Consider the following 56,558-nt stretch of genomic DNA (forward strand, 5'->3'; position numbering starts at 1 on the left):
AAGCGCCACCGCCCTCGTCGATGAGCGGCGTTATAAGCCCACCAAAAGGTAGACGTCAACAGGGGGCGGACAAAAATTTTCGAGAAAAATGCCGGCTTGGCATTTGTTAAGCATAATCAGCGCCTTGCCGGTGCATTCCGTGAATTTCGGGGAAAAGTCCCGTCTCTCCGCTTGACGCCGGAACGAAAAAGGGCGCCGGCGGCCTGCCGCAGCGCCCCTCGCCCCGGCTTTCGTGGCCGTCAGCTCTTCAGCTTGCCCATGATCTTCTCCAGGAAGCCGAGCAGCACCGCCGAGACGACGAAGGCGAGGTGCATGAGCGTCAGCCACATCAGCTTGGCGTCGGTATATTGCTGGGCGTTCAGGAAGACCTGCAGGAGATGGATCGAGGAGATCGCGACGATCGACGAGGCGACCTTGATCTTCAGGCTGCCGGCGTCGAGCTTGCCGAGGAAGGACACGTCCGCGTCCGTCTCGTCGAAGCGGCTGACGAAATTCTCGTAGCCGGCGATCATCACCATCAGGATCAGGCTCGCCACCAGCGCCGCGTCGATCAGGCCCAGCATGGCGAGGATCATCTGGGCGTCGTCGTAGACGAAGACGTTCGAGGTGACCTTGACGAACTTGTAGAGGAAGGAGACCGCATAGACGGCGAGCGCGGCGACGAGGCCGAGATAGAAGATCACGAGCAGCCAGCGGCTCGACAGGATGATGCGCTCGACCAGGAGTTCGAGGGATTTCACGTGCGGGCTCCTCAGCAATCGGCAGTCGTCAACCGCTGATTAACCAAACGCCCGGCGCGCCGCAAGGCCCTCGGGCACGCAAGACGGGCGGCGTCCGCGGACGCCGCCCCGCCTGGCTGCGCTCCGTCCTCACGCCCGCCTGAAGAGGCCCGCGATCAACGACAGGACCAGCAGGGCGAGGAAGACGAAGAAGAGGATCTGCGCGATCCCGGCGGAGGCGCCGGCGATGCCGCTGAAGCCCAGAAGGCCCGCGACCAGCGCGATGACGAGAAAGACCACGGCATAGTAGAGCATCGTTCCAACTCCTGTTTGCATCGGCTGGAAAACGACACACGCGGGTGAAAGTTCCCGGCGCTTTCGCCGCCGCCCGGGCGGAACAATTTCCCCCCTGCTCCGTTGTCGGCTCAACGCTCGACACAGCGAAAGGACAGCAGATGCTCAGCACCATTCTCCTCGTCATCCTCATCCTGCTTCTCATCGGCGCGCTGCCGAACTGGGGATACAGCCGCAACTGGGGCTACGGCCCGTCCGGCGGGCTTGGCCTGATCGTGCTGATCCTCCTCATCCTCGTCCTCATGGGCCGGATCTGATCGCATTGGCCGCAGGCGTGGCGCATACGGATGGCAGAAACGACGAAACGGGCCGCTGGCCCGTTTTCCTGTGCCCGGCATCGGGCGGCAATGTCGCGCGGTCAGCGGCCCGGCTTCGCCCTCCGCTCGGCCTCGTCGAGCTTTTCCAGGAGGTCGAGCAACCGGTCCGGCACCGGTTCGGTTTCGATGACGTCGTAGAAGGACTTCAGCTTGCGGCCGATCGGGCCGTTCGGATCGAAGGCGACCTGAGAATCGGTGCGGCGCTTGTCTTCGTCGGGCTTGGCCATCAGATTGCTTCCCTTGTACGCCATTCTCTAATCTTCGTTTCGCCCAACATTCCCAATAGCAAGACAAACCGAGTATGTCATAAATAGGTTTCCGCATGGTGAACTGTAGCGGAAACGGTTCCGATGCGGAACATATTCAGGGAGAATAATATGTCGCTTTCCACCCGTATCGCACCGCATCTCGCCTATCTGAGGCGGTTTTCCCGTGCCGTGACGGGCTCCCAGACCTCGGGCGACGCCTATGTCGCCGCCATGCTCGAGGCGCTCGTCGCCGACATATCGCTCTATCCGGATCGCGCCAGCGACCGGATCGCGCTCTACCGGCTCTACTGCACGCTCTTTGCCAACCTGGACGTGACGCTGCCCGACACCACCTCGCCCTTCGGCTGGGAACGGCAGGCGGCGGCCAACCTGGCAAGCCTCCCCCCGGCGGCGCGCAAGGCCTTCCTGCTCGTCGCCGTGGAGGGCTTCGACCTCGCCGAGGGCGCCGACATCCTCGACGTCTCCGAGGAACGCTTCGCCGAGCTCCTCGACGAGGCTTCGCGCGACATCTCGCGGCAGGTGGCGACCGACATCATGATCATCGAGGACGAGCCGCTGATCGCCATGGACATCGAGGACATGGTCAAGGGGCTCGGCCACCGGGTGACGGGCATCGCCCGCACCCATGCCGAGGCCGTCGACCTCTACCGCCGCACCGCACCGCGCATGGTGCTCGCCGACATCCAGCTCGCCGACGGCAGCTCGGGCATCGACGCGGTCAACGACATCCTGAAAGACAGCACGATCCCGGTGATCTTCATCACCGCCTTCCCCGAGCGGCTCCTGACGGGCGAGAAGCCGGAGCCGGCCTTCCTCGTCACCAAGCCGTTCAATCCGGACATGGTGAAGGCGCTGATCAGCCAGGCGCTGTTCTTCGACGAGCAGGCGCGGCTGCGCAAGTCCGCCTGACGCGCCCATCGTCTTCAACGGGAACGGCCCGCGCGATGCGCGGGCCGTTCGCATTCCGGCCGGCCGGTCTCAGACGGCGGCGACGACGATCACCTCGACGAGATATTCCGGCGCGGCGAGCTTCGATTCGCCGGTCGCGCGCGCAGGCGCATGACCCGGCGCCACCCAGGCATCCCAGACGGCGTTCATCTTCGGGAAGTCGGCGATGTCGGCAAGCCAGATCTGCGTCGACAGGATGCGGGTCTTGTCGGAGCCGACGAGCGCCAGCAGGCGGTCGACCTCGGCCAGCGCCTGCCGCGTCTGCTCGGCGACGTCGGAACCCGGTTCGCCGACCTGGCCGGCGAGATAGACCGTGCCGTTGTGCACGACGGCCTCGCTCATGCGCGAGCCGGTTTCGAAGCGTTTGATATCCATTCTGGCTTTCCTCTCAGAGTTCAGGCCGGCCCTTGCGGGCGAGGCGCGCCCTGATCGCCTCCACGTCGACGCGCGGTGTGGCGGCGAACAGGGTCTTGGTGTAGCTGTGCTGCGGATTGTCGAACACGGCGTCGCGGCTGCCGTATTCGACGGCCTCGCCGAAATACATCACCATCACGTCGTCGGCGATATGGCGCACCACGGAAAGATCGTGGCTGATGAAGACGTAGGTCAGGCGGAATTCCTCCTGCAGGTCCGCAAGCAGATTCAGCACCTGCGCCTGCACCGAAAGGTCGAGCGCGGAGACCGGCTCGTCGAGCACCAGGAGGCGCGGATTCAGCATCAGCGCGCGGGCGATCGCCACGCGCTGGCGCTGGCCGCCGGAGAACATGTGCGGATAGCGCCCGTAGTGCCGCTCCTCCAGCCCCACCTTCTTCAGCATGGCCATGGCGCGGTCGCGCCGCTCGCCGGACGGGATCTTCGTGTTGATGACCAGCGGCTCGGTGAGGATGTCGCCGATCTTCTTGCGCGGGTTGAGCGAGCCGTAGGGGTTCTGGAAGACAATCTGCACCTTGCTGCGCATGTCCGGCGTCAGCGGCTCGCTGGCGATGTCGATCCTGCGGCCGTCGATCAGCATCTCGCCCGCGGTCACCGGGTCGATCATCGTCACCATGCGGGCAAGGGTGGACTTGCCGCAGCCGCTCTCGCCGACGATGGCGAGCGTCTTGCCCTCCTCCACCGAGAAGCTCACACCCTTCACGGCGTGCACGGTCTTGGCCGGTTTGAACAGACTGCCGGGGATGTGGTAGTCGCGCTTCAGGTTGCGCGCTTCGAGGACAGGGGTCATCGGACGGCTCCCGCGAAGATCTCGGCGTCGGTCAGCTTTTCCGTGATCGTCGGCAGGCGCCCGCCGGTGGCGTTTTCCGGCAGGGCGGACAGCAGCGCCCTGGTATAGACGCTCTTCGGGGCCGAGAAGAGCGACAGCACGTCGGCCTCCTCGATCTGGCGGCCCTTGTACTGCACGATGACGCGATCGGCGGTCTCGGCGACGACGCCCATGTCGTGGGTGATGATGATGAGGCCCATGCCGTGCTCGGCCTGCAGCTTCATCAGGAGGTCGAGGATCTGCTTCTGGATCGTCACGTCGAGCGCCGTGGTCGGCTCGTCGGCGATCAAAAGCTTCGGATTGCAGGCGAGCGCCGTGGCGATCATCACGCGCTGGCACTGGCCGCCCGACATCTGGTGCGGGAAATGGCCGAGACGCTCCTGCGGGTTCGGGATGCCGACCGACTGGAACAGCTCGATCGCCCGGTCGCGGCGGGCCCTGCGGCCGAGATCCGTATGGACGCGCAGCACTTCCTCGATCTGGAAGCCCACCGTGAAGCACGGGTTGAGGCTGGCGACCGGCTCCTGGAAGATCATGGCGATGTCCTTGCCGATGATCTTGCGCCGGTCGCTGTCGGACATGGCCTGCATGTCGCGGCCGTTGAAGGTGAGCGTGTCGGCCGTCACCTTCGCCGTCCAGGGCAGAAGCCCCATGGCGGCGAGCATGGAGACCGATTTTCCGGAGCCGGATTCGCCGACGATGGCGAGGACTTCACCCTCGTCCACCTTCAGCGAGACGCCGTCGACGGCGCGGAAAGGGCCGGATGCCGTCTGGAACTCGACGACGAGGTTCTTGATCTCGAGGAGCGACATCACGACCTCTTCAGCTTGGGATCGAGGGCGTCGCGCAGGCCGTCGCCCATCAGGTTGATGGCGAGCACGGTGACGAGGATGGCAAGGCCGGGGAAGGTCACGACCCACCAGGCGCGCTGGATGAACTCGCGCGCTTCGGCGAGCATCGTGCCCCATTCCGGCGTCGGCGGCTGCGCGCCCATGCCGAGGAAGCCCAGCGCCGCGGCGTCGAGGATCGCCGCCGAGAAGGCGAGCGTCGCCTGGACGATGAGGGGCGCCAGGCAGTTCGGCAGGATCGTCAGGAACATGAGGCGCAGCGTGCCCGCGCCCGCGACCTGCGAGCCGACGACGTAGTCCTTCGACTTCTCCGTCATCACCGCGGCACGCGTCAGCCGCACGAAATGCGGCTGGTTGACGAGCGAGATGGCGATCATCGCGTTGAGCAGGCCCGGCCCCAGCACGGCCACCAGCACGAGGGCGAGCAGCAGCGACGGGAAGGCCAGGATGATATCCATGATGCGCATGATGAAGGTGTCGACCCGGCCGCGGAAATAGCCGGCGACGAGACCGATCAGCACGCCCGAGATCACAGACAGCGTCACGACGACGAGGCCGATGAAGAGCGAGAAGCGCGCGCCGTAGATGAGGCGCGAGAGGATGTCGCGGCCGACGGCGTCGGTGCCGAGCACATGGCCCCAGGTGCCGCCCTCCTGCCAGGCCGGCGGGAGCAGCAGCAGCTCGCGGTTCTGGATGCTCGGGCTGTGCGGCGCGACGAGGGGCGCGAAGACCGCAAGCAGCAGGATGGCGAGGAAGACGACGAGGCCGATCACCGCTCCCTTGTTGCGGGAGAAGTAGAACCAGAACTCCGACAAGCCGGACGGCGGGGCGGAGGCTTTCGTTTCGACTACGGTCATTGCCGCCTCCTATCGCCGGATGCGCGGGTTGACCAGCCCGTAGAGCAGGTCGACCACGAGGTTGACGATCATGATGACGGCGGCGATCAGCATCAGCCCGCCCTGCACGACGGCATAGTCGCGCTTGAACACGCTGTCGACCATCCACTTGCCGATGCCCGGCCAGGAGAAGATCGTCTCCGTCAGGATGGCGCCGGCGAGCAGCACGCCCACCTGCAGGCCGATCGTGGTGATGACGGGGATCATCGCATTGCGCAGCGCGTGGATGCCGACGACCCGCAAGGGAGACAGTCCCTTGGCGCGGGCGGTGCGCACGTAGTCCTCGCCGAGCACCTCGAGCATGGCCGAGCGCGTCTGGCGGGCGATGACGGCGAGCGGGATGGTGGCAAGCACGACCGTCGGCAGGATCAGATAGGTCAGCGCCGACTTGAAGGCGCCTGCCTGGCCGGAGATCAGGCTGTCGATCAGCATGAAGCCCGTGACGGACGGGAAGAAGTAGAGGAGAGAGATGCGCCCCGACACCGGCGTCCAGCCGAGATAGCCGGAGAAGAAGATGATCAGCAGCAGGCCCCACCAGAAGATCGGCATCGAATAGCCGACCAGTGCGGCGCCCATGATCGACTGGTCGAGCCAGGTGCCGCGCTTCACCGCGGCCAGCACGCCGGCCGGAATGCCGAGGCAGACGGCGACGAGGATGGCGCAGAGCGAAAGCTCGAGCGTGGCGGGGAAGAGGTTCAGGAAATCCTCGAGCACCGGACGCTTGGTGACGATGGAGCTGCCGAAATCGCCGGTGACCAGGCCGGCGAGATAATCGAGATACTGCACGTAGATCGGACGGTCGAGGCCGAGCTGGTGCATCAGTTCGGCGTGCCGTTCCGGCGACATCACCCGTTCGCCGGACATCAGCATCACCGGATCGCCCGGAAGCAGCCTGATGAAGGAGAAGGCGATGATCGATACCCCGATGAACGTGGGTATCAGGACGGCGAGCCGCCCGAAAATGAAACGAAGCATGGGAGCCAATCCCTATATTCTTGAAAACCGGCGGCCCGAATTGCTTCGAGCCGCCGGCCATTGCACGCTCTTTGCGGCGTGCCTTTCGCGGAACCGATCTTACTCGGCGATGTCGACACCGTCAAAGCGGTGGATGCCGAGCGGATCCTGGACGAAGCCGGAGACCTTCTTGCTCATCGGAACGACGACGAGCGAGTGGTCGAGCGTATTCCAGGGCGCCTCGCGCTTGAAGATCACCTGGGCTTCCTCGTAGAGCTTCGTGCGCTCGGCGACGTCGGCGGTTTCCTTCGCCTTGGTCATCAGCGTGTCGAACTCCTCGTTGCACCATTGCGCACGGTTGTTGCCGCCGACGGCATCGCAGCCGAGCAGCGTATCGAGGAAGTTGTCCGGGTCGCCGTTGTCGCCGGTCCAGCCGAGGATGACCGCGCCGTCGCGGGCCTTGTCGGAGGAGAGCTTCAGGTATTCGGCCCATTCGTAGGAGACGATCTCGACCTCGACGCCGATCTTGGCGAGGTCGGCCTGGATGAGCTCGGCCGCGCGGCGCGCGTTCAGCATGTAGGGACGGGCGACGGGCATCGCCCAGACCTTCATCTTGAGGCCGGAGACGCCGGCCTCTTCGAGCATCGTCTTGGCCGCTTCCGGATCGTACTTGTCGTCCTCGACGGCGTCGTTATAGGACCACATGGTCGGCGGGATCGGGTTCTTGGCGACGGTCGCCGAACCCTGGAACACCGCGTCGACGATCGCCTGCTTGTTGACGGCCATGTTGAGGGCCTTGCGGACCTCGACCTTATCGAAGGGCGCGACCAGCGTGTTGTAGGCGAGGTAGGCGACGTTCAGGCCCTCCTGCTCGAGCACCGTCAGGTTCGGATCGGCCTTGAGATCCGGCACGTCGGCGGCGTTCGGATAGGGCATGATGTGGCATTCGCCGGCCTTCAGCTTCTGCGCGCGCACGGCCGCGTCGGTCGTGATCGCGAAGACGAGGTCGTCGACCGGCTGCTTGCCGCCCCAGTAATCGGCATTGGCCTTGTAGCGGATCGCCGCGTCCGTCTGGTAGGCGACGAAGGTGAAGGGGCCGGTGCCGAGCGGCTGCTGGTTCATCAGCTCCATCTTGCCGTCGGCCTGCAACTTGTCGGCATATTCCTTGGAGAGGATCGAGGCGAAGTCCATGCCGAGGTTGGCGAGGAACGGCGCCTCGGGGCGCTTCAGCACGAACTTGACGGTGAGGTCGTCGACCTTCTCGATCTTCTCGATCAGGTCCGGGAAGCCCATGCCGGCGAAGTATTCCCAGGACGCGCCCGCGACATACTTGTTCCAGGCGTTGTCTTCCTTGTACTGGCGCTCGAAGGAGAAGATGACGTCGTCGGCGTTGAAGTCGCGCGACGGCGTGAAGTAGTCGGTGGACTGGAACTTGACGCCCGAGCGCAGCTTGAACGTATATTCCTTGCCGTCCGCGGAAACGTCCCAGCTTTCCGCGAGACCCGGCTCGAGCTCCGTGCTGCCGTGCTTGAACTCGACGAGGCGGTTGTAGACCGTGCGCGAGGCTGCGTCGAACGTGGTGCCGGCGGTGTAGAGCGCGGGATCGAAGCCTTCCGGCGACCCTTCGGAGCAATAGACGAGGGTCTTGGACCAGGCGGCCGATGCCATCACGGAGACAAGCGCCGTCGCCGCGAGAAGAGTAGTCAGCTTTTTCATCGTGAGCTTCCCAGGTTTGCTTTATTATCTGTTTTCGGGCGCGGGCACGCGCGAAGGCGCCCCGGCCTTGGGCGGATGGAACGATATTTGCCGCATGAATGCAATAAGTCGGGAAGCGATTTTGTCCAAACGGACAAATTCCGCGGGCGTTATCAACCACAACGATTGCCGCCGGAGGAACGGCCCGCCCGATGACCGCCGCGGAAGGCCGCCCCTCGGATTTTTTTGTCCTTTTGCGGCAAGGACTTGGACGGCGCCGGGGAAAAAATAAAGCCTGTTGCCGCGAAATTGTGGCAAAACGCCTTTGCCGCCGGAAATTGCGACGCTAGATTTATCGGCGGGGAGACACCACTTGCCGGTTCTGACGAAACACTATCGAAGATACGACTTCGAAAGCGATCTGGAGAAGGCTCTCAATCGCGTCGACTTCTTCCGTATCTTCCATACGATGGCGCTGCGCCACGGCTTCGACCATTTCGGCGTGCTTCACCTGACGAACGAGCACGAGACGAGCCCGCTGGCAAGCCGCCTCGTGCTGCACGACCTGCCGGCCGGCCTCGCCGAGACCTACGACAAGCGCCACCGCCTGAACGACTCCGCCCTCTTCAGGAGCTTCTACAGGTCGACGATCCCGACGGTGTGGCGCGCCGACGACGCGGCGGACGAAGGCGGGGCGGATTTCACCGGCCAGATCGGCTTCGACCTGATTCTTTCGATCCCCGTCCATGCGGTCAACGGCACGCGCTACGTCGTGCTCTTCCTCGGCGACGGCGAGGACATCAGCCGGACGAAGCATCTGGAGATCGCCTACGAGGCCAACTGCGCCTTCGACTACTTCCACCGCCAGGTGCTCGCCAACAAGGCCGGCATGGGGCTGACGCCGCGGGAGACGGAGATCCTGCGCTGGATTTCCTACGGCAAGACGGCCAGCGAGATCGCCCTCATCGTCTCCGTGTCCGAGCATACGGTCAATTCGCACACCGCCACCATCCTCAAGAAGCTCGACGTGGTGAACCGCACGCAGATGGTGGCCAAGGCGATCCGCGAGCAGATCATCCAGTGATCGTCAAGGGCACGAGGATTCTTCCGGATAGCAGAGTTAGGGACTTGTTTATATTAGCAGGCTGAATGACAGTAACGGCGGCCCGCAGGCGAGAGACGCGGCGGACCGGCGACGGCCCCAGCGATGCAACCAGGTTCAGTACCCACATGGCAGCGACAGTCCATATCCTGCTCGTCGACGACGATCCCGCCGAAGACGTCATCCTGCGCGCGCTGATGCGCAAGGTGACGAGCTATGCCATCGAGCTGCACTATGTCGAGACGGTCGAGGCGGCGCTCGCCTTCATCCGCGCGTCGGGGGCGAAGCTGGACATGATCCTGATGGACAACCGCCTTCAGCCGCAGGCGGACTTCCGCGAAACCGTTCCGGAACTGCGGCGCGCCGGCTATATCGGCCCGGTGGGCGTGATCTCGTCGTCGATCAGCGACGCCTATTTCCAGAAGATCGACGACTACGGCGTCGACTTCCGCATCGACAAGGCGGAACTCGACCCGACGGCCATCGAGTTCATCCTGCAGGAATACGTGAACCGGCAGGTCAATACCGGGGAGTGACCGGCGGCGATCAGGCCGCCGGCTTGTGCGCGGAGGCCGGGTTCTCTAGGCCGAGCAGCGCGCCGATGTGCGGGCGGGCACGGACGAGGTCGTCGATCGAATATTGCTGCAGCACCTCGAAGAAGGCGTTCAGCGCCTTGCGGAGCGCCGCATTCAGCCCGCAGCTGTCGACCAGCGGGCAATCGATGTCACCGGCCTCGAAACATTCGGCCATGGCGAAGGAATCCTCCGTCACGCGCACGACGTCGAACAGCGTGATGTCGGTGGCGGGCTTGGGAAGCCGCACACCGCCGTTGCGGCCGCGCACCGTCTCGATCAGCCCCGCCCGCGACAGCGGCTGGAGGATCTTGAAGAGGAACAGCTCCGAGACGCCGTAAGCCTTGGCGATTTCGGGAATGCGGCTGAGCTTGTCCCCGTTCGCCGCGCAATACATCAACATGCGCACGGCATAGTTGGTTTGTTTCGTCAGACGCATTTTGGGCTCCGAATCCTGTTTTTCCAGGTTTTAAGACATATAGGACGGATTGCAGTTTTGAACAATTCCAAAAAAGCAGAAAATCACATTCATGTTATGCCAGCTTGGCGCGGTTGACTGGCAAGGGCAAGCCTTTAAACAGGAGTTTAGCAGTTAAGAATAAATCCACCAGGAGGACCCGATGCGACTGCTCAAGACCCCCCTTGCCACACTTGCCCTTGCGACCGCCGGCCTGGCGCTTGCCGTTCCGGCCCATGCCGACGGGGAAGTCAACATCTACTCCTACCGCCAGCCCGACCTGATCAAGCCGCTGCTCGACGAATTCACCAAGGAGACCGGCATCACGACGAACGTGCTGTTCCTCGACAAGGGTCTCGTCGAACGCATCCAGGCCGAAGGCGCCAATTCGCCGGCCGACGTGATCCTGACGGTCGACATCGCCCGCCTGACGGAGGCCGAGGAAGGCGGCGTGACGCAGCCGCTCGTCAACGACATCGTCAACAAGGACATTCCCGAGCACTATCGCGATCCGGAAGGCCACTGGTTCGGCCTGACGACGCGCGGGCGCGTGGTCTATGCCTCGAAGGAACGCGTCACGCAGGATGCGATCACCTACGAGGAGCTCGCCGATCCGAAATGGAAGGGCAAGATCTGCACGCGCGACGGCCAGCATTCCTACAACATCGGCCTCATCGCCTCGATGATCGCCCATCACGGCGAGGCCAAGACCGAGGAATGGCTGCGCGGCGTGAAGAACAACCTCGCCCGCAAGCCCGACGGCGGCGACCGCGACCAGGCCAAGGCGATCATGGCCGGCGAATGCGACGTCGCGCTCGGCAATTCCTACTATGTCGGCCTGATGATGACCAACGAGAAGGAACCGGAGCAGAAGGACTGGGCGGCCGCCATCAAGGTGCTCTTCCCCAACAACGACGACCGCGGCACGCACGTGAACATCTCCGGCATGGCGCTCGCCAAGAACGCGCCGAACAAGGACAATGCCGTCAAGCTGATGGAATTCCTGTCCTCCGGCACCGCGCAGAAGATCTATGCCGAGCAGGTGTACGAATATCCGGTGCTGCCGGGCGCCGAGCCCTCGGAGATCGTGAAATCCTTCGGCCCCATCAAGCCCGACACGCTGTCGCTCTCCGACATCGCGGCCAACCGCAAGACGGCCTCCGAGCTGGTCGACAAGGTCGGCTTCAACGACGGCCCGGAAACGTAAGCTTCCGTTTCCCCTTCGACGCGTCCTGCGACGGCGGCCTCCGGGCCGCCGTTTCCGTTTCATTGCCGGTCGGGCGCCGACTGGCCGGAGAGGATGCGGGCGTAGTCGAGGATCTCCTTGCGGCGCTCGGGCGTTCCGGGATGGGTCGAGAGCATGCTGGTGCCGGAACGGTCGCCGAGCTTCTCCTCGAGCAGCGTGAAGAAGCGGGCGATGGCCGCTGGATCGAAGCCGGCCTTCGCCATCAGCTCGACGGAGCGGCGGTCGGCCGCAGCCTCGGCGGCGCGGGAATAGGAGAGCGCGACGAGGCCGCCGCCCTGCACCAGCACGTCCTCCACGCCGGAGCCGACGTCGCCCGCGATCAGCATGATGAGGCCGGCCATGCCGGCCGCGCGATAGAGCTGGCGCAGGCTGTGCTCCAGCTCGACATGGCCGATCTCGTGCGCCAGCACGCCGACGATCATCTCGGTGTCGTCGCCGGCGAGCGTCACGAGCTGGTCGGTGACGACGAGCGTGCCGTCCGGCAGCGCGAAGGCGTTCGGACCTATCGCGCCGCCGTCGCGGAAGTTCAGCGTATAGCCCGCCTCCCCGCGCGGCGAGAGGGCGGCGATGCGGGCGAAGCCGTCGGCGATCTCCCGCCGCTTCGCCTCCGGCAGCCGGGTCGGCGAGAATGTGGTGGCGTCCAGCGCCTCCATCGTGCCCTTCGCCATGAGCTCCGGCACCACCGGCGGCGTCACCCGGACGGCGACCTCGACGAGGAGCGGCACCCCGAAGCGGTAGATCGCACCCCCGAGCACGAAGGCGGCGAGCACGACCACCACGAGCCGCAGCCGGAACTGCTCCAGCCAGTGGACGAGGCCGGCCCCGCCCCTGCCGTTTGCCGCCAGGTAGCGGTCGATGCCGTCATTGTCCCAGGTCTCGAAGACGGAGCCGTCGGAAAAGGTGATACGACGGGGAATGGAACCGACGCGGGCGGAAATCTCCGCCCGGTCCGCCGGCGCCTCGGCAAGCGGCGTGCCGCCGGCCTCCGGCACGGCGGCAAGGCGGCCGCTCCTGTCGACCAGCCTTGCGGCGACCGACCGGCTGGAACCGGCCGGATGCCAGTCTCCGCCGGCGATCGCCCTTTCTTCAGAAGCCAAAATCGAACCCTTCCAGATCCATGAACTCGGCGCCGATGGCCGATCCCTGCGCCTCGATCCGCGCGAACAGCTCGCCGACGTCGCCGGCGAAGGTAACGCCGGTATGCTCCCACGTATAGCGCGCCATGCGCACCGCCGCCCAGGGCCGCATCAGGCCGAAGGTGATCAGCGTGACGATGACGTTGGTGACGGCGATCCAGGTATAGCGCCGGCGGGAGAGGTCGCTCATGAGCCGATGCTGGCCGTCGAAGGTGGTGGCGGACCAGGTGATGTTGCGCACGCCCGCGCGGTAGAAGAGCCCCGCGACGGCGAAGGTGACGAACAGCACGACATAGCCGGCGACGAGGCTGGTGATGAGCGGCACCTGCTGCTCGGGCGTGACCGCGCCGGGGGTCTCGATCGCCGCCAGGATCGTCGGCAGGTTCGCCACGACGAGGAAGGCGATGATCGCGAGGCCGACGAGGGCGATCAGCAGCGACAGGAGCCACGACTTGTAGAGAGGCCCGAGCCGCGGGTCCGTGTCGAAGGCCTTGCCGCCGTAGCGCAGGTTGGAGCCGATGTAGCGGCCGACCCAGCGGCTTGCGAGCGGCGACAGGATGCCGAGCGTGATGACGGCGAGCAGGCCGCCGAGGATGAAGGCCTTGAAGGCGCCGCCGGCGGTGCCGACGAAATCGAAGCGGACGTTGCGGTAGCTCGTCACGCGGGCGCTGAAGCGCAGGCCCTTGGCGACGAGCCACGGCAGGGCGACGAGGATGACGATCGTCGGCAGGAGGACAAGGATCGGCACGAGGGCGGCGATGACGTTGAGCACGATTAGGCCGCCGAGCACGATCAGGCGGCCGATCAGGATCTGCAGGCCGCGGGCATGATACTCGAAGGCGCGGCCGAGCAGCACCGTGTTGCCGAAGAAGTAGCGGTTGCGCCGCACCTTGGCCCAGGCGGAGTAGATGCCGAGCGTGATGATCGTCAAAAGCACGTTGACGATCCAGATGCCGAAATATTCCGACGCCTTGCCGGTGAACGCGACGCGATGAAAACCGCCGGCCTGCCCGGGCACCGACCCGGACGGCTGCGAAGTTCCTGCCAAAGACATGCCTTGCCCCCTTCTGTGCTGCAGATGCCGACCGGGTAACGGCCCGGCCCGCGCCCCTATTCTTCGGCTCCGCAAAAAGGCTGCAAGCAAAAAGGGCTCCCGCCGGGGAGCCCTTTCCGAAAAGCTGCGGAAAACCGCTTACTTCATCGTCGGCATGACGAACTCGGCGCCGTCCTTGATGCCCGAGGGCCAGCGGCTCGTCACCGTCTTGGTGCGCGACCAGAACTTGATCGAGTCGGTGCCGTACTGGTTGAGGTCGCCGAAGGACGAGGCCTTCCAGCCGCCGAAGGAATGGTAGGCGAGCGGGACCGGGATCGGCACGTTGATGCCGACCATGCCGATGTTGATGCGGCTGGCGAAGTCGCGCGCGGCGTCGCCGTCGCGGGTGTAGATGGCGACGCCGTTGCCGTATTCGTGTTTCATCGGCAGCGACAGCGCTTCCTCATAGTTCTTCGCGCGCACGACGGAGAGGACGGGGCCGAAGATCTCGGTCTTGTAGATCTCCATGTCCGGCGTGACGTGGTCGAACAGGCAGCCGCCGAGGAAGAAGCCGTCCTCGTAGCCCTGGAGCTTGAAGCCGCGGCCGTCGACGAGGAGCTTCGCGCCCTCTTCCACGCCCTTGTCGATGAGGCCGGTGACGCGGGCCTTGGCTTCCTTCGTGACGAGCGGGCCCATGTCGGCCTTGTCGTCGGTATAGGGGCCGATGCGCAGGCTCTCGACCTTCGGCACCAGCTTCTCGACGAGGCGGTTCGCCGTTTCCTCGCCGACGGGAACGGCGACGGAGACCGCCATGCAGCGCTCGCCGGCCGCGCCGTAGCCCGCGCCCATCAGCGCGTTCACGGCCTGGTCGAGGTCGGCGTCGGGCATGATGATCATGTGGTTCTTGGCGCCGCCGAAGGTCTGGACGCGCTTGCCGTTCGCCGCCGCCGTGCCGTAGACGTAGCGCGCGATCGGCGTCGAGCCGACGAAGGAGACGCCGCCGATGTCCGGATGGGCCAGGATGCCGTCGACCGCGCTCTTGTCGCCGTTGACGACGTTGAGGACGCCCTTCGGCAGGCCGGCCTCGATCATCAGCTCGGCAAGGCGGATCGGAACGGACGGATCGCGCTCGGAGGGCTTGAGGATGAAGGCGTTGCCGCAGGCGATCGCCGGGGCGAACATCCACATCGGGATCATGGCCGGGAAGTTAAACGGCGTGATGCCGGCGCCGATGCCGACCGGCTGGCGGATCGAGTACATGTCGATGCCGGGGCCGGCGCCCTCGGTGAACTCGCTCTTGGAGAGGTGCGGGATGCCGATGACGAACTCGCAGACTTCCAGGCCGCGGATGACGTCGCCCTTGGCGTCGTCGAAGGTCTTGCCGTGCTCGCTGGAGAGCAGCGTGGCGAGCTCGTCCATGTTCTGGTTGAGGAGGTCGACGAACTTCATGAAGACGCGGGCGCGGCGCTGCGGGTTGGTGGCGGCCCAGGCCGGCTGCGCGGCGAGAGCGGCGTCGACGGCGGCCTGCAGCTCCTCGGCGTTGGCCAGCGATACCTTCGCCTGAACCTCGCCGGTCGCGGGGTTGTAGACGTTCGAGGTGCGGCCGCTCCTGCCGGCCACCCGTTCGCCGTTGATGAAATGCCCGATCTCACGCATTGGGAAGTCCTCCGTTGATGTGGGCGGATCATCGCACTACGATTTGCACAATTCAATCGCCTCGGATAAGCAACCGTTGTGCAGAAATCGACCAACGGAGGCGCCGATGAACTGGGACGACGTGCGCATGTTCCTCGCCGTGGCGCGCACCGGGCAGCTTCTCGCCGCCTCGCGCCGGCTCGGCGTCAACCACGCCACGCTCAGCCGGCGGGTGAGCGCGCTGGAGGAGACGCTGAAGACGCGGCTCCTGGTGCGGCGCACCAACGGCTGCGAGCTCACGTCCGAGGGCGAGATCTTCCTCCGCGCGGCGGAGCGCATGGAGACCGAGATGCTGGCCGCACAGGCGAGCATCGGCCGCATCGACACGGCGGTCGCCGGCACCGTGCGCATCGGCGCGCCGGACGGCTTCGGCGTCTCCTTCCTCGCCCCCCGCCTCGGCCGGCTGACGGCGCGCCATCCGGAGCTGCGCATCCAGCTCGTACCGGTGCCGCGCTCCTTCTCGCTGTCGCAGCGCGAGGCGGACATCGCCATCACGCTGGAGCGGCCGGAGACGGGCCGGCTGGTCTCGGCGAAGCTCACCGACTACACGCTCGGCCTCTACGCTTCGCGCGCCTATCTCGACGAGAACGGCACGCCGCAGACCATCGAGGACCTCAAGGGCCACCGGCGCATCGGCTATGTGGAGGACCTGATCTTCACCGCCTCGCTCAACTTCACCGGCGAGATCATGCGGAGCTGGGACGCGGGCTTCGAGATCTCCAGCGCCACGGGGCAGACGGAGGCCGTGCGTTCCGGCGCCGGCATCGGCATCCTGCACGACTATATCGCCCGCCAGTACGGCGAGCTCGTCCGCCTCCTGCCCGCGACCGCGATCCGCCGCGCCTACTGGACGACCTGGCACGAGAGCGCGCGCGATCTGGTGCGCGTGCGCACCGTGGTCGAATTCGTGCAGGAACTCGTGCAGGAGGAGCACGCCATCTTCCTGTAGGCCTCAGTCGAGGGCGGCAGTTGTCTCCGGCAGCGGCACCTTCGCCACCTTCACCTCCCGCTTGTCATCTTCCGCGAGAATCTCGCCCGGCAACGGCACGCGCACGGTGCGGGCGACGGCCGCGCTCTCCCCGGCAGGCTCTTCCGCGACGACGCTGCGCTTCGCCACCCGACGCGGCTCGACGGAAACCGTCTCCGCCGCGACGACGGGGGCGGCCTTGGCGCGGATGCTGCCGTTGCCGGCGGCGAAGCGCAGCATGTCCAGCGTCTCGCGCGTCACCGGCTTCAGCCGCAGGCCGTCCATCAGCGCGGCGATGCGCTCGCGCGGGATGGCGGGATCGCAGAAGCGCAGGCGCACCTGCGCGGCATAGGCCGGCGCGCGCCATTGCCCGACGGCGGTAGCCTCCGCCGCCGGCGCGATGCGCTTCACATATTGCCAGGCATAGAGGCAGCTTCCCGAGGCGCCGAGCGCGCCGGTGGCATAGCCGTAGACGCCATGCATGTTCCCGCCCGGCGCCGGCTCGATGGTCATGGCGACGCCGGGGAGGCTTGCACGCATCTCCGCAAGGATCGCCCCGCGCGTCGGCGCGCGCCGGAAGGCCGCGCCCTTGCCCGGCAGGCCGATCCGCACGGTGAGCGCGTTCTCGCCCGCCATCGCCGTAGCGTTGGCGTAGACGATCGTCTGTTCGAGATCGTCGTCGCGCACCGTCTGTCGGACGCTCTCGACGGCGCCCGCCGCCGGCAGCAGCGCGGCAGCGAAATCCGGCGCGACATCGCTCGACAGCGGCGGCGCATCCGGCCGGATCGAGCCGGTCTCGAGGAACGGGTCGCTGACGGTCGAGCAGCCGGCAAGCGAGAGAAGCAGGGTGGAGACGGCGAGGAAGCGCATGGCGGACCCTTATCGCGCGGTGGCGGCGATGCCGCGCGCGGCGGCAGCGTCGTGGAGATGCATGTCGAGCCTTTCGAACACGGCGCGCGCCTCGCGGCGGTTGCCGAGATGATAGTGCGCCCAGCCGCGAAGCTGGCTGAGATCGGGCGGCTCGGCGGCAAGCGCCATGCGCGCGTTCAGCGCGTCGAGCACCCGCTGGTACTGCTTGTGGTCGAAGGCGGAACGGGCGCGCTGCCAGTAGATTTCCGCCCGCACCTCGCGCTCGCGCTTTTCCGCGAGCGGGTAAAGGCCGACGATCGCCTCCGCCTCGTCGGTGAGCCGGCCGCGCAGCAGCGTCAGCGCCGCACCATAGGTGGCGTCCGGCTGGGTACGGGCATTGCCGAGCGCCGCCTCGAAGGCCCTGCGCGCTTCGGACAGGCGGTCGAGGCCCAGATGGCACCAGCCCCTGATGAGCTGCGCATCGGCAGAGAGGGGGCCGCGTGTCTCGAGAGCGGCGAGCTTCTCCACGCAGGCGCCGTAGCGCTTCGCCTTGAAATCGGCGAGATAGCCGGTGTCGGCCGCGGCCTTGGCCGGCGTTTCGGCGGTGGCCGCCCGGTTCCTTTTGGACGGACGGATCCTGCCGATCTCCTCCCAGACCGCAGGGTAGACGCCCCGGTATTCCTCCTCCAGCGCGGCGGAACCGGCCTTGTCGCCGAGGCGAAGCAGGCTTAGGGCGAGGCCCTTCACCCGCACCGGCGCGCTCTCCCAATCGAGCGCCTTGCCGAACCAGGCCCTAGCGGCCTCGTACTGGCGGGAATTGTAGGCATACCAGGCAAGGATTTCCGCATGGCCGGCACTCTCGGCGGCGAGAATGGCGTTGCTGTAGGCCGTCACCGTGCCGGCGTCGATCTCCCGCTCACCGGGCCTTGCGAAACGGACGGAGAGTGCGTTCATCAGGAACTGCGGGTCGCCGGCGAGCTCCTGCAGATAGGCCTCGGCGACGCCATAGGCCTCGTCCTGCCGATCCTGCGCGGCAAGCGACAGGTAGAGGCCCTTGGCGTTCTCCGCATCGCGCCCGCCGGCAAGCGCCGTGCGGAACCACTGCTCCGCCGTCTTCGGCGCGCCGGTCTTGAGGTCGTGCCAGCCGAGAAGGGAAAGGTCGGCTGTCTCCGGCGCCGTCCGCAGGCGGGCGAGCGTGGCTTCGGCGAGCGGCGCCTGCCTTGCCTCGTCCGCGTTGAACGCCGCGACTTCCCTGCGCGCCAGGTCCCGTTCGATCGGCTCGATCTCCGCCGCGGGCAGACCGAGGCCGGCAAGCTTGCGACGCAGGTCTTCGGCGGGCAGATCGCGCACGGCCTTGCGCAAGGTGGCCACGAGCTGCCCGTCCGGCAGGCGCGCCGCGCCCTCGCGCGAAAGCAGGCCGCGATAGGCTGTCTCCGCGACCGTTTTCGCACCGGTCTCGGCGGCCGCGTCGATCAGCATCCAGACGAGGTCGACCTCGGTCTCGCTTTCCGGATCGAGCCCGCCTGCCGCCGCGACGACGCCCGCCCAGTCCTTGCGGGCGGCAGCCGCCGTCATCTCGGCGCGCAGCTTGCGGCGGGCGAGCTTGGCGGAGAAGTCCTCGCTCGGCGCCCATGCGGGATCCTGCGCGCGGCGGCGGCCGATCTCGGCCTCGATGCCGGCGAAATCGTCCGCCTCGTAGAGCGTCCAGAGCGCACTTTCGTCCGCCTGCCCCGCAGCCGGCGCATGGATGTCGGCCGGCACGACGAAACCGGGATATTTCAGCCGCAGGCGCGCCGCCTCGGCCTCCACCCGGTCCTGCTCGCCGTGCTCGGCGTAATAGTAGAGCGCGGCCAGCTCGACCGCATCGGGGACGGACCTCGCTTCCTCCGCAAAGGCGGCGGAGGCAAGCAGCAGGCCGGAAAGGAACAGCAGTCTCATCGGTCGGACCTCACGCCCTTGCGGGGAACCGTCAACCCGAGCCAGGCGGCGAAGAGGCCGAGCGAGCCCAGCACGAGCAGAACGTAGATCTCGAAATTGTCAGAGAACCACGCGGCGGCGACGCGGCGCAGGTTGCCGGGGCTGCGGTCGGCGAGCCCCGCGACGTAGCGTTCCGCGGCGGGCATGCTCACCACCGACAGGCCCGCCTTCTCGACAATCGCCGTCCCGCCCTCAAGGTTGCGCCAGACCGCGGGCTCGACGAGACGGCGCGCGCCTGCCTCCGCCTCGTCCGGCGCGGCGGCGCTGAGCGTGGTCCAGGTCGCAAGCCCGTCGGGCGAGCGCATCTGCGAGAGGGTGACGAGCGCGCCCTCCCCGTGCGGCACGGCGTGCGCTGGCGCCTCGCCGTCATAGTTCAGCCAGCGGCCGAAGCGGCGCGGGGCTTCCGCAAGCCACAGCCGCGCGCGTGCGGTCAACGACAGGTCATCCTCCCCGGCCGCGGTCGCGCTGCGGAAGGCTTCCAGCAGCGCGGCGGAATCGGCGGCAGGCCCGTCGGAAATCGAGGCCGTCACCACCGGATCGGGGAAGGCGCCCTTGCCGGCGGCGCCGAGTTCGGCGAATTCGCCCTGCGCGGTGATGACGAGCGCGTCGCGGCTGCTTCCCGCCGCGGGTGCGCCGAGGGCGATAGTAACGTCGAACGGCGCGCGGGCGGCGAGCGCAAGGCGCGACAGCAGCGTCAGGCCGGCGGCGGCCGTCCCGGCGTCCGCCCGGTCGAGGAAGAGGTCGAAGCCCTTGCCGCCGGCATAGGGATAGGCCTTGCCGGCGAGGGCGGCGAGATCGGGAAGCCGGCCGAGGCGGGCGAGCGCCGGCACCTCGATCGACGTCGTGTCGAGCAGGATGAAGCGCGGCCTTGCGTCGTCGCGCGCCTCCGGCCGGCAGGCCGCGTCGGCCGCCACCGGCAGCTCGGCGAGCAGTTCCACCCGGTTGGCGCCGGGGCGGAAGGCGCGCAGCGGTAGCTCGATGCGCTTGCCGTCGAACTGCTCGCCGTCACGGTTGCGGAACGGATAGCTCTTCACGACGCGGTCGTTGACCCTGACGAGGAGCTGCGCCGAGGGATCGAGGCCCGGCGAGGTCGCGGCGTGGAGATGAAGGTCGAGCGTCGCATACTCCGCCGGATAGAAATCCGCGGGCATCTCGACGGAGAAGCCGGTGCGCGACAGGCGGCCCGAGAAGGTACGGGTACGGTATCCCGCCTCTCTCAGCGTGAGCCGCGTGCCGGCCTCGACCACGAGCCTGCCGCTTTCCGCACCGAGAACGCCGGACTTCAGCCCGTCGGCCATCGGTCCCCTGACGGCGGCGAGCACCGCCGCATTGGCCTCGCTGCGGCCAACGGCGCGCAGCACGACCGTCGCCCGTCCCGCCTCGCCCGCCGGCCGCACCGACAGGCCGCGCGGCGCGCCGGCAAATGCGGTACTACCGACACGGTCCGTCGCCACGACGAGGTCGATGCCGGGGCCGGTCCCCGGCCGGTCGGCGACCGAGACCGCGACGTCATCGCGGTTGAGGAAGAGCACGAGCGCCTGGAGCGCAGGGGCCACGATATTCAGCGCCTCCGCATCGAGCGCCCCGGGAACGACCACGCGGATATCGGTGCGGTCGGCGTTGCGGCGCACGGTGAGCAAGCTGTCGAAATCGTCGAAGGCGACGTCCTGCGCCGGCCGGAAGCCGGTCGCCGCTGGGTCGAGCTTCGTCCACAGCTCGTAGGTCGCGTCGAGCGAGCAGTCGACGCGGTGGTGCTGGCGGGCGCGCAGCCGCACGGTATTGCGGCCGGGCTTCAGCATGCCGGCGTCGACGGAGATCGTCTCGGCGCGCGTTCCGCCGGGCGAGGCGATGGCGAAGCCGCCGGCAGCGCGGCCGTTGACCTCGACGTCCATCCGCGCCGTGTCGGGCAGCACGGAGACGGCGTTGGCATAGGCGAGCGTGAGGAGACCACCCGCCGCCGCCTGCGCGCCGTCGAGATGGAAGCTGAAGAGCGCCTCGTCGTCCTCGCCGGAAAGCGTATGGTCGTCGGCCGACTGCTCGAAGGGGATCAGGGCGGCCGCATCCACGGCCCGGCAGGGGGCGGTCGAAGCCGCAAGCAGGGCGAGCCCGACGAGCAGGGGAAGAAACGTCTTAGCCATGGACATGGGCTCCGGCGAGGATGGGAGGCAGCGCGGCAGCGCGGCCGGGAATGGAGGCGCTGTTCTCCTTCACCACGATCGGCGCATCGGCGGCCGACGGCACGACGCTTTCGCGCACCAGGCCGGCGGCATAGCCGAGCGCCCGGAGCGTCTCCGTCACGCTCCACAGCGCGAAACGCGCCGTGCCGCGGAAGAAGCCGCAGCGGACCTGGCGGCGCGTCAGCCGCTCCTGCAGCACCGACTGGTCGGCATACATGAGATCGGCGATGGCGATGAAGGTCTGCGGCGTGCGCTCGCGATAGGCGAAGCCGTAGATGCCCTCCCCGCCGCCACGCCTCGAGCGGCTGACCACCTCGAAGGAGACGGAGCGGCCGCCCCGGCGCAGCTCGATCGTCGCCTCGACCGGGTTTTCCGGATCGATTGCCGGCGCGTTCTCGAGGAACTCCACCGAGACGCCGCCGAAGGAGGCGTCCTGGATGACGACCGTGTGCAGCGTGCCGGCAAGCGCCATCAGCGCGTGGCGCCGGACCGGCAGGCGCTGGTTGCGGCGAAGCTCCCGCCGTTCCGCGACGACGCCGAGCGCGGCCCCGGCAAGGCTCAGATTGACGAGGTTCCAGCCCGCCACGATCAGCAGGAGCTCGGTCGCGACCGGCTCCGTCATCAGCCGGTAGCCCGAATAGAGGGCGGCGGCCAGCAGCAGGAAGAAGATCAGGAAATAGGGTCGCGCCAGCGGCGAGAGCATGCTGCGATCAAGCGTCTGGCCCTTCGCCGTGACGTTGAAGGTGGGCTTGCGCGGGTTGCGCAGCACGCTGAGGATCGAGCCGAACAGCAGCACCGACTGCACGTATTCGTAGAGCTCCGAGACCCAGGGCCAGCGGACGCGGCCGTAGAGATAGTTCTGCATGGCGAAGGAGCCGACGAGATAGGTGACCGCATAGGCGGCGAAGCCGGCGATGTTCGCCTGGTAGATCTCCAGCGAGAAGAAGATGTAGAGGAGCGGCGAGAAGGTGAAGGCGAGCCGCGACAGCGGGAACAGCCAGAAGAGGTTGATGCCGGCGTAGCAGACGCGCTGGGCGAGCGTCAGGCCCTTCGCGAGGAACGGACGGTTGAGCAGCAGGATCTGCAGCATGCCCTGGCACCAGCGGGCGCGCTGGCCGATGAAGGAGACGAAGGTCTCCGGCTGCAGGCCGGCGATCAGCGGCTTGTCGACATAGATGCTGTGCCAGCCGCGGGCATGCAGCGACAGCGCCGTCTCGCAATCCTCGGTGATCGACTGGCCGGAGAAGCCGTTCGCCGCGGCAAGCGCCGAGCGGCGCAGCACCGCCGCCGAACCGCAGAAGAAGGACGCGTTCCACTTGTCGAGCCCGCGCTGCAGGATCGAATAGAACATCTCGTTCTCCGAGGGCATGCGGGCGAAGGTCCTGAGGTTCTTCTCCAGCGGGTCCGGGTTCAGGAAATAATGCGGCGTCTGCACGAGGAAGAGTTTCTTGTCCTCGCGGAAGAAGCCCACAGTCTCGCGCAGGAACTCGCGCACCGGCGCGTGGTCGGCGTCGAAGACGACGACGAGCTCGCCCTTCGAGACCTTGAGGCCCTCGTTGAGATTGCCGGCCTTGGCATGGTCGTTCTGTCCGCGCGCGTGATAGTGGACGCCGAGCGCCGCGCAGAGTGCCTTCAGCTGCCCGTGCCGGCGGATCGCGGCGATGGCGATGCGCGGGTCCCTGTGGTTGCGCTTGGCCTCCGTGCCGCCGTCGTCGAGCAGGTAGACGGCAAGTTTGTCGCGCGGGTAGAGCATCGACTTCGCCGCCGCGAGCGTGCCGGCGAGAAGCTCGGGGTCCTCGTTGTAGGACGGGATGAAGACGTCGACCGTCGGAAGGTCCGCGGCGGCGCCCGGCGCCGGCGTCTTGCGCTTCACCGGGTCGGCGAGCATGAAGAAGCTCACCGCCAGCATGGCGAGGCAATACATCTCGGCAAGGTAGAGCATGAGGCCGGGGATGAAGTTCAGCGGCTCGTGCACGCTCGGCAGCGTCTCCGTCGTGCGCCAGAAGGCGTAGCGCATGGCGAGGATGGCGGCGAAGACGAAGGTGACGAGCCGGAAGACCGGGCTTTCCGGGCGGGTCATCGCCAGGAACAATATTCCGAGAACGGCGAAGCTGAGAACGAGTTGGGCCTGGAGGCTGATCGGCAGCCAGAGAAGGAACAGCCCGAGCATGCCGGCGGGAACCGCCAGCCATTTGGCGCACGTCATGTGCATCTGAAACCCCATTTGCATCGCGGCGGCGCGTCATGCGGACCGATTCCCCAAACGGGAACGGGCCGAAATTAGGGATCCATTGGTCAACGGAATCCTAATACAGTCCCGAAACGGGATGGGCTTTCAGGGCCTTGGTAAACGAAGGATTGATGCGGGCGCCCGAGGGCGCGCGAAAGCGGGCGGCGATGAGCGCGGCAGGCGATCGGACAGGGGAGAAAAAGGGAAATGGTACGGTTGGCTGGAGTCGAACCAGCGACCTCAGGTGCCACAAACCTGCGCTCTAACCAACTGAGCTACAACCGCACATGCGGGGCGCGAACCGCGCTTGGGCCGTCAAATACGGGCAGAGGGCCTGTTTTGCAAGTCCCTTGTGGCGCACGCCACAAAAAAAGGCCGGACGCTGCCGTCCGGCCTTGATCAGCGGCATACCGGGGCCGGAGTTCAGCCGACCTTGAAGGACTTCATGGCCTTCTCGGCGGCGGACTTGCCGGGAGCGGCGACCTTCTCGGCAACCTTCTTGGAGGTTTCCTGGAGGGTGCGGGCCTGCTCGACGGCGACTTCCGCCTGCTTGCGCAGGAAGGCGGTCTGCAGCTCGAAGAGTTCGGCGACGGACTTCACGCCGAGCAGGGCTTCCATGTGCGAAAGCGAGTTCTCCGCGTTGGTGCGCAGCGCGTCGATGGCCTTGAGGCCGAGCTCGACGGTGCCGGCCTGCGCGCTTTCGAGCGTCGCTTCAACGGTCTTCGTCGCGTCTTCGGCCGCTTCCTTCATCTTGGCATAGGCTTCCTTGGTCTGCACCGCGCCCTTCTCGGCGAATTCGCGGAAGCTCTCGGAGAACTTGGCCGGGTCGATGGATGCGATGGAAAATACGTCGTCGGTCTTCTTGGTCGCCATTGTCTGCGCTCCTTGCTTGTGGCCCTCTTCAGAGGCACCATGTTTGCGAATGACCGCTATATAGTCCATTTTCTTTTGCATTGCAACATATTTGTGCGATGCACAATAAAGCGGGTTGCCGTTAACCCTGCCGGCCGAAAGCGCCGGGCGGCCGCGGGTCGCTGCTGGACCGTCGGGGCGGCCACCGCTATTAATAAAGCGTTAATCGCGCGATACCGCCGGAAGCCAGACCCGCAGGCCTGAACATGTCCGCCAAGCAGTACCCCTTTATCGACGTCGCCGTCCACGAGCGGGTACGCGCGCCCTTCGCCAGGGGGGAAGCGGTCGTCCTGTTTTCCAGGGACATGGCGCGCGTGCTGTGGTCGAACGGGCGGGGTGCTGCGCTCTTCGGCCACGACAGCATCTACGATTTCCTCGACGCCGGCCCGGACACCGGCGACGTCGCCTTCCGCCAGCTTTCCGCCACGGCGCGCCAGGCGCAGGCGCCGGGCGAAAGGCGCACCCTCCTGATGCGCATCGGCAGCGGCTTCCGCAGCGTTCCGGTGAACGCGACGGTCGAATGCGTCACCATCCGCCCCGGCGACGAGGCGATCCTGTTCAGCGCGCCGGTGGCCGCGGAGAGCCTTACGCGGGAGACGGTGGCGAGGGCCATGCTGTCCGGCTTCGACGATCCCGACACGCACATGGCGGTGCTCGACGGCGAGGGCGGCATCATCGCCGCCTCGGAGGGCTTCGACAGCCTCGCCATCACGCCCGAGACGCGGCGCATGCTCGTCAACGCCGCCGGCCGCAGCGCCGACTGGCTGGTCAAGCGGCCCATCCCCACCGGCCTGGGCCACCTGCCCGCCGCCATCGGCCGCGTCGCCGCCGACCCGGCCCTGCACCTGCTCTTCGCCGTCGAGACCATCCTCGGCCACCTCGATCCCGACGGGGACGAGGAGGAGTCCGCCCCGGCGGCGGAAGACGAGACGGCCGACGCAGACGCCGTTCCCGCCGAAGCCGAGGCCGCCGCGGAGGAGATCGCACCCGCCGGGGAATTCGAGCCGATCGAGGAAAAGGCGCCGGCCGACGATGTGGACGAGCCCGCGAAAGAGAACGCGGAATACGCCGTCGAGCCGGAGGAGCCGGCCGCGGAGGAGAGCGTCGCGGAACATGCTGCTCCTCCGGTCGCCGCCGGCGGTTTCGCCTTCAACCGGCAGGGCCGGCCGGTCCGCTTCGTCTGGAAGATCGACGCGGAGGGCCGCTTCAGCGAGATCTCCGAGGAATTCGCCATGGCCGTCGGGCCGCATGCGGCGGCGATCGCCGGCGAGCGCTTCGTCGATGTCGCCACCCGCTTCGGCCTCGATCCGGACGGCAAGATCGCCGACCTGCTCGGCCGTCGCGACACCTGGTCGGGCAAGACGATCCTCTGGCCGGTCGAGGGCACGAACCTCGCCGTGCCCGTCGACCTCGCCGCCCTGCCGACCTATTCGCGCAACCGCGACTTCGACGGCTTCCGCGGCTTCGGCATCGTGCGCATCGCCGACGCCGTCGAGGACCCGGCCGCCCACGGGCTGGCTCTCGGCGAGACGGACGAGCCGGCAGGGGAGACCGCGGCCACACCCGATGACGGGCCCGCAGCGGAGCCGGCCGCCGGCCACGCGCCCGAAGCGGAAACAGGCCCCTCCCCGGCCGAACCCGACGGCAGCGAGCAGGATGCCTTCCGCGGCGAGCGGCCGGCGCTGCGGCTGGTCGAGACGCCGGTGCGCCGCCAGTCCGACAAGATCGTGCAGCTCGAGGCGCGGCGCGGACGCGGCATCTTCGAGGGGCTTTCCAGCGGCGAGCAGGCCGCCTTCCGCGAGATCGCCCGCCAGCTCGGCGAGACCTTCGGCAAGCGCAAGCCGGAAGACCTTCCGCCGTCCGAAGAAACGACCGAGGAAGCCGGCACGCCGCTCGACGCCGAGACGGAGATGCCCGGCCTCGAGGTCGGCCCGCATGCCGACGACCTGCCGCCCGAAAGCATGGCCGAGGAGAGAAACGACGACAGGAGCGACGAGCGCACCGCCATCGCCCCGCCGCGCACGCAGATGGACTACGGCCTCACCGCGACCGTGGTCGACGCGCTGCCCGTCGCCCTGCTCGTCCATGTCGGCGACCGGCTGATCCACGCCAATCCGGAATTCTTCCGCCTCACCGGCTATACGACGCTCGAGGACCTTGAAGCTTCCGGCGGGCTCGACGTGCTGCTCGACGGTCCCGCGGCCGGCGAAGGTGGCGGCACGATCGCGCTGCGCCATGCCGACGGCGAGAGCACGAGCCCGGTCACCGCCCGCCTGCAGTCGATCCGCTGGGAGGACGGCAGCGCGCTGATGCTGGCGCTGACGCCCGCACCGGAAAAGGCCGCCGAACCACCGGCCGAGCCGGAAACGGCGGCGGAAGAGCGCAATGCCGAGCAGGCTGCGCTCTCGGCACTGCGCATCGAGGCGGGCGAGCTGCGCTCGATCCTCGAAACGGCGACGGACGGCGTCGTGGTCGTCGGCCAGGACGGCATCATCCGCTCGATGAACCGCTCGGCGAGCGCGCTCTTCAACTACGACGAGGAGGAGATCCGCGGCCGCCCCTTCGCGCTGCTCTTCGCGCATGAGAGCCAGAAGGCCGTGCTCGACTATCTTTCCGGCCTGTCCGGCCACGGCGTGGCGAGCGTGCTCAACGACGGGCGCGAGGTGATCGGCCGCGAGGCCTCCGGCGGCTTCATCCCGCTGTTCATGACGATGGGGCGGCTTTCCTCGTCTTCCGGCTACTGCGCGGTGATCCGCGACATCACCCAGTGGAAGCGCACCGAGGAGGAACTGCGCAACGCCAAGCGTGCCGCCGAGACGGCCAATGCCCACAAGAGCGACTTCCTCGCCCGCGTCAGCCACGAGATCCGCACGCCGCTCAACGCCATCATCGGCTTCTCCGACATGATGGCGACCGAGCGCTTCGGGCCGATCGGCCATCCGCGCTACGTCGAATATGCCAACGACATCGGCCGCTCCGGCCGCCACGTGCTCGACATCGTCAACGACCTGCTCGACATCTCGAAGATCGAGGCGGGCGAGATGGACCTCGACTTCACCGCCGTCGGCCTCAACGAAACCGTCTCCGAGGCCGTGTCGCTGGTGCAGCCGCAGGCGAACGCCCAGCGTGTCATCATCCGCACCTCGCTTGCCGGCAACGTGCCGCAGGTCGTGGCGGACCTGCGCTCGATCAAGCAGATCGCCCTCAACATCCTGTCGAACGCCATCCGCTTCACGCCGTCCGGCGGGCAGATCGTCGTCTCGACGGCCTACGAGGCGAACGGCAGCGTAGTGCTCCGCATCCGCGACACCGGCATCGGCATGACCCGCTCCGAGCTGGAACAGGCGATGAAGCCGTTCCGCCAGGTGACGACCGGCACGACGCGCAAGCGCGGCGACGGCACCGGCCTCGGCCTGCCGCTGACCAAGGCCATGGTCGACGCCAACCGCGCGACCTTCTCGATCAGTTCGACGCCGAACGAGGGCACGCTGGTCGAGGTCACCTTCCCTTCGCCGCGCGTGTTGGCAGATTGAGCCGATTGGTCTAGACCGGGTGAACGAGGGCAACGCATGCGGATGCCCCCTCATCCGGCTGCCGCCACCTTCTCCCCGATGGGGAGAAAGGGGCATGCCGTCACCTCTCCGTTCCCACCTCTTCCCCACGGGGAAAGGGTCGCCGAGCGAAGCGGAGGCGGGGTAAGGGGGAGCCGCGTATGCGGTCGTCCATCAAAGGGCTCCTTTCCAGGGTGACAGATTGCAGGTATTTGCCAGAAGTATCGCGGGACGGCCCCTCGCCCTTCGCTCCGGCACCCGCCGCCACCCGGTGCTGACCGGCACCGCCGTGCTCTCGGCGGCGATCGTGCTCATGCCGATCGTCGCCATCGTCGTCATCGCCGCCACCGGCGGGACGGGCAACTGGCCGCACCTCGTCAGCAACGTCATCCCGCGAGCGACCTCGCGCACGCTCCTCCTGCTTGCCGGCGTCGGCGCGGCCACCGCCGTCACCGGCGTCGTCACGGCCTGGCTGGTGGCGAGCTGCGACTTCCCGCTGCGCCGGCTCGCCTCCGGCCTGCTCGTGCTGCCGCTCGCCATCCCCTCCTATCTCGGCGCCTACGCCTTCGCGGAATTCTTCTCCTTCACCGGCCCCGTGCAGACCGCCTACCGCAGCCTGTTCGGCTTCCAGACGAGCCGCGACTACTGGTTCCCGGAGGTGCGTACGACCGGCGGGGCCGTGCTGGTGCTGGCGAGCGTGCTCTATCCTTACGTCTATCTCTCCGCCCGCTCGATGTTCCTGATGCAGGGACGGGCGGCGGCCGACGTGGCGCGCACGCTGGGTGCCTCGCCGCTGCGCGTCTTCGCCCGCGTGCAGATCCCGATGGCGCGGCCGGCGATCATGGTCGGCCTGACGCTCGTCGCCATGGAGACGCTGAACGACATCGGCGCGGTGGAATATCTCGGTGTCCAGACGCTCACCTTCTCGATCTTCGACACCTGGCTCAACCGCGGCAGCCTCGCCGGTGCGGCGCAGATCGCCTGCATCATGCTCGTCTTCGTCGTGCTGCTGATGGTCGTCGAGCGCCGGGCGCGGCGACGCCAGCGCTTCGCCAGCCAGAAGACGACGGCGGCCGTCTCGGATTCCGTGCGGCTAAAGCTCTCCGGCTGGAAGAAATGGGCGGCGACGCTCGCCTGCCTGACGCCGCCCGTCATCGGCTTCGCCGTGCCCGTGCTGGTGCTCGGCGGCTACGCCGCGCGGCGGCTGGAGCAGTTCGCCTCCACCCGGCTCGTCTCGGCTCTCTGGAACAGCGTGCTCGTCTCGGCCTCGGCGGCGGCGATCGCCGTCGGCCTCGCCTTCGTGCTCGCCTATGCCGCCCGCACCACCCGCTCGAAGGCGACGGCAGCGGCAAGCCGGCTCGCCTCCTTCGGCTACGGCGTGCCGGGCACGGTGCTCGCCATGGGCGTGCTGATCCCGCTCGCCAAGTTCGACAACGCGCTCGACGCCTTCCTGCGGGCGGAATTCGGCGTCTCCACCGGTCTCCTGCTCTCCGGCACGGGTTTCGCCATCATCTATGCCTGCACGGTGCGCTTCCTCACCATGGCGGAGGGTACCGTCGACGCCGGCTTCCACAAGCTCTCGCCGCATCTCGACATGGCCGCCCGCACGCTCGGGCGCACCAGCAGCCAGACGCTCTGGAGCGTGCTGATGCCGATGATGCGGCCGGCGACGCTGACGGCGGCGCTCCTCGTCTTCATCGAGAGCATGAAGGAGCTTTCGGCGACGATCATGCTGAGGCCGTTCAACTTCAACACGCTGGCGACGCTGGTCTACGAGGACGCCTCGCGGGCGAAGGTGGAGGACGCCTCGGTGCCGGCCGTCATCATCGTCGCGGCGGGCCTGATCCCGGTCTTCCTCGTCTCCCGCTCCCTGGACAAGAGCGGCGCTGACCGAAGGTAAAAAAGAGGGCGGCCGAAGCCGCCCCGATAGTTTGAATGCTGTCCAACAAAAGCGAGATGAACGGCTTCATGCCATCGGGGTCGGAGACCGGACCACCCTTCATCGGGCGTGCTCAAGTTGGTACGACCTTGCACCATTGCGGATTAACAATTCCTTACCCGTCCGGTTCCGGGACAGGCGGCGCATTCACGACTTCGCAAACTTGGTTAACGCGCCGCCTTCCGGCGGCCTCAGGATTTGAGCACGGCAAGATCGGCGAAGAGATCGAGCGCTTCCGGATTGGCGAGCGCCTCCTTGTTCTTCACCGGCCGGCCGTGCACGACCTCGCGCACCGCGAGCTCGACGATCTTGCCGGACTTGGTGCGCGGGATGTCGGCCACCTGGACGATCTTCGCCGGCACGTGGCGCGGCGAGGCGCCGGTGCGGATCTTCGTCCTGATCGTCTTCTCCAGCGCCTCGTCCAAGACCTTGCCGGCAGGCAGGCGCACGAAGAGGACGATGCGCACGTCGTCGTCCCACTCCTGGCCGATGCAGAGCGCCTCCGCCACCTCCTCGAGCTGTTCCACCTGATTGTAGATCTCCGCCGTGCCGATGCGCACCCCACCGGGGTTGAGCGTCGCGTCGGAGCGGCCGTGGATGACGATACCGCCGTGCTCCGTCCATTCGGCGAAGTCGCCGTGGCACCAGACATTGTCGAAGCGCTCGAAATAGGCGGCGCGATATTTCGCCCCGTCCGGATCGTTCCAGAACATGACCGGCATGGAGGGAAAGGCCTTCGCGCAGACGAGCTCGCCCTTCTCGCCGCGGACCGGCCGGCCTTCCTCGTCCCAGACGTCGACGGCGAGCCCGAGGCCCGGCCCCTGGATCTCGCCGCGCCAGACCGGCTTCAGCGGGATGCCGAGCACGAAGCAGGAGACGATGTCGGTGCCGCCGGAGATGGAGGCGAGCTGCACGTCCGGCTTGATGCCCTCGTAGACGAAATCGAAGCCCTCCGGCGACAGCGGCGAGCCGGTCGAGGTCACGAGGCGCAGGTGCGAGAGATCGTGGGTGGTGCGTGGCGTGAAGCCGCCCTTGCGCACCGCGTCGATATATTTGGCCGAGGTGCCGAAGACGGCGAACGTCTCGGCCTCGGCATAGTCGAACAGCACGTTGCCGTCCGGATGGAAGGGCGAGCCGTCGTAGAGGCAGAGCGTGGCGCCGACCGCTAGCCCCGAGACCAGCCAGTTCCACATCATCCAGCCGCAGGTGGTGAAGTAGAACAGCCGCTCGCCCGGAACGAGGCCGCAGTGCAGCCGGTGCTCCTTCAGGTGCTGCAGCAGCGTGCCGCCGGCCGAATGCACGATGCATTTCGGCACGCCCGTCGTGCCGGAGGAAAACAGGATATAGAGCGGATGGCGGAAGGGAAGCCGCCTGAAGGCGAGCGGCTTCTCCTCGTATGCCGCAAGGACCGCATCCAGCGTGCGCCCGTCCGGCAGGGAGGCGGCAAGCGCCTCCGCATCGCCCGCATAGTGCACCACGAGCACCGGCGCGCCGAGCTTGCCCGCCACCGCCCGCACCTTCTCCGACACGTCCTGGAGCCTGCCGGCATACCAGTAGCCGTCGCAGGCGACGAAGAGCTTCGGCTCGATCTGGCCGAAGCGGTCGAGCACGCCCTGCTCGCCGAAATCGGGTGAACAGGAGGACCAGATGGCGCCGAGGGAGGCGGCGGCCAGCATGCAGGCGATCGTCTCCGGCAGGTTCGGCATCATGGCGGCGACGCGGTCGCCCTCGCCGACGCCCATCGCCGCGAAGGCCTGCTGCAGCTTCGAGACGCGGGCGCGCAGCTCGTCCCAGGACCAGCGGCAGGAGACCTTGTCCTCGCCGCGGAAGACGAGCGCATCGCCGGCGCCCGCGATCTTGAGGAGATTTTCCGCGAAGTTGAGCGTTCCCTCGGGGAAGAAGCGGGCCTGAAGCATGCTCTCGCCGTTCTCCAGCGCCACGCCGCCCCTTTCGCCGATCACGCCGCCGTCCTCCCAGACGGCGTTCCAGAAATCGGCGCGTTCGGCCACCGACCAGGCATGCAGGTCGTCGTAGGAGGCGAAGTGGCGTCCGTGACGCGCGCCGCAGGCCTTCATGAACCGGGCCATCGGGCTGTTTTCCAGCGTATCGGCCGAGGGCTCCCAAAGCGGTTTGTCTGTCATGCATTCCTCCACTGCAATGGCATTCCTATATCATGTTGCGGCGCGGCATAAAGCGCCGCTAGCCGCATCGCGTCGCGCTCCGGCGCAATTGCGCAAGGCAGCCATTTGATTTCTTCCGGCCGAGCGCCTATCCCCTAGCGCAAGACCATACGAACGCTTCCGATCGGAGGGGCGCGCCGGAATGAACCTTTTCCGTTTCATTCGCCCGGGACAGCTGGCGGGCGGACTTCTCGCCGTCGTCTGCGTGGCGCTCGCCGTGCGCGCCGCCATGCCCTTCCTCGTGCGCACCGACATGGTCGGCAAGGCGATCGAGGAATCCCTGGAAGCCTGGATCGGCGCGGACGTCGTCATCGGCGAGGCGCCGGATTTCGCCTTCTGGCCCTATCCCCGCGTCACGCTGGATGCCGTGCGCATCATCGCGGATACCGGCGAGGAGCTCGCCCGCATCGAGACGATCTCGGCGGGCTTCGATCTCCTCGGCGCCGTGCGCGGCCGGCCGGCCTTCGGCGATTTCGAGCTGATGCGCCCCGTCCTCCATGTCGGCTGGAACGCGGACGGCACGCTCAACTGGCGGCGCGGCGGATGGCTGAGCGAGGCGATCGACACCGTCGCCGCCACGCCCGACGGCGCGACCCCCGCGCTCGGGCACGAGCGCTTCGGCAGCGCCAAGGTCGTCGACGGCATCGTGACGATCGCCCGCGGGGCGGACGGCGAGGCCTACCGCATTTCCGACATCAACGGCAGCGTGAACTGGCCGCTGATCGGCAAGCGGCTCGATCTCGACCTGACCGGCGTCGCCGGCGGCGAGGTGGCGCGCTGGACCTTCGCCTGCGACCGGCCGCTGGCGCTTCTTGCCGGCCGCAACGCCCCGGTGCGCGCGAAACTCTCCTCCGATCCCGCGACCGTCGATTTCGACGGCCTCGCCAACCTGTCCGGCAACGCCTTCGTCTCCGGCCGGCTGCATCTGTCGACGCCTTCGCTCGACCGGCTGCTCTTCTGGCAGGGCAAGCACATTCCGGCGGCCGATGCGGTCGGCCAGGTCGACGCCGAGGCGAACGTCACGACGGCGGGCTATTCCGCCAAGCTGGAGGACCTCCGGCTCGGGCTGGAGAACGCCCAGGCGACCGGGGTGCTCGACATCGCCATGCCCCCGGACGGCAAGCCGCAGGTCGGCGGTACGCTCGCCTTCGACCGGATAGACCTCAAGGCCTTCCTCTCCGCCTTCACCCCGCTTCCCGACGCCGGCGAGGCGGGTGCGGGCATCGATACGGCCTTCATGCGCCAGTTCGGGCTCGACCTCCGGCTTTCCGCGAAAAGCGCCGACTTCGCCCCCTTCTCGCTGCGTGATCTCGCCGCCGGCATCAGGATCGAGAACGGCCGCGCTTCCTTCGACGTCGGCGACAGCACCTTCATGGACGGCACCATGTCGGGCCGCATCATGCTCACGGAAGAGGGGTTTCGCGGCGGTGGGCAGCTGCGCATGTCGCTTGCCAACGTCGACATCGGCGGCATCGTCGAGACGCTGGCGCTGCCGGGGCCGCTGCCGGTCGGCCGCGGATCGGCGGAGTTCGAGCTCTCCACCGACCGGCCGCTCTGGGCCACCACCGCATCCGACCTCTCCGGCCAGTTCCGCCTGCGCATGGGCGCCGGCACGCTCACCCATTTCGACGCGCAGGCCTTCGAGGCGCTGGTGGAGAAGAACGCCTTCTTCAACATCTCGCAGGCGTCCGGCGGATCGTTCGACTTCACGCGCGCCGAGGTCGACGCGCGGCTCGACAAGGGACTGGCGGAGCTGACCAAGGCCGAGATCGAAGGCGGCGGCAGGACCCTGTCGGTCTCCGGCATGATCCCCTACCGCACGGGGAGCGTCGCGCTCGCCGGCACGATCGCCGTCACCGGGCAGGACGGCGGCACGGCGCCGCCGCCCACCGGCTTCTTCGCCGGCGGCTCCTGGCCCGAGCCGGTGATCTCGCCGCTCTCCGTCCTGACCGGGCGGGGAGGCAACTAGCTCACCGGCCGGCGAAGGCCGCCTGCTCGTCGCGCAGGCGCTGCACCTCGCGCCGCTTCGTCAGGATCGAGGCGACGAGCACGCCGACGGCGACGAGGCCGATCAGGATCGTGCAGGCCGCGTTGATCTCCGGCGTCACGCCGAGGCGGACCTGGCTGTAGATCTTCATCGGCAGCGTGGTGGCGCCGGGGCCGGACGTGAAGCTGGCGATGACGAGGTCGTCGAGCGAGAGCGTGAGCGCCAGCATCCAGCCCGACAGCACCGCCGGCGCGATCACCGGCAGCGTCACCTCGAAGAAGGTGCGCACGGGCGTCGCGCCGAGGTCCATCGCCGCCTCCTCGATGGAGCGGTCGAAGGAGAGGAGGCGCGACTGCACCACCACCGTCACGAAGCACATCGAGAAGGTGATGTGGGCGAGCGTCACCGTCCAGAAGCCGCGGTCGAAGCCGATGGCGACGAAGAGGAGCAGCAGCGACAGGCCGGTGATGACCTCGGGCATGACGAGCGGCGCATAGACCATGCCGGAGAAGAGCAGCCGGCCGCGGAAGCGCGTGTAGCGCGTCAGCGCCAGCGCCGCCATGGTGCCGAGCACCGTCGCCACGGAGGCGGCGAGCAGCGCCACGCGGATCGTCACCCAGGCCGCGTCGATGAGGCCCTGGTTGCGGAAGAGCGAGGCGTACCATTTGGTCGAGAAGCCGGCCCAGACCGTCACCAGCTTCGATTCGTTGAACGAGAAGACCACCAGCAGCACGATCGGCAGGTAGAGGAAGGCGAAGCCGAGCACCACGGAGGCGATGTTGAAACGGGACCAGGTCTGCATGGTCTATCTCCCCTGCTCTTCGGCTTTGGCCTGCGCGTTCTGGAAGAACACGATCGGCACGACGAGGATCAGGAGCAGGATCGTCGCCACGGCGGCCGAGACGGGCCAGTCGCGGTTGGCGTTGAACTCGTTCCACAGCGTCTTGCCGATCATCAGCGTCTGCGATCCGCCGAGCAGGTCGGGGATGACGAACTCGCCGACGGCCGGGATGAAGACGAGCATGCAGCCGGCGACGACGCCCGGGATCGACAGCGGGAACGTCACCTTCCAGAAGGCCGTGATCGGCGGGCAGCCGAGATCCTGCGCCGCCTCGATCAGCGAATGGTCCATCTTCTCCAGCGCCGAATAGATCGGCAGCACCATGAAGGGCAGGTAGGAATAGACGATGCCGATATAGATCGCCCAGTTGGTGTTGATGATGATCAGCGGGCTGTCGATGATGCCGATGCCGAGGAGGAACTGGTTGAGCAGCCCCTCTGGCTTGAGGATGGCGATCCAGGCATAGACACGGATCAGGAAGCTCGTCCAGAACGGCAGGATGACGAGCATCAGCAGCGTCGGCCTGAGCGACCGCGGCGCCTGCGCCATGCCGTAGGCGATCGGATAGCCGATGACGAGCGTGAGGATCGTCGAGACGGCGGCGATCCACAGACTCGACAGATAGGCGTTGATGTAGAGCGCGTCCTCCGTCAGCCAGACGAAGTTGTCGAAATGCAGCTCGCCGAGCTTCGCCCACAGGCCGGAAAGACCGTCGGCGAGCGCGAAGACCGGTTCGTAGGGCGGTTGCGCGATCGCGGTCGTGGAGAGCGAGATGCGGAAGACGATGAAGAAGGGGATGAGGAAGAAGAACAGCAGCCAGGCATAGGGAATGATGATGACGAGGCGGCTGAAGATCGCGGAGCCGAGCTTTGCCATCGCTTCAATCCTTCAGGACGACGCCGGCGGTCTCGCCGAAGGAGACCCACACGCGCTCGTCATAGGCGATCGGGTCCTCGACCTCGCGCTGCGCGTTGAGCATGGAGGCCTTCACCACCTTGCCGCTGTCGAGCTTGACGTGGAAGACGGTCATGTCACCGAGATAGCCGATGTCCCAGATCTCGCCCTGGGCGGCGTTGACCGAGGCGTCCGCGGGGGCGGCGCGCGTGACCTTCAGCTTCTCAGGGCGGATGGCGAAGCCGGCGGCGCTGCCCGTCGCCGGACCGTTGCCCGTCACGGTGCGCACCGTGAAGCCGTCCCTGGCGGCGAGCTCGATCTTGCCGTTGCCGCTGGCGGAGACCGTGCCGTCGAGGATGTTCACGTCGCCGATGAAGTCGGCGACGAAGCGCGAGTTGGGCGCCTCGTAGATTTCCGCGGGTGTGGCGACCTGGATGACCTTGCCGTGGCTCATCACCGCGATGCGGTCGGCCATGGTCATCGCCTCCTCCTGGTCGTGGGTGACGACGACGAAGGTCAGCCCGAGCTCCTGCTGCAGATCCATCAGCTCGAACTGCGTCTCCTCGCGCAGCTTCTTGTCGAGGGCGCCGAGCGGCTCGTCGAGGAGCAGCACCTTCGGCCGCTTGGCGAGCGAGCGGGCGAGCGCCACGCGCTGGCGCTGGCCGCCGGAGAGCTGGTGCGGCTTGCGCTTGGCGAACTGCTCCAGCTTCACGAGCTTGAGCATCTGCGCCACGCGCTCGGCGATCTCGGCCTTCGGCATGCCGTCCTGGCGCAGGCCGAAGCCGATGTTGCTCTCCACCGTCATGTGCGGGAACAGCGCGTAGGACTGGAACATCATGTTGACCGGCCGGCGGTAGGGCGGGATGCCGGCGATATCCTGGCCGTCGAGGATGATCTCGCCGGAGGTCGGCCGCTCGAAGCCAGCCAGCATGCGTAAGAGCGTGGACTTGCCGCAGCCCGACGCGCCGAGCAGCGCGAAGAATTCGCGGTGGTAGATGTCGAGGGTGAGATCGTCGACGGCGGTGAAGTCGCCGAACCTCTTCGTGACGTTGCGGAACGTTATGAACGGTTTTGCGTCCGGATCCGTCCAAGGCGCGAAGGAGCGACGGATATTGCCGAGAGATTTCATTGCCTGTCCCCATCTCTTCTTTGGCAGAGCAGTTCCGGCAAGGCGCGAAGCGGTTTGCGTCCCGGAAGTGCGAAACGGAATGCCCTAATGAAATTGCCCGGAAGAGGCTTCCGGGCAATCCGCCTTGGTCCGTTACTGGCCGGTCACGACCCGGGTCCAGGTGCGTGTGAACAGGCGCTGCGTCTTGGCGTCCAGCGTCGTGTTGGTGAAGAGCTTGGCGAGCGTCTCCTCGTTCGGATAGATCGCCGGGTCGTTGAGGATCTCCGGATCGAGCAGCTCCTGCGAGGCCTTGTTGCCGTTGGCGTAGTGGACGTAGTCCGACGACTTGGCGATGACGTCCGGGCGCATGATGTAATTCAGGAAGGCGTGCGCTTCCTCGACATGCGGTGCATCGGCGGGGATCGCCATCTGGTCGAACCACATCTGCGTGCCTTCCTTCGGGATGGCGTAACCGACCTCGACGCCGTTGCCGGCCTCTTCCGCGCGGTCGCTCGCCTGGAAGATGTCGCCCGACCAGCCGACCGCCGCGCAGATGTCGCCGTTGGCAAGGCCGTTGATGAACTCGGAGGAGTGGAACTTGCGGACGTGCGGGCGCACCTTCAGCAGCGCTTCCTCCGCCTTGGCGATGTCGTCCGGCTCGTGGCTGTCGGGATTGAGGCCGAGATAGGCGAGCACGACCGGGATCATGTCGGTCGGGGAATCGAGGAAGTTGATGCCGCAATCGGCGAGCTTGGCGGCGTATTCGGGATCGAAGACCACCTTCCAGCTGTCGATCTCGTCCGTGCCGAGGGCTTCCTTCACCTTGGCCTTGTTGTAGCCGATGCCGATGGTGCCCCACATGTAGTTGATCGAATATTCGTTGCCGGGATCGAACGGCTGCATGCGTTCGCTCACCATGTCCCACATGTTGGAAAGGTTCGGCAGCTTCGACTTGTCGAGCTTCTGGTAGACGCCCGCCGAAATCTGGCGCTGCAGGAAGGTGTTGGTCGGCACGACGACGTCGTAGCCGGTGCCGCCGGCCAAAAGCTTCGTTTCCAGGATCTCGTTGGAATCGTAGACGTCGTAGACGACCTTGATGCCGGTTTCCTTCGTGAAGTCATCGATGATCGAGGCGTCGATATAATCCGACCAGTTATAGACGTTGACGACCTTTTCCTGCGCGGACACGCCGCCGGCCGCCAAGAGCGCGCCAGCCGCAACCGCCGCCATAAGAGTGCGTCTTCTCATTGATTTATCTCCCAGTTTTCTCACGTGCTTTGAGATCGCATAAAGAACAGTGGCCGATTATGGTCGTTTTTCAAGGCGCGACAAGGTTCATTATACACCGTTCATGACGGATTTTTTGATATCACATTATTTCCCTTTCCATCACATTTGAAACGGCAACGCTGACGGAAATCAAGCGGAAATTCACTGGAAGTCGAAAAGACTGAGGCCCGCGACCATTTCGTCGAGGCCGAGCGGGCGCGTCACCGGCGGCTCGGCGCGGGCAAGACAGCCCTGGCGCTCGCAGAGGCGACAGGCCGTGCCGACGGCGACGGTCGCATCGCGCCGGAGCCCGTCGGCATAGACGGTCTCCTCCGCATGGGCCGCATCGCAGCCGAGAAGGAGCGCCGTGCGCCGCACGCGCTCGGAAAAGACGCCCTGCGGCCCTTCCAGCGTGCGCGCGACGGTGAGGAAGGCCGCTCCGTCCGGCATCTCGACGCGATCGACGAGAATCTGGCCGGGCTGCGAGAAGGCGGCATGGACGCCGAGCTTCGGACAGCCGCCGCCGAAACGGGCCTGCGGGAAGCCCTGCGCGCCGGCGCGGCGGAAGCGGTGGCCGGCATTGTCGACCTCCAGCAGGAAGAACGGTATTCCGGCGCGGCCCGGCCGCTGCAGCATCGTCAGCCGGTTCGCCGCCTGCTCGTAGGAGACGTCGAAGCGGGCGCGCAGGACGTCGACGTCGTAGCGGGCGCGCTGCGCCGTCGCGTAAAAAGCTTCGTAGGGCATCATCAGCGCGTGGGCGGCGTAGCGGGCGAGCTCGAAGCGGGCGATGCGCCGCGCCTCGGCGGTGGAGAAGGCAAGTGCGTCGAGCTCGGCGAATATCTCCTCCTGCAGGGCGATCTGCACGGCCTCCATCGCCACCTCGCGCAGCCTGTCGAAGGGCGACAGGCGCCCCGACAGGAAGAGGCGCATGGAATGGCGGTCGAAGCGGCGGCGCAGCGTCGGCATGGCATGGACCGGCAGCGCGCGCACGACGACGCCGTGCTCCCGGCGCAGCCACGCCTTCAGCGCCGCGGCGAGGTCGTCGCCCGGCTCCAGCGCCGCATGGAAGCGCTCCGCCGCCTCGTCGATGCGGCCGAAATAGTTGGGCCGGCCCTCCAGCCTGCCGCGCACCTCGTCCATCGGCATGAGCGTCGCCGGCAGCGCGGTGGCGTGGCCCTCGCGGGCGAGCAGGTCGGCGAGATCGGTGAGGCGGGCGGCCTGCTCGCGATAGGCGCGGTAGAGCTTTAGGATACCGCTCGCCACGTTCGGCGCCGCGTCGGCGATCTCGACCAATTCATGGTCGCCCGGCAGCTCGCCGGCAAGCAGCGGATCGGCGAAGACCTCGCGCAGCTGCCGCGCATTGCCGGCGCTCTCGCCCTGCAGCTCGTCGAGGTCGACCTTGTAGACGGAGGCGAGGCGCAGCAGGAGCTGCACGGTCAGCGGCCGCTGGTTGCGCTCGATGAGGTTGAGATAGGACGGCGAGATCGACAGGCCTTCGGCCATCGCTGTCTGGGTGAGGCCGAGCGTGTTGCGGATGCGCCGCACCTTCGGGCCGGCAAAGATCTTGTTCTCCGCCATATGTCAAATCCTTTACAGCGCCGGCCCGGGAGATGGATTTACAGAATTTACTTTTTTACAGAGCCGACCTGTCAAAGGCAAGACATCGTTACCCGATTATCCCGCTGATTTTCCGCTTTCTCCTCGTCTTATTGTGCGCTGCGATGTAAATACTGTCACATGAAATCGGGCAGCAAGACACATCGAAGCTCGATCCCGGACACCGCATTGGAGGATGATATGACAGATTTTTACAAACTCGTTCCGAACGCGCCGCAAGGCCGTTTCGACGGCATCGAGCGCCCCTATGCGGCCGAGACGGTCGAGCGGCTGCGCGGCTCGGTCCAGATCAGGTACACGCTCGCCGAGAACGGCGCGAACCGGCTGTGGAAGCTGATCCACGAGGAGGACTTCGTCAACGCGCTCGGCGCACTCTCGGGCAACCAGGCCATGCAGATGGTCCGCGCCGGGCTGAAGGCGATCTACCTCTCCGGCTGGCAGGTCGCCGCAGACGCCAACACGGCGTCGGCCATGTATCCCGACCAGTCGCTCTATCCGGCGAATGCCGCGCCCGAGCTTGCCAAACGCATCAACCGCACGCTGCAGCGCGCCGACCAGATCGAGACGGCGGAAGGAAACGGCCTTTCTGTCGACACCTGGTTCGCGCCGATCATCGCCGATGCGGAGGCCGGCTTCGGCGGCCCGCTCAACGCCTTCGAGATCATGAAGGCCTTCATCGAGGCGGGTGCCGCCGGCGTCCACTTCGAGGACCAGCTCGCCTCGGAGAAGAAGTGCGGCCATCTCGGCGGCAAGGTGCTGATCCCGACCGCGGCGCATATCCGCAACCTCAACGCCGCGCGGCTCGCCGCCGACGTCATGGGCGTGCCGACGCTGATCATCGCCCGCACCGACGCGGAGGCCGCCAAGCTTCTGACCTCCGACATCGACGAGCGCGACCAGCCCTTCGTCGATCAGGACAAGGGCCGCACGGTCGAGGGCTTCTACAACGTCAAGAACGGCATCGAGCCCTGCATTGCGCGTGCCATCGCCTATGCGCCGCATTGCGACCTGATCTGGATGGAAACGGGCAAGCCCGACCTCGATCAGGCCCGCAAGTTCGCCGAGGCCGTGCACAAGGCGCATCCGGGCAAGCTGCTCGCCTACAATTGCTCGCCCTCGTTCAACTGGAAGAAGAACCTGGACGACGCGACGATCGCCAGGTTCCAGCGCGAGCTGGGCGCGATGGGCTACAAGTTCCAGTTCATCACGCTCGCCGGCTTCCACCAGCTGAACTACGGCATGTTCGAGCTCGCCCGCGGCTACAAGGACCGGCAGATGGCCGCCTATTCGGAGCTGCAGGAGGCGGAATTCGCCGCCGAGGTCAACGGCTACACCGCCACCAAGCACCAGCGCGAGGTCGGCACCGGCTATTTCGACGCCGTGTCGCTCGCCATCACCGGCGGCCAGTCCTCGACCACCGCCATGAAGGAATCGACCGAGCACGAGCAGTTCCGCCCGGCCGCCGAATAAGCCCCGACGTCCACCATCAAGAACCCCGATCAAAAGAGGAGAAATGCCATGACAGTCCAGACCCGCGTCAAGGAACGGGCGGAGGAACAGTCCTCCGCCATGACCCCCGACCAGCAGGCGATGATCCGCATGGTCGCCAACGACCTGCACCGGCTCAACCAGTCCGTCATGAAGGCGGTCGAGGCCGGCGTCTCGGTGGAGCTCGTCCGCTCCGCCCGCCATCACGGCGGCGAGGGCAACTGGGGCGACCTGCTGATCCCGGTGATCGTGACGCAGGGCCGCGGCTGACGGCACTTTCCCATCGCCATGAAGGAGCCCCGGCGTCCCCTGCGCAGGGGCTCCTCGCGTTCAGCCGGTCCGGCTCGGCCGCCTGCCGGAAATGAGGTCGCCGTGGCTCTTCAGCAGGCGGAAGAGCCGGTCGGCCACCGTGCGGATGTCGCGCCGGTGGCGGTCCTCGCCGTTGGTGACGATCCACTGGCCGTGGCGCAGTTCGCGGATCTCCTCGCCCGCCCGTTCGAGCGTCGGGTCGAGGTCGCCGACGAAACAGGGCAGCACCGCCTGGCCGGCGCCGGCGCGCACGAGGTCGAGCAGCGAGCGCGGCCGGCTGACGAGGACGGCGATCCGCCCGCCCTTCCGTTCATGCGGCCAGCGCAGGTAGCTGGAAACCGCCGCCTCCCCGCCGACGGCGAGCCAGCGCTCAGAAAGCGTCTCGCCGGCATTGCGGCGGCGATAGGCGGCATAGGCGACCTCGCCGCCGTGACGGCTGATCAGGGTCGGCTCGGTCGGCTCCACCGCGCGCACGCCGACGTCCACCTCGCGATGGGCGAGACTCGCGCGACGCTCGGAGATCGAGAGATCGAGGCGGAAGGGATCGCGCGGGGCGCAGATCGCCGCCATGTTCTCGCAGACGAGCCACGTCACCCAGGTGCCGGCCATCAGCCGCACGACGGTCGTGCCCTGCGCCTCCTGCCGCCAGCTCTCGACGCCGCGGGCGATCGCCTCCATCGCCTGCACCTGCTCGAACAGCGCCTGGCCCTCGGCGGTGAGCCGGTAGCCGGTCTGGCTGCGCAGGAAGAGCGGCCGGCCCATCGCCTCCTCCAACTGCAGCACGCGCCGGCCGACCGTGGCGGGGCTCAGCCCCGAGGACTGCGCGGCCGCCGTCAGCCCGCCCCCACGGGCGACGTCGAGGAAGATACGGTAGGATTCCCAGGACAGGTTTTTCATGGATGAAAAACATAGTCCGGAATCCGGCCTTCGTGAATCGAAAACCGTCGGATAGTCTTTCCCCTGTCAGCAACGGCGCAAGGCCGTCACCCGAACATCGCTAGACCGTTCCGCGCCGCTTCGGCGCCGCGGCCTCCCGGCGCCCCGAAAGGAGAACCCCATGAACGACATGCTCGGCATGGCCGTGCTCTTCGACATGATGGCGAAGGAGCATCCCAGCAGGCGCCGTGCGGCGCCGAAGGACCGGCCCTTGCGGACGCGCCTGCGGGCGCTGCTCCATCGCCTCAATCTCTGATCATGCGAAAGGCCCGGTCTCCCGGGCCTTGGACGGCTGACAAAACCCCGAACCTCTCCTCCGTCATCGCCGGGCTCGGCGCGACCATCCATCGCCGGTGAGGTCAATGGATTCCCGGCTCAAGGCCGAGGATGACGACAGTGCGGATGAGAGATTTGCCAACAAGCCGAAGACCCGGTCTGCCGGGCCTCCATTCATGGGTAACAATCAAGCCGCGCGAGAATCCTGCCGCTCGTGGTCGGCGGCTTCGAGGCGGAACTGCTCGACCAGCGTCATCAGCATGTCGGCCTCGCCGGCGAGCTTGCGGCTGGCGGCGGTGGTGAGGTCGACCATCGAGGCGTTCTGCTGGGTCATCTGGTCCATCTGGTTGACGGAGCCGTTGACCTCGTGCAGCGCCGCCGCCTGGTCGCGGCTCGCCGTCGCCATGGTTTCGACGTGCTGGCTGACGGTGACGATCTGCCGGCTGATCGAGGCGAGCACGGCGCCGGTCTCCTGCACGAGATGCGCCCCGGCGCTGACCTCGCTCGTCGACTTCTCGATGAGCCCCTTGATCTCGCGCGCGGCATTGGCCGAGCGCTGGGCGAGCTCGCGGACCTCCTGGGCGACGACGGCAAAACCCTTGCCGGCCTCGCCGGCGCGGGCGGCCTCGATGCCGGCGTTGAGCGCCAGGAGGTTCGTCTGGAAGGCGATGTCGTCGATCACTTCGATGATCTGCTCGATCTGGCGCGCGGCACCCTCGATGCGGCCCATGGCGGCGATCGCGTTGCCGACGACGGCGGCGGAACTGTCGGCGCTGCGCTTGGTCTCGCCGACGACGAGGTTCGCCTCGTGCGCCCGCTCGGCCGACGAGCGGACGGTGACGGTGATCTCCTCGACGGCGGCGGCCGTCTCCTCCAGCGAGGCGGCCTGGGCCTCGGTGCGCTTGGAGAGCGCGTCGGCCGATTGCAGCATCTCGGCGCCGCTGCGCTGGATCGACAGCGCGTTGCCGCGGATCCGGCTCAGCGTGTCCTGCAGGCGCGTCAGCGAGACGTTGAAGTCCTGCCGGAGCTGCTCGAGGCGGCCGGTGAAGGGCGTGTCGATCTGGCGGGAGAGGTCGCCCTGCGCGAGGCGGCCGAGGCCCGCGGCGAGCGCATCGACGGCGAAATCGATCTGCCGGTCGAGCGCCTGCTTCTCCGCGTCGTTGCGGGCGCGTTCGGCCTCCGCCGCGGCACGCTGCTCCTCGCTCTCGGCCTCGATGCGGATCTTCGACAGCGCATTCTCCTTGAAGATGCCGAGCGCGCGGGCCATGTCGCCGATCTCGTCGGCGCGGCCCTCGCCCGAAATGCGGGTATCGAGGGCGCCGTCGGCAAGGCGGCGCATCGCGTCGGTGATCCGGCCGATCGGCCCCTTCAGCGTCAGCACCAGCGCGATGCCGGCGACGATGGCGATGGCGATGCCGAGCACGGTGGCGAGGACGGAGACCTGGTTGGCCTTGTCGCGCTCCGTACCGGCGCTCGTCTTCTGCTCCTCGGCGAACTGGGAGAGCAGATCCCAGATCCTGTCGATCGACGAACCCGCGGCCCGGAAGCTCGCGGCGCGCTCGGTGCTGATCTTCACCAGCGCGGCGCTGTCCTCGTCCATGCGGGTCAACGCCGGCATCAGCGTGTCGCCGACCGTGTCGAAAAAGGTGAGGCCGCTCGCGCTGCCGCGCAGGCCGTCCATGTCGCTGCGCACGATGGAGAGCTCGCTGAGCAGCTTGGCGCGGTTCTCCTCCGATGTCTCGCCGAGGAAGCGGGCGGCGGCGATCTGGATGGAATAGATCGAGTTCACGAGCTTGCGGGTGGCGACGAGGATCGCCTCCGACTTGATGATCGGCTCGTCCAGCTCGCCGAAGATGCGGGTCGCCTCGCGCATCTTCTCGGCGGCGGCCGATTGCAGCTGGATGCTGACCTGGCGGAAGCGGGAGACGCGGCGCGTGATCTCCGGCACGACGACGTCCACGGGGTCGGTCGAGCCGACGAGCTGGCCGAGCTCGCCCTTGGTGTTGCGGATGGTGTCGGAGACGACCTTCTGGCTCTTCGGCAGGACGGTGGCGACCGCCCGCTCGGTCTTGGTGATGAAGGGGAAACGCTCCCTGACGAGCGCGAGCTTGGCCTCCGGCGTGGCGGCCTTGCCGAAATCGGCCAGGAGGTCGGCGAAGAAGCGGCTGCCGTTCGTCAGCCGGTCGGCCTCGCGCAGCATGCTTTTCGCCGCGTTCTCGTCCTGGCGCACGGAGCGCTGCAGCTTCGTCGCCTCTTCGAGGATCTTGACCTGCTCGCCGGCGAGGAAGCGCAGGTTGGCGCCCATCGTGTCGCGAAGCCCGACCTCGCCGACATAGAGCTGCCAGAGCCCGTCCATGCGGGCCTCGATGTCGCGGGTCTGCGCCTGCGCGTCGACGAGCTTGGAGCGGTCGGCGTCCGGCGCGAGCCCGTCCATCGTCGACTGGAGGACGGCGACCTGCGCCTTCAGGTTCTCGTGCACCGCGTCGCGGCTTTCCTCGCTGGTGTTCTGGAGGAACTGGTTCATGCCCGCATAGACATCCTTGAAGCCGCTCAGCGACTGCAGGACGCTGTTCGATATCTCCATGCGCCCCTGGAGGAGGCCCGAGGCGTAGAGGCCCGTGAAGCCGACGGCCGAGATGCTGAGCACGAAGGGCAGGATGAAGACCAGGACCTTGGTCTGGATCTTGAATCGGGCAAGGATCTTGTCAATGAACATCGCGGAGCATCCGTTTGCGGCGCCTCCCCGTTTCCTCGCGGATCCGGATCGCCGGTTTGTCGAGTGGCATGCGGGCGATCGCCGCTCATCCGGGGGAGCATTCATTGCAAGCCGCGTCGAAACCCGTCATGGGGACACGGGGTCCGGAACCCTTTCCGCCAAGGATTGACCGCAATCTTTAAAATTCCATCACCGTTTTCAAACGATTTATAAGGGTGACGGACCGGGTTCAGGACAGGAGAAACGCCAGCGCGGCAAGGAGAAGGGCGGCGAACGCCGTGTGGCCGCAGATCATGATGCGGCGACGGCTTTCCGCGGCGGCAACGGCGATGGCGACGGCACGGGCGGGACGGCGGATGGACATGCGGCAACACTCCACTGGCAAGGTCGATCCGGACGATCCGGTCAGCCGGCCCACATCATGTTGTCCCCGCCGGCAGGCGGGAAACGCCGACATGCCGCCAGCATCGGCCGGGACGTCTTAAAGCCCGGTAAAGACCGCCTCCCCTTCCTCGCGGGTCAGGCGCTTTCGCCGGCGGCGCGGCCCGAGGCCCAGGCCCATTGGAAATTGTAGCCGCCGAGCCAGCCGGTGACGTCCACCGCCTCGCCGATGAAATGAAGTCCCGGCACCGCCTTCACGGCCATGGTGCGGGAATCGAGCGCCGCTGTATCGACGCCGCCGAGCGTCACCTCGGCCGTACGATACCCCTCCGAGCCCGCCGGCCGCATCCGCCAGTCGGCAAGGCGGTGCATGAGGGCGTCGAGGCGGCGGGACGACAGTTCGGCAAGCGGCCCGTCGAGGCCGAGGTCGGCGGCAAGACGCTGGGCGAGCCTCTTCGGCATGTGCTCGGAGAGCACGGTCTGCACCGCCTGCCGGCCGTTCTCCCGCCGGGCGGCGGCGAAGACCGAGGCGAAATCGAGGTCGGGACGGATGGCGACCGCGATCTCCTCGCCCTCGCGCCAGTAGGAGGAGATCTGCAGGATGGCGGGGCCGCTGAGTCCACGGTGGGTGAAGAGCATCGCCTCGCGGAATTCCGTCCGGCCGTGGCGGACGGCGACGTCCACCGCCACGCCCGGAAGGTCTTCATTGGCAGCGAGCGTCGCGGGGTCGAGCGTCAGCGGCACGAGGGCGGGGCGGGTCTCGACCACGGGGATTCCGAACTGTTCGGCGACGCGGTAGGCGAAGCCCGTCGCCCCCATCTTCGGGATCGACTTGCCGCCGGTGGCGATCACCAGCGCGGCCGCCTCGATTTCGCCCGCCTCCGTGACGATGCGGAACCCCGCGCCGGTGTGCTCGATCGCGGCGACCGGCGTCGACAGCCGCAGCTCCGCGCCCGCCGCCGCCATCTCGGCGAGCAGCATGGCGATGATATCCTTCGCCGAACGGTCGCAGAAGAGCTGCCCCAGCGTCTTCTCGTGCCAGGCGATGCCGTGGCGCTCGACGAGGTCCAGGAAATCCCGCGGCGTGTAGCGGGCGAGCGCCGATTTGCAGAAATGCGGATTGGCCGAGAGGAAGTTCTTCGGGCCCGCATGGATGTTGGTGAAGTTGCAGCGGCCGCCGCCGGAGATGCGGATCTTCTCGCCGGGCGCGCGGGCATGGTCGATGACGAGCACGCGACGGCCGCGCCCGCCCGCCGCGATGGCGCACATCATGCCCGCCGCCCCTGCCCCGATGATGACGACGTCCCGCCGCTCCGCCATGCGCCCGCTCTCCGTTCGCCCCCTCCATTCGGCGATCGGGGCGGAAAGTCAACCGGGCCGCGCCGGAGCCCCCCCTAGCCAAGGAAGGAACTCCGGCTATGATGGCGCATCGTCAACCAAGCCCGGTGCCCTATGCCGTCCAAGAAGAGAGTCTCTGCCCCCACGATCGAAAAAGCCGCACGCTCCGCCAAAATCCCTCCCTCTCTCAGCGTGCCGCGTGGGGTCAAGACCTGGAAGGAAGCCGCCGACTGGCTGCGGGCAAGGGGCATCGAGGACATCGAGTGCATCACGCCGGACCTCGCCGGCGTGCCGCGTGGCAAGATGATGCCGTCGTCGAAGTTCACGTCCAACACGTCGCTGGCGCTGCCCTCCGCCCTCTACCGCCACACGATCTCCGGCGACTATCCGGAGGAGACCGGCAATTTCCGCTACGAGCCGCGCGACAGCGACCTGAAGCTCGTGCCGGACCTGTCGACGCTCTCCGTCGTGCCGTGGGAGAGCGACCCGACCGCGCAGGTGATCTGCGACATCGTCGGCTCGACCGGCGAGAGCGTGCCCTATACGCCGCGCAACGTCCTGAAGAACGTCGTCTCGATGTATCGCGAGCGCGGCTGGAAGCCGGTCGTCGCCCCCGAGATCGAGTTCTATCTCGTCGCCATGAACGACGACCCGGACTATCCGCTGCACCCGCCGAAGGGCCGGTCCGGCCGCTCCATCCAGGGCGGGCAGGGCTATTCCATCGCCGGCATCAACGAGTTCGACGAGCTGATCGACGACATCTACCACTTCTCCGAGAAGCAGGGGCTGGAGATCGACACGCTGATCCACGAGGAGGGTCCGGCGCAGCTCGAGATCAACCTGCGCCACGGCGACCCGATCGAGCTCGCCGACCAGGTCTTCCTGTTCAAGCGCACGATCCGCGAGGCAGCGCTGAAGCACGGCATCTACGCCACCTTCATGGCCAAGCCCATGCAGGGCCAGGCGGGCTCGGCCATGCACATCCACCAGTCGGTGGTGGAGATCGAGACCGGCCGCAACGTCTTCTCCAATCCCGACGGCTCGGCCTCGCGGGAATTCTTCCACTTCATCGGCGGCATGCAGGTCTACGTGCCGAAGACGCTGGTGATGATGGCGCCCTACGTGAACTCCTACCGCCGGCTGACGCCGGACATGGCCGCGCCCGTCAACAATGCCTGGGGTTACGACAACCGCACCACGGCCTTCCGCGTACCGGTGTCGGACGCCAACGCGCGGCGCATCGAGAACCGCCTGCCCGGCTCGGACGCGAACCCCTACCTGGCGCTCGCCGCCTCGCTCGGCTGCGGCCTCCTCGGCATCATGCAGGGCCTGGAGCCGAGCGCGCCGACGGAGGACACCGCCAACGAGGGATCGATCGACCTGCCGCGCGGCCTGCTGGAAGCCGTGTCGCTGCTCGAATCCGATCCGGCGCTGGAGGACGTGCTGAGCGCGGAGTTCATCGGCCTCTATGCCGGCGTCAAGCGCGGCGAGTTCGAGACCTTCATGCAGGTGATCAGCCCCTGGGAGCGCGAGTTCCTGCTGCTCAACGTCTGAGCCGCACCCGGCGCGACCCGGGCGCCCCGAACCGATCTGCTGCAGCGCGAGGCCCCGGTGCGGCCGGCGTTGCCCCTTTTGAACACGAGAACAGACCATGTCCTGGCAAAGCCCGATTTCCCCCGGCATCTCCTGGTACGAGGCGACCGTCGGCGACCGACCCGAATACCCGCCGATGGACGGTGCCGCCACGGCCGACGTCGCCGTCGTCGGCGGCGGCTTCACCGGTCTGCAGGCCGCCTACAACCTTGCGCTGAAGGGCGTGCGCACCGTGCTGATCGACGCGCACCGCTTCGGCGACGGCGCGTCCGGCCGAAACGGCGGCCAGCTCGGCACCGGCCAGCGCGCCGAGCCCGCCGAGCTGGAGGCGCAGATCGGCTTCGAGCGCTCCAAGGCGCTGTTCGACCTCGCCGAGAACGCTAAGCGTTACATCCTCGGTTTCGCCGGGGCGCAAGGCCTCGACATCGAGTTCATGCCCGGCCAGCTCAACGTCTGTCACAAGAAGGCCTACGAGAATGACTATCGCGACACGCCGGCCGAGATGGCCCGCTACGGCTACGAGCACATGTCCTTCATGGACCGGGCCGAGACGCAGGAACGCGTCGGCTCCTCCTTCTATCTGTTCGGCATCCACGACACCGGCACCGGACATATCCATCCGATGAAACTCCTGGTCGGCCTCGCCCGTGCGGCGAAGGCCGCCGGCGCCGTGCTGCACGAGAAGACCCCGGCGCTGAAGATCGAGCGCAGCGGCGGCAAGGCGGTGATCACCACGCCGAGGGGCACGATCACGGCCGACCGGGCGCTGATCGCCTGCAACGGCTATATCGGCAATCTCGAGCCGCAGACGGCAGCCCACGTCATGCCGATCCGCTCCTTCATCGGCGCGACGCCGGTGCTTGACGGTTTCCCCTCCGTCATCCCGGGCGGCGAGTCGATCGCCGATTCGCGCTTCGTCGTGCGCTATTTCCGCAAGAGCCGCGACGGGCGGCTGCTGTTCGGCGGGCGCGAGGCCTATACGGCCGACAATCCGCGCGACATGACGCTGCACATCCGCCGCCAGATCACGGAGATCTATCCGGAACTCGACAAGGTCGGGATCAGCCACGCCTGGGGCGGCTCGGTCGGCATCACCATGCCGCGCCAGCCCTATGTGCGCGAGATCATGCCGGGCATCACCTCCATCGGCGGCTATTCCGGCCACGGCGTCATGCTGTCGAACTATTGCGGCAAGCTCTATGCCGAGGCGGCGACCGGCGGCAGCCCGGAGCTCGACCACCTGAAAGCGCTGAAAATCCCGGCCTTCCCGGGCGGCCGGCGCTTCCGCTCGCCGCTGCTCTTCCTCGCGCTCACCTGGTACGCGCTGCGCGACAAACTGTAGGTGTGCCAGAAGGGCGATTTTGTCGCGTTGCGCTCTGGTGTTTTTAAATCGATTAGATTATAACGCCGTCAACAAGAACGAGATCGAGATATTCCGATGAGCAGCCAGATCATTCCCGTTGAACCCTTCGACTATGTCGTCTTCGGCGGAACCGGCGACCTTGCGGAACGCAAGCTGCTTCCGGCCCTCTACCACCGGCAGCTGGCCGGCCAGCTCTCCGACCCGACGCGCATCATCGGCGCGTCGCGTACCGCCTATACGCATGCCGAATACCGCAAGTTCGCCGTCGACGCGCTGAAGGAACACCTGAAGAAGGACGAATACGACGACGAGCAGGTCAAGGCCTTCTGCGACCGGCTGTTCTACGTCTCGGTCGACGCCCGGTCCGACCAGGGCTGGGATAAGCTCAAGGACCTGCTCGACGAGGGCAAGGACCGCGTGCGCGCCTTCTACCTCGCCGTGGCACCGGGAATCTTCGGCGACATCTCGGAGAAGATCCGCGACCACAAGCTGATCACCAAGCAGACCCGCATCGTCGTCGAGAAGCCGATCGGCCGCGACCTCGCCTCCGCCAACGAGCTCAACAACACGATCGGCAAGGTCTTCCGCGAGGAGCAGATCTTCCGCATCGACCACTATCTCGGCAAGGAAACGGTGCAGAACCTGATGGCGCTGCGCTTCGCCAACGCGCTCTACGAGCCGCTGTGGAACTCCGCCCATATCGACCACGTGCAGATCACGGTTGCCGAATCCGTCGGGCTGGAAAGCCGCGCCGGCTACTACGACAAGGCGGGCGCGCTGCGCGACATGGTGCAGAACCACATCCTCCAGCTCCTCTGCCTCGTCGCCATGGAGGTCCCCTCCTCCATGGACGCGGAGGCCGTGCGCGACGAGAAGCTGAAGGTGCTGCGGGCCCTGAAGCCGATCGACCAGTACAATGTCGAGCGGCTCACCGTGCGCGGCCAGTACCGCGCCGGCGCCTCGGCCGGCGGTCCGGTCAAGGGTTATCTGGAGGAGCTCGACGGCGGCGTCTCCAACACGGAGACCTTCGTCGCCATCAAGGCCGAGATCGGCAACTGGCGCTGGGCGGGCGTGCCCTTCTACATCCGCACGGGCAAACGGCTCGCCACGCGCATGTCGGAGATCGTCATCACCTTCAAGCCGATCCCGCATTCGATCTTCGACCCGTCGGCGGGCCGCATCGAGGCCAACCAGCTCATCATCCGCCTGCAGCCGGACGAGGGCGTCAAGCAGTCGCTGATGATCAAGGACCCGGGTCCCGGCGGCATGCGGCTGCGCAACGTCTCGCTCGACATGAGCTTCGCCCAGGCCTTCGACGCCCGCAACGCCGACGCCTACGAGCGCCTGCTGCTCGACGTCGTGCGGGCCAACCAGACGCTGTTCATGCGCCGCGATGAGGTCGAGGCCGCGTGGCACTGGGTCGACCCGATCCTGAAAGCCTGGGACGTCACCGGCCAGCAGGTGCAGGGCTACACCGCCGGCACCTGGGGGCCGAGCCAGGCCATCGCGCTGATCGAGCGCGACGGCCGCACCTGGCACGAATCGTAAGGCGGGCCGATGAGCGCGAGACTGCATGAATTCGCCGACGGCGCGGCGCTGGCCGAGGCCCTTGCCGACCGGGTGGCGGACGTCCTCGCCGAGGCCGTAGCGCAACGCGGCGCGGCGAGCATCGCCGTCTCCGGCGGCTCGACGCCGAAGCTCTTCTTCAGGGCGCTGTCGTCCCGCAACATCGACTGGCCGCGGGTGACGGTCACGCTCGTCGACGAGCGCTTCGTGCCGGCCGACAATCCGCGCTCGAACCACCTGCTGGTCGCGGAGAACCTGCTGCAGGGCAAGGCCGCCGCCGCCCGCTTCGTGCCGCTCTACCGCGAGGCCGGAAGCGCCGAGGCGGCCGCGGAGCTCGCGAGCGCCGAGACGGCGGCGATTGGCCGGCCGTTCGACGTCGTCGTCCTCGGCATGGGAACGGACGGCCACACGGCCTCGTTCTTCCCCGGCGGCAGCCGCCTCGCCGAGGCGATCTCGGCAGAGACGCCGCGCGGCGTGATCACCATGGAAGCGGAAGGCGCCGGCGAAACCCGCCTCACCCTCACCTTCGCGAGCCTCCGGGACGCACGCCTGCTGGTGCTGCATATCGAGGGCCAGGGCAAGAAGGATGTGCTTGCCGCGGCACAGGCCGACGGTCCGGAGACCGACATGCCGGTGCGCGCCGTGCTGCGGCGTGCGCAGACGCCGGTCGACATCTACTGGGCACCCTGAATGATGCCCCGGCCCGCCGGCATGGCGGGCGCCTCCGGTGCTGCGATACGCGCCGGCAACCAGCGGAAGGCCCGCGCGATCTCGCACGCCCCGTTCCGCCGAAAGTGCAATCGAGAAAGGTCAGGATAGGTCCCATGTCCGCCGACAAACGCATCGAAGCCATCACCGCCCGCATCGTCGAACGCTCGAAACCGCACCGCGAACCCTATCTCGCCCGCGTGCGGGAGGCCGCCTCCAAGGGCGTCCACCGCTCGGTACTCTCCTGCGGCAACCTCGCCCACGGCTTCGCGGTCTGTTCCCCCGCCGAGAAGCAGGCGCTCGCGGGCGACCGCGTGCCCAATCTCGGCATCATCACCGCCTACAACGACATGCTCTCAGCGCACCAGCCGTTCGAGACCTATCCGGACCTCATCCGGCAGGCCGCGCGCGAGGCGGGCGGCGTGGCGCAGGTGGCGGGTGGCGTTCCCGCCATGTGCGACGGCGTCACCCAGGGGCAGCCGGGCATGGAGCTGTCGCTGTTCTCGCGCGACCTCATCGCCATGGCGGCGGCCGTCGGGCTGTCGCACAACATGTTCGACGCAGCCGTCTATCTCGGCGTCTGCGACAAGATCGTGCCCGGCCTGATGATCGCGGCGCTGACCTTCGGCCACCTGCCCGCCGTCTTCATCCCCGCCGGGCCGATGACCTCGGGATTGCCGAACGACGAGAAGGCGCGCGTGCGCCAGCTCTATGCCGAGGGCAAGGTCGGACGGGCGGAGCTGCTCGACGCCGAATCCAAGTCCTACCATGGTCCCGGCACCTGCACCTTCTACGGCACGGCGAACTCGAACCAGATGCTGATGGAGATCATGGGCTTCCACATGCCCGGCGCCTCCTTCATCAATCCCGGCACCCCGCTGCGCGACGCGCTGACGAAAGAAGCGGCGAAGCGCGCGCTCGCCATCACCGCGCAGGGCAACGAGTTCACGCCGGCCGGCGAGATGATCGACGAGCGCTCCATCGTCAACGGCGTCGTCGGCCTGCATGCGACGGGCGGCTCGACCAACCACACGCTGCACCTGATCGCCATGGCGCGCGCGGCCGGCATCCTGCTCACCTGGAAGGACATTTCCGATCTCTCGGACATCGTGCCGCTGCTCGCGCGCGTCTACCCGAACGGCCTTGCCGACGTGAACCATTTCCATGCCGCCGGCGGCATGGGCTTCCTGATCCAGGAACTGCTGAGAGGCGGCATGCTGCACGACGACGTGCGCACGGTCTACGGCCAGGGGCTTGCCGCCTACACGATCGACCCGAAGCTCGGCGCGGACGGCACGGTTGAGCGCGAACCGGCGCCGAAGGTCAGCCACGACCCGAAGATCCTCGCCAATGTCGAGACGCCGTTCCAGGCCTCGGGCGGGTTGAAGATGCTTTCCGGCAATATCGGCAGCGCCGTCATCAAGATCTCCGCCGTGAAGCCGGAGCGCCATGTCATCGAGGCGCCGGCCCGCATCTTCCACAGCCAGCAGGCACTGAACGCCGCCTTCAAGAACGGCGCGCTGACGGGCGATTTCATCGCCGTCGTCCGCTTCCAGGGGCCGAAGGCCTGCGGCATGCCGGAACTGCACAAGCTGACGACCGTGCTCGGCGTGCTGCAGGACCGCGGGCAGAAGGTGGCGCTGCTCACCGACGGGCGCATGTCCGGCGCCTCCGGCAAGGTGCCGGCCGCCATCCACGTGACGCCGGAGGCCGCCGACAACGGGCCGATAGGGCGCATCCGCGAAGGCGACATCATCCGCCTCGACGCCGTTGCCGGCACGATCTCGGTTCTGGCGGACGCCGCCGAATTCGCCGCCCGCCCGCAGGCGGAGGCCGATCTCTCGGAGAACGACTTCGGCATGGGCCGCGAGCTCTTCGCCCCCTTCCGCGCCATCGCGGGGCCGGCCGATCACGGGGCGAGCGTGCTGTTCGCGTGAAGGGGTTGAGATCACCCCTCATCCCGCTGCCGCGACCTTCTCCCCGCAAGCGGGGAGAAGGGAATGCCGCGCTGTTTTCCATTGACGGGAAGCCATCGTCGCCTGTCTCCTTCGCCCCGCAGGCGGGGAGAAGGTGGCCGGCAGGCCGGATGAGGGGCAGCGTTGCTCCCAGGCTCAGCTATAGATATCCAGCGTCCGGTTCTGGTGGTTGCGGTGCGTCGAGTAGACGAAGATGCGCTGCAGGTCCTTGTCGGAGAGAAGGCGCAGGAAGCGGGCCTCGACGATGTCGTTGGCATGCACGCGCTGCGTCAGGCAGCCGATCATCGGGATACGGGCGCTGACGATGTCGAGGTAGAAGTTGCGCGGGAGCTGGAACTTCGTCGTCATCGTGATGACGGCGCCGGAGCGCGACAGCTTGATGATCTGGCAGCGGCGCGAGACGAGATTGACGATGCCGCCGTTCTCGGTGAATTCGATGCGCGCCTCGTTGCAGGTGTCCTCCATCGGGAAGCTCTTCTCCCGATCATACATGAAGGACTCCTCCTTGTTCAGATAGTTCCCGCGCGGGGCGGGTACCTGAATGCTCATCCGACTGCTCCCGACTTGCCTTTCGTCACGGGAAGCCTGACGGAAAACGCTTAACACCGGGTTGAACGGCAGGACGAAATCCTGCCGCCCGTCCGCCTTTCAGAGCGCCCGGTAGCTCTGGCCGGCCGCGTTGAACAGGTGCAGCCGGGCACGGTCGGCCGTGAAGCGGACCTTCTCGCCGCGCTTGACGTCGAGAATGCCCGGTATCTTGGCGATGATCGGCTCTCCCGGCACGAGCCCCTCGATGTAGAGCAGCGTCACCTCCCCGAGCGCCTCGACGATCGAGACCGTCCCCTCGAAGAGGAAATCCTCGTCCGTCGTGATCTGCAGGTCCTCCGGACGCACGCCGAAGCTCGCCGTCTTGCCGGTCTCGCCGGGCGGCGTGGCGATGTCGACGCTGCAGACGCGGCCGCCGGTCAGCTCCAGCGCCGTCGTGCTGCCCTCGCCGGTGATCTTCGCCGGGATGATGTTCATCGCCGGCGAGCCGATGAAGCGGGCGACGAAGAGGTTAGCGGGGCGCTCGTAGAGCTCGAGCGGCGGGCCGACCTGCTCGATATGGCCGGCCGACAGAACGACGATGCGGTCGGCGAGCGTCATCGCCTCCACCTGGTCGTGGGTCACGTAGATCATCGTCGTGTCGGCCATCTGCTCGGAGAGCTTGGCGATCTCGATGCGGGTGGCGACGCGCAGGGCCGCGTCGAGGTTCGACAGCGGCTCGTCGAACAGGAAGACCTTGGGATTGCGGCAGATGGCGCGGCCGATGGCGACGCGCTGGCGCTGGCCGCCGGACAGCGCCTTGGGCAGGCGGTCGAGATATTGGGTGAGCTGGAGGATCTCGGCGGCCGCGCGCACGCGCCGGTCGATCTCCTCCTTGCTCTCGCCGGCGATCCGCATGCCGAAGGCCATGTTGTCGTAGACCGTCATGTGCGGATAGAGCGCGTAGGACTGGAACACCATGGCGATGCCGCGCTTGGAGGGCGGCACGTCGTTCACCCGCTGGCCGTCGATCAGCATGTCGCCGCCGCTGATCTCCTCCAGGCCGGCGATCATGCGCAAGAGCGTCGACTTCCCGCAGCCGGACGGGCCGACGAAGACGATGAACTCGCCCTGCTTGATATCGAGATCGATGCCGTGGATCACGTCCACCGAACCGTAGGACTTGCGGATATCCTTGAGCACCAGCCCGGTCATGTCTGTCTCCCCTTTTTAAGTTTCGCGCAATTCCGGACGCAAAACCGTTTCACACTTTTGCCGGAATTGCTTTGACCCCTCACGCGAAGCGGGCGAAGAACCCGCTCCAGGCCGGAAGTTCGATGATGTCCTCATGCATGCGACTTTCGAAACCGTGTCCGTCCAGCA

General features: G+C 67.2%; 48 protein-coding genes and 1 tRNA gene (1 of these 49 running past the window's edge). 17 read left to right on the forward strand and 32 right to left on the reverse strand.

Translation table 11 applies throughout. The annotated features are described in order from the left end of the window. Positions 1–239 precede the first annotated feature (239 nt). The gene (locus NNZ72_RS15295; RefSeq protein WP_257316231.1) at positions 240–740 is read right to left on the reverse strand and encodes a TIGR00645 family protein; all 501 of its coding nucleotides are present in this window, start codon (positions 738–740) and stop codon (positions 240–242) included. A 129-nt stretch (positions 741–869) separates the two neighbouring features. Further along, on the reverse strand, positions 870–1,034 hold the full coding sequence (locus NNZ72_RS15300; RefSeq protein WP_257316232.1) for a DUF1328 domain-containing protein: 165 nt from the start codon (positions 1,032–1,034) through the stop codon (positions 870–872). A gap of 140 nt (positions 1,035–1,174) precedes the next feature. On the opposite strand from NNZ72_RS15300, the gene NNZ72_RS15305 reads away from it, so the two are divergent. Then, the gene (locus NNZ72_RS15305) at positions 1,175–1,330 is read left to right on the forward strand and encodes a DUF3309 family protein (RefSeq protein WP_257316233.1); all 156 of its coding nucleotides are present in this window, start codon (positions 1,175–1,177) and stop codon (positions 1,328–1,330) included. A 101-nt stretch (positions 1,331–1,431) separates the two neighbouring features. Here NNZ72_RS15305 and NNZ72_RS15310 read toward each other — a convergent pair whose 3' ends face one another. Further along, entirely contained in the window at positions 1,432–1,617 is a 186-nt protein-coding gene (locus NNZ72_RS15310) for a NepR family anti-sigma factor (protein WP_257316234.1), read from the reverse strand. Between the two features lie 150 nt (positions 1,618–1,767). Between NNZ72_RS15310 and NNZ72_RS15315 the strand changes: the two genes are divergently transcribed. Further along, positions 1,768–2,568 (forward strand): response regulator, encoded by an 801-nt coding sequence (locus tag NNZ72_RS15315; protein WP_257316235.1) that lies wholly within the window; start codon positions 1,768–1,770, stop codon positions 2,566–2,568. A 69-nt stretch (positions 2,569–2,637) separates the two neighbouring features. Here NNZ72_RS15315 and NNZ72_RS15320 read toward each other — a convergent pair whose 3' ends face one another. From NNZ72_RS15320 to NNZ72_RS15345, 6 genes are all read right to left on the reverse strand, one after another. Then, complete coding sequence (locus tag NNZ72_RS15320; RefSeq protein ID WP_257316237.1) at positions 2,638–2,982, reverse strand: RidA family protein; 345 nt, start codon at positions 2,980–2,982, stop codon at positions 2,638–2,640. Positions 2,983–2,995: 13 nt separating this feature from the next. Beyond that, the gene (locus tag NNZ72_RS15325) at positions 2,996–3,829 is read right to left on the reverse strand and encodes a dipeptide ABC transporter ATP-binding protein (protein WP_257316238.1); all 834 of its coding nucleotides are present in this window, start codon (positions 3,827–3,829) and stop codon (positions 2,996–2,998) included. Then, positions 3,826–4,680, reverse strand: a complete 855-nt coding sequence (locus tag NNZ72_RS15330; RefSeq protein WP_257316239.1) for an ABC transporter ATP-binding protein — start codon at positions 4,678–4,680, stop codon at positions 3,826–3,828. The genes NNZ72_RS15325 and NNZ72_RS15330 overlap by 4 nt, the downstream gene beginning before the upstream one ends. Beyond that, positions 4,680–5,573, reverse strand: a complete 894-nt coding sequence (locus NNZ72_RS15335) for an ABC transporter permease subunit (RefSeq protein ID WP_257316240.1) — start codon at positions 5,571–5,573, stop codon at positions 4,680–4,682. Before NNZ72_RS15335 ends, NNZ72_RS15330 begins: the two co-directional genes overlap by 1 nt. Positions 5,574–5,582: 9 nt before the next feature. Continuing rightward, positions 5,583–6,587 carry an ABC transporter permease subunit gene (locus NNZ72_RS15340; RefSeq protein ID WP_257316241.1) on the reverse strand — a complete coding sequence of 335 codons (1,005 nt, stop codon included), beginning with the start codon at positions 6,585–6,587 and terminating at the stop codon, positions 5,583–5,585. A 99-nt stretch (positions 6,588–6,686) separates the two neighbouring features. After that, positions 6,687–8,282 (reverse strand): ABC transporter substrate-binding protein, encoded by a 1,596-nt coding sequence (locus tag NNZ72_RS15345; protein ID WP_257316242.1) that lies wholly within the window; start codon positions 8,280–8,282, stop codon positions 6,687–6,689. 352 nt (positions 8,283–8,634) lie between these two features. Here NNZ72_RS15345 and NNZ72_RS15350 point away from each other — a divergent pair, with 352 nt between their 5' ends. Next, the gene (locus NNZ72_RS15350) at positions 8,635–9,345 is read left to right on the forward strand and encodes a helix-turn-helix transcriptional regulator (protein ID WP_257316243.1); all 711 of its coding nucleotides are present in this window, start codon (positions 8,635–8,637) and stop codon (positions 9,343–9,345) included. A 146-nt stretch (positions 9,346–9,491) separates the two neighbouring features. After that, positions 9,492–9,899, forward strand: coding sequence for a response regulator (locus NNZ72_RS15355; RefSeq protein ID WP_257316244.1), 408 nt, complete (start codon positions 9,492–9,494; stop codon positions 9,897–9,899). Positions 9,900–9,909: 10 nt separating this feature from the next. Here the strand turns inward: NNZ72_RS15355 and rirA are convergent, their stop codons facing one another. After that, entirely contained in the window at positions 9,910–10,374 is a 465-nt protein-coding gene (gene rirA / locus NNZ72_RS15360) for an iron-responsive transcriptional regulator RirA (protein ID WP_257316245.1), read from the reverse strand. A 181-nt stretch (positions 10,375–10,555) separates the two neighbouring features. Between rirA and NNZ72_RS15365 the strand changes: the two genes are divergently transcribed. Further along, positions 10,556–11,599, forward strand: a complete 1,044-nt coding sequence (locus NNZ72_RS15365) for a Fe(3+) ABC transporter substrate-binding protein (protein ID WP_257316246.1) — start codon at positions 10,556–10,558, stop codon at positions 11,597–11,599. 59 nt (positions 11,600–11,658) lie between these two features. On the opposite strand, the gene NNZ72_RS15370 is transcribed toward NNZ72_RS15365, so the two are convergent. From NNZ72_RS15370 to NNZ72_RS15380, 3 genes are all read right to left on the reverse strand, one after another. After that, positions 11,659–12,735 (reverse strand): M48 family metallopeptidase, encoded by a 1,077-nt coding sequence (locus NNZ72_RS15370; RefSeq protein WP_257316247.1) that lies wholly within the window; start codon positions 12,733–12,735, stop codon positions 11,659–11,661. Then, the gene (locus NNZ72_RS15375; protein WP_257316248.1) at positions 12,725–13,828 is read right to left on the reverse strand and encodes a YjgN family protein; all 1,104 of its coding nucleotides are present in this window, start codon (positions 13,826–13,828) and stop codon (positions 12,725–12,727) included. Before NNZ72_RS15375 ends, NNZ72_RS15370 begins: the two co-directional genes overlap by 11 nt. 138 nt (positions 13,829–13,966) lie before the next feature. Next, the gene (locus NNZ72_RS15380; protein ID WP_257316249.1) at positions 13,967–15,463 is read right to left on the reverse strand and encodes a CoA-acylating methylmalonate-semialdehyde dehydrogenase; all 1,497 of its coding nucleotides are present in this window, start codon (positions 15,461–15,463) and stop codon (positions 13,967–13,969) included. Between the two features lie 106 nt (positions 15,464–15,569). On the opposite strand from NNZ72_RS15380, the gene NNZ72_RS15385 reads away from it, so the two are divergent. Then, a complete protein-coding gene (locus NNZ72_RS15385) occupies positions 15,570–16,451 on the forward strand; it encodes a LysR family transcriptional regulator (protein ID WP_257316250.1) in 882 nt (293 codons plus the stop codon). 3 nt (positions 16,452–16,454) lie between these two features. Here NNZ72_RS15385 and bcsN read toward each other — a convergent pair whose 3' ends face one another. From bcsN to NNZ72_RS15415, 6 genes are all read right to left on the reverse strand, one after another. Next, complete coding sequence (bcsN, locus tag NNZ72_RS15390; RefSeq protein WP_257316251.1) at positions 16,455–17,339, reverse strand: cellulose biosynthesis protein BcsN; 885 nt, start codon at positions 17,337–17,339, stop codon at positions 16,455–16,457. Positions 17,340–17,348: 9 nt separating this feature from the next. Then, positions 17,349–19,256 (reverse strand): hypothetical protein, encoded by a 1,908-nt coding sequence (locus NNZ72_RS15395; protein ID WP_257316252.1) that lies wholly within the window; start codon positions 19,254–19,256, stop codon positions 17,349–17,351. Beyond that, entirely contained in the window at positions 19,253–21,433 is a 2,181-nt protein-coding gene (locus NNZ72_RS15400) for a cellulose biosynthesis cyclic di-GMP-binding regulatory protein BcsB (protein ID WP_257316254.1), read from the reverse strand. Before NNZ72_RS15400 ends, NNZ72_RS15395 begins: the two co-directional genes overlap by 4 nt. Next, on the reverse strand, positions 21,426–23,684 hold the full coding sequence (gene bcsA / locus NNZ72_RS15405; protein WP_257316256.1) for a UDP-forming cellulose synthase catalytic subunit: 2,259 nt from the start codon (positions 23,682–23,684) through the stop codon (positions 21,426–21,428). Before bcsA ends, NNZ72_RS15400 begins: the two co-directional genes overlap by 8 nt. Positions 23,685–23,910: 226 nt before the next feature. After that, positions 23,911–23,987 (reverse strand) — tRNA-His (locus tag NNZ72_RS15410). Positions 23,988–24,125: 138 nt separating this feature from the next. Further along, entirely contained in the window at positions 24,126–24,575 is a 450-nt protein-coding gene (locus NNZ72_RS15415) for a phasin (RefSeq protein ID WP_257316257.1), read from the reverse strand. A 245-nt stretch (positions 24,576–24,820) separates the two neighbouring features. Between NNZ72_RS15415 and NNZ72_RS15420 the strand changes: the two genes are divergently transcribed. Together NNZ72_RS15420 and NNZ72_RS15425 are read left to right on the forward strand one after the other, a co-directional pair. After that, positions 24,821–28,147: a sensor histidine kinase gene (locus tag NNZ72_RS15420; RefSeq protein WP_257316258.1), complete on the forward strand. Its 3,327-nt coding sequence runs from the start codon at positions 24,821–24,823 to the stop codon at positions 28,145–28,147. 331 nt (positions 28,148–28,478) lie between these two features. Beyond that, a complete protein-coding gene (locus tag NNZ72_RS15425; RefSeq protein WP_257316351.1) occupies positions 28,479–30,065 on the forward strand; it encodes an ABC transporter permease in 1,587 nt (528 codons plus the stop codon). 230 nt (positions 30,066–30,295) lie between these two features. Here NNZ72_RS15425 and NNZ72_RS15430 read toward each other — a convergent pair whose 3' ends face one another. Beyond that, complete coding sequence (locus NNZ72_RS15430) at positions 30,296–32,245, reverse strand: acetoacetate--CoA ligase (RefSeq protein WP_257316259.1); 1,950 nt, start codon at positions 32,243–32,245, stop codon at positions 30,296–30,298. A 181-nt stretch (positions 32,246–32,426) separates the two neighbouring features. Here NNZ72_RS15430 and NNZ72_RS15435 point away from each other — a divergent pair, with 181 nt between their 5' ends. Continuing rightward, positions 32,427–34,253 carry an AsmA family protein gene (locus tag NNZ72_RS15435; RefSeq protein ID WP_257316262.1) on the forward strand — a complete coding sequence of 609 codons (1,827 nt, stop codon included), beginning with the start codon at positions 32,427–32,429 and terminating at the stop codon, positions 34,251–34,253. 1 nt (position 34,254) lies between these two features. On the opposite strand, the gene NNZ72_RS15440 is transcribed toward NNZ72_RS15435, so the two are convergent. The 5 genes from NNZ72_RS15440 to NNZ72_RS15460 form a co-directional block, all read right to left on the reverse strand. Next, positions 34,255–35,073, reverse strand: coding sequence for an ABC transporter permease subunit (locus tag NNZ72_RS15440; protein WP_257316263.1), 819 nt, complete (start codon positions 35,071–35,073; stop codon positions 34,255–34,257). A 3-nt stretch (positions 35,074–35,076) separates the two neighbouring features. Next, positions 35,077–35,988, reverse strand: coding sequence for an ABC transporter permease subunit (locus NNZ72_RS15445; RefSeq protein WP_257316264.1), 912 nt, complete (start codon positions 35,986–35,988; stop codon positions 35,077–35,079). A gap of 4 nt (positions 35,989–35,992) precedes the next feature. Beyond that, a complete protein-coding gene (locus tag NNZ72_RS15450; protein WP_257316265.1) occupies positions 35,993–37,135 on the reverse strand; it encodes an ABC transporter ATP-binding protein in 1,143 nt (380 codons plus the stop codon). Positions 37,136–37,267: 132 nt separating this feature from the next. Next, positions 37,268–38,344 (reverse strand): polyamine ABC transporter substrate-binding protein, encoded by a 1,077-nt coding sequence (locus NNZ72_RS15455; RefSeq protein WP_306766329.1) that lies wholly within the window; start codon positions 38,342–38,344, stop codon positions 37,268–37,270. 201 nt (positions 38,345–38,545) lie between these two features. Then, positions 38,546–39,961, reverse strand: a complete 1,416-nt coding sequence (locus NNZ72_RS15460; protein WP_257316267.1) for a helix-turn-helix domain-containing protein — start codon at positions 39,959–39,961, stop codon at positions 38,546–38,548. Positions 39,962–40,180: 219 nt separating this feature from the next. Between NNZ72_RS15460 and aceA the strand changes: the two genes are divergently transcribed. Both aceA and NNZ72_RS15470 read left to right on the forward strand, forming a co-directional pair. Then, entirely contained in the window at positions 40,181–41,470 is a 1,290-nt protein-coding gene (gene aceA, locus NNZ72_RS15465) for an isocitrate lyase (RefSeq protein WP_257316268.1), read from the forward strand. Positions 41,471–41,518: 48 nt separating this feature from the next. Next, positions 41,519–41,758 carry an SMc00767 family acetate metabolism repressor gene (locus tag NNZ72_RS15470; RefSeq protein WP_257316269.1) on the forward strand — a complete coding sequence of 80 codons (240 nt, stop codon included), beginning with the start codon at positions 41,519–41,521 and terminating at the stop codon, positions 41,756–41,758. A gap of 60 nt (positions 41,759–41,818) precedes the next feature. On the opposite strand, the gene NNZ72_RS15475 is transcribed toward NNZ72_RS15470, so the two are convergent. Beyond that, a complete protein-coding gene (locus NNZ72_RS15475; protein ID WP_257316270.1) occupies positions 41,819–42,694 on the reverse strand; it encodes a LysR family transcriptional regulator in 876 nt (291 codons plus the stop codon). A 160-nt stretch (positions 42,695–42,854) separates the two neighbouring features. Between NNZ72_RS15475 and NNZ72_RS15480 the strand changes: the two genes are divergently transcribed. Next, positions 42,855–42,989 carry a hypothetical protein gene (locus NNZ72_RS15480; protein WP_257316271.1) on the forward strand — a complete coding sequence of 45 codons (135 nt, stop codon included), beginning with the start codon at positions 42,855–42,857 and terminating at the stop codon, positions 42,987–42,989. 207 nt (positions 42,990–43,196) lie between these two features. On the opposite strand, the gene NNZ72_RS15485 is transcribed toward NNZ72_RS15480, so the two are convergent. The 3 genes from NNZ72_RS15485 to NNZ72_RS15495 all read right to left on the reverse strand — a co-directional run bounded on the left by NNZ72_RS15485 (position 43,197) and on the right by NNZ72_RS15495 (position 47,426). After that, the gene (locus tag NNZ72_RS15485; protein WP_257316272.1) at positions 43,197–45,725 is read right to left on the reverse strand and encodes a methyl-accepting chemotaxis protein; all 2,529 of its coding nucleotides are present in this window, start codon (positions 45,723–45,725) and stop codon (positions 43,197–43,199) included. Between the two features lie 229 nt (positions 45,726–45,954). Continuing rightward, entirely contained in the window at positions 45,955–46,089 is a 135-nt protein-coding gene (locus NNZ72_RS15490) for a hypothetical protein (protein WP_257316273.1), read from the reverse strand. Between the two features lie 155 nt (positions 46,090–46,244). Continuing rightward, positions 46,245–47,426 (reverse strand): BaiN/RdsA family NAD(P)/FAD-dependent oxidoreductase, encoded by a 1,182-nt coding sequence (locus NNZ72_RS15495; RefSeq protein ID WP_257316274.1) that lies wholly within the window; start codon positions 47,424–47,426, stop codon positions 46,245–46,247. Between the two features lie 132 nt (positions 47,427–47,558). Here NNZ72_RS15495 and NNZ72_RS15500 point away from each other — a divergent pair, with 132 nt between their 5' ends. The 5 genes from NNZ72_RS15500 (at position 47,559) to edd (ending at position 54,611) form a co-directional block, all read left to right on the forward strand. Next, positions 47,559–48,998, forward strand: coding sequence for a glutamine synthetase family protein (locus tag NNZ72_RS15500; protein ID WP_257316275.1), 1,440 nt, complete (start codon positions 47,559–47,561; stop codon positions 48,996–48,998). Positions 48,999–49,095: 97 nt separating this feature from the next. Next, positions 49,096–50,379, forward strand: coding sequence for an NAD(P)/FAD-dependent oxidoreductase (locus NNZ72_RS15505; protein WP_257316276.1), 1,284 nt, complete (start codon positions 49,096–49,098; stop codon positions 50,377–50,379). Positions 50,380–50,475: 96 nt separating this feature from the next. Next, positions 50,476–51,948, forward strand: a complete 1,473-nt coding sequence (gene zwf / locus NNZ72_RS15510; RefSeq protein ID WP_257316277.1) for a glucose-6-phosphate dehydrogenase — start codon at positions 50,476–50,478, stop codon at positions 51,946–51,948. 9 nt (positions 51,949–51,957) lie between these two features. After that, a complete protein-coding gene (pgl, locus tag NNZ72_RS15515) occupies positions 51,958–52,656 on the forward strand; it encodes a 6-phosphogluconolactonase (protein WP_257316278.1) in 699 nt (232 codons plus the stop codon). 134 nt (positions 52,657–52,790) lie between these two features. Then, positions 52,791–54,611 carry a phosphogluconate dehydratase gene (gene edd, locus NNZ72_RS15520; RefSeq protein WP_257316279.1) on the forward strand — a complete coding sequence of 607 codons (1,821 nt, stop codon included), beginning with the start codon at positions 52,791–52,793 and terminating at the stop codon, positions 54,609–54,611. A gap of 174 nt (positions 54,612–54,785) precedes the next feature. Here the strand turns inward: edd and NNZ72_RS15525 are convergent, their stop codons facing one another. From NNZ72_RS15525 to bglA, 3 genes are all read right to left on the reverse strand, one after another. Next, positions 54,786–55,199 (reverse strand): hypothetical protein, encoded by a 414-nt coding sequence (locus NNZ72_RS15525; protein ID WP_257316280.1) that lies wholly within the window; start codon positions 55,197–55,199, stop codon positions 54,786–54,788. 99 nt (positions 55,200–55,298) lie between these two features. After that, positions 55,299–56,390 (reverse strand): ABC transporter ATP-binding protein, encoded by a 1,092-nt coding sequence (locus NNZ72_RS15530; protein ID WP_257316281.1) that lies wholly within the window; start codon positions 56,388–56,390, stop codon positions 55,299–55,301. 79 nt (positions 56,391–56,469) lie between these two features. Further along, positions 56,470–56,558, reverse strand: the final stretch of a protein-coding gene (bglA, locus tag NNZ72_RS15535; RefSeq protein WP_257316282.1) for a beta-galactosidase BglA. The gene runs 1,564 nt beyond the window's last position; the window shows 89 of its 1,653 coding nt (coding positions 1,565–1,653); its start codon lies beyond the right edge, outside the window; it ends in the stop codon at positions 56,470–56,472.

The sequence above is a fragment of the Shinella pollutisoli genome (genome assembly GCF_024609765.1).
Classification (GTDB): domain Bacteria; phylum Pseudomonadota; class Alphaproteobacteria; order Rhizobiales; family Rhizobiaceae; genus Shinella; species Shinella pollutisoli.

Excerpts from the sequence above, each read along its gene's own strand:
- NNZ72_RS15300 (WP_257316232.1), bottom strand. The coding sequence starts at position 1,034 with ATGCTCTACTATGCCGTGGTCTTTCTCGTCATCGCGCTGGTCGCGGGC.
- NNZ72_RS15305 (WP_257316233.1), top strand. The coding sequence starts at position 1,175 with ATGCTCAGCACCATTCTCCTCGTCATCCTCATCCTGCTTCTCATCGGC.
- NNZ72_RS15310 (WP_257316234.1), bottom strand. The coding sequence starts at position 1,617 with ATGGCCAAGCCCGACGAAGACAAGCGCCGCACCGATTCTCAGGTCGCC.
- NNZ72_RS15315 (WP_257316235.1), top strand. The coding sequence starts at position 1,768 with ATGTCGCTTTCCACCCGTATCGCACCGCATCTCGCCTATCTGAGGCGG.
- NNZ72_RS15320 (WP_257316237.1), bottom strand. The coding sequence starts at position 2,982 with ATGGATATCAAACGCTTCGAAACCGGCTCGCGCATGAGCGAGGCCGTC.
- NNZ72_RS15325 (WP_257316238.1), bottom strand. The coding sequence starts at position 3,829 with ATGACCCCTGTCCTCGAAGCGCGCAACCTGAAGCGCGACTACCACATC.
- NNZ72_RS15330 (WP_257316239.1), bottom strand. The coding sequence starts at position 4,680 with ATGTCGCTCCTCGAGATCAAGAACCTCGTCGTCGAGTTCCAGACGGCA.
- NNZ72_RS15335 (WP_257316240.1), bottom strand. The coding sequence starts at position 5,573 with ATGACCGTAGTCGAAACGAAAGCCTCCGCCCCGCCGTCCGGCTTGTCG.
- NNZ72_RS15340 (WP_257316241.1), bottom strand. The coding sequence starts at position 6,587 with ATGCTTCGTTTCATTTTCGGGCGGCTCGCCGTCCTGATACCCACGTTC.
- NNZ72_RS15345 (WP_257316242.1), bottom strand. The coding sequence starts at position 8,282 with ATGAAAAAGCTGACTACTCTTCTCGCGGCGACGGCGCTTGTCTCCGTG.
- NNZ72_RS15355 (WP_257316244.1), top strand. The coding sequence starts at position 9,492 with ATGGCAGCGACAGTCCATATCCTGCTCGTCGACGACGATCCCGCCGAA.
- rirA (WP_257316245.1), bottom strand. The coding sequence starts at position 10,374 with ATGCGTCTGACGAAACAAACCAACTATGCCGTGCGCATGTTGATGTAT.
- NNZ72_RS15365 (WP_257316246.1), top strand. The coding sequence starts at position 10,556 with ATGCGACTGCTCAAGACCCCCCTTGCCACACTTGCCCTTGCGACCGCC.
- NNZ72_RS15375 (WP_257316248.1), bottom strand. The coding sequence starts at position 13,828 with ATGTCTTTGGCAGGAACTTCGCAGCCGTCCGGGTCGGTGCCCGGGCAG.
- NNZ72_RS15380 (WP_257316249.1), bottom strand. The coding sequence starts at position 15,463 with ATGCGTGAGATCGGGCATTTCATCAACGGCGAACGGGTGGCCGGCAGG.
- NNZ72_RS15385 (WP_257316250.1), top strand. The coding sequence starts at position 15,570 with ATGAACTGGGACGACGTGCGCATGTTCCTCGCCGTGGCGCGCACCGGG.
- bcsN (WP_257316251.1), bottom strand. The coding sequence starts at position 17,339 with ATGCGCTTCCTCGCCGTCTCCACCCTGCTTCTCTCGCTTGCCGGCTGC.
- NNZ72_RS15395 (WP_257316252.1), bottom strand. The coding sequence starts at position 19,256 with ATGAGACTGCTGTTCCTTTCCGGCCTGCTGCTTGCCTCCGCCGCCTTT.
- NNZ72_RS15400 (WP_257316254.1), bottom strand. The coding sequence starts at position 21,433 with ATGGCTAAGACGTTTCTTCCCCTGCTCGTCGGGCTCGCCCTGCTTGCG.
- bcsA (WP_257316256.1), bottom strand. The coding sequence starts at position 23,684 with ATGCACATGACGTGCGCCAAATGGCTGGCGGTTCCCGCCGGCATGCTC.
- NNZ72_RS15415 (WP_257316257.1), bottom strand. The coding sequence starts at position 24,575 with ATGGCGACCAAGAAGACCGACGACGTATTTTCCATCGCATCCATCGAC.
- NNZ72_RS15420 (WP_257316258.1), top strand. The coding sequence starts at position 24,821 with ATGTCCGCCAAGCAGTACCCCTTTATCGACGTCGCCGTCCACGAGCGG.
- NNZ72_RS15425 (WP_257316351.1), top strand. The coding sequence starts at position 28,479 with ATGCCGATCGTCGCCATCGTCGTCATCGCCGCCACCGGCGGGACGGGC.
- NNZ72_RS15430 (WP_257316259.1), bottom strand. The coding sequence starts at position 32,245 with ATGACAGACAAACCGCTTTGGGAGCCCTCGGCCGATACGCTGGAAAAC.
- NNZ72_RS15435 (WP_257316262.1), top strand. The coding sequence starts at position 32,427 with ATGAACCTTTTCCGTTTCATTCGCCCGGGACAGCTGGCGGGCGGACTT.
- NNZ72_RS15440 (WP_257316263.1), bottom strand. The coding sequence starts at position 35,073 with ATGCAGACCTGGTCCCGTTTCAACATCGCCTCCGTGGTGCTCGGCTTC.
- NNZ72_RS15445 (WP_257316264.1), bottom strand. The coding sequence starts at position 35,988 with ATGGCAAAGCTCGGCTCCGCGATCTTCAGCCGCCTCGTCATCATCATT.
- NNZ72_RS15450 (WP_257316265.1), bottom strand. The coding sequence starts at position 37,135 with ATGAAATCTCTCGGCAATATCCGTCGCTCCTTCGCGCCTTGGACGGAT.
- NNZ72_RS15455 (WP_306766329.1), bottom strand. The coding sequence starts at position 38,344 with ATGGCGGCGGTTGCGGCTGGCGCGCTCTTGGCGGCCGGCGGCGTGTCC.
- NNZ72_RS15460 (WP_257316267.1), bottom strand. The coding sequence starts at position 39,961 with ATGGCGGAGAACAAGATCTTTGCCGGCCCGAAGGTGCGGCGCATCCGC.
- aceA (WP_257316268.1), top strand. The coding sequence starts at position 40,181 with ATGACAGATTTTTACAAACTCGTTCCGAACGCGCCGCAAGGCCGTTTC.
- NNZ72_RS15470 (WP_257316269.1), top strand. The coding sequence starts at position 41,519 with ATGACAGTCCAGACCCGCGTCAAGGAACGGGCGGAGGAACAGTCCTCC.
- NNZ72_RS15475 (WP_257316270.1), bottom strand. The coding sequence starts at position 42,694 with ATGAAAAACCTGTCCTGGGAATCCTACCGTATCTTCCTCGACGTCGCC.
- NNZ72_RS15480 (WP_257316271.1), top strand. The coding sequence starts at position 42,855 with ATGAACGACATGCTCGGCATGGCCGTGCTCTTCGACATGATGGCGAAG.
- NNZ72_RS15485 (WP_257316272.1), bottom strand. The coding sequence starts at position 45,725 with ATGTTCATTGACAAGATCCTTGCCCGATTCAAGATCCAGACCAAGGTC.
- NNZ72_RS15490 (WP_257316273.1), bottom strand. The coding sequence starts at position 46,089 with ATGTCCATCCGCCGTCCCGCCCGTGCCGTCGCCATCGCCGTTGCCGCC.
- NNZ72_RS15495 (WP_257316274.1), bottom strand. The coding sequence starts at position 47,426 with ATGGCGGAGCGGCGGGACGTCGTCATCATCGGGGCAGGGGCGGCGGGC.
- NNZ72_RS15500 (WP_257316275.1), top strand. The coding sequence starts at position 47,559 with ATGCCGTCCAAGAAGAGAGTCTCTGCCCCCACGATCGAAAAAGCCGCA.
- NNZ72_RS15505 (WP_257316276.1), top strand. The coding sequence starts at position 49,096 with ATGTCCTGGCAAAGCCCGATTTCCCCCGGCATCTCCTGGTACGAGGCG.
- zwf (WP_257316277.1), top strand. The coding sequence starts at position 50,476 with ATGAGCAGCCAGATCATTCCCGTTGAACCCTTCGACTATGTCGTCTTC.
- pgl (WP_257316278.1), top strand. The coding sequence starts at position 51,958 with ATGAGCGCGAGACTGCATGAATTCGCCGACGGCGCGGCGCTGGCCGAG.
- edd (WP_257316279.1), top strand. The coding sequence starts at position 52,791 with ATGTCCGCCGACAAACGCATCGAAGCCATCACCGCCCGCATCGTCGAA.
- NNZ72_RS15525 (WP_257316280.1), bottom strand. The coding sequence starts at position 55,199 with ATGAGCATTCAGGTACCCGCCCCGCGCGGGAACTATCTGAACAAGGAG.
- NNZ72_RS15530 (WP_257316281.1), bottom strand. The coding sequence starts at position 56,390 with ATGACCGGGCTGGTGCTCAAGGATATCCGCAAGTCCTACGGTTCGGTG.